Here is a 57671-nt window from a genome sequence, read left to right as displayed (position 1 = left end):
ACGGTCGCCCAGGTCGAGCCCAGCCTCTACGACCGCACGCTTACCGTGAACGGCGTCTCGAAGGCCTATTGCATGACCGGCTGGCGCATCGGCTATGCCGGTGGTCCGGCGCAGCTGATCAAGGCGATGTCGACCATCCAGTCGCAGTCGACCTCGAACCCGTGCTCGATCGCGCAGTGGGCGTCGGTGGAGGCGCTGAACGGTCCGCAGGACTTCATCCCGGCCAACAACAAGGTGTTCAAGGAGCGTCGCGATCTGGTCGTCTCCATGCTCAACCAGGCCAATGGCATCGAGTGTCCGCGTCCCGAAGGTGCGTTCTACGTCTATCCGTCCTGTGCCGGCACGATCGGCAAGAAGGCGCCGTCGGGCAATGTGATCTCCAACGACGAGCAGTTCGTCACCGAGCTGCTCGAGACCGAAGGCGTTGCCGTCGTGCAGGGTTCGGCCTTCGGCCTCGGTCCGGCATTCCGCATCTCCTACGCGACCAAGACTTCGGACCTCGAAGACGCCTGCAAGCGCATCCAGCGCTTCTGCGGCAATCTGCGCTAAGCCTGCAGTAACGATGGGAGATGAAAGGGCCCGCACAGAGCGGGCCCTTTTTTGTTTCACGTCAGCGCGATCTGGCACGCCCACGAGTCTTGTGGCATAGAACGTCGTGCGGCACGCGCCGCACCTTCCCGCTCGCCTCACATTCAAAGCCGGAGATATTTCTCATGCGCCGTTCGCTCATCCTTGCCGGGCTTGCCGCCGCCAGCCTCGTGGCCTCCGTTGCAAGCGGCAGCGCGCAACAGCAGCGGATGGTCCGGGTCGGCGTGCTCGAATGCCGCGGCGGCGCCAGCGTTGGCTTCATCGTGGGATCGGTGACCAATCTCGGCTGCGTGCTGCGCGCCGACGGCCTGCCTGAAGACCGATACGTCGCGACGATTCGCAAAATGGGCCTCGACATCGGCATCACCCAGGAAACCACGCTCGCCTGGGGCGTGTTCGCGCCGGTCGACCGGCTCGGCCCTGGCGATCTCTCCGGCAACTACGCAGGCGCGCAAGGAAGCGCCTCGGTCGGCGTCGGCTTGGGGGGCAACGTGCTGGTCGGCGGCTCCAACAATTCGATCGCGCTTCAGCCGCTCAGCGTGCAGGGCCAGGTCGGCCTCAACGTGGCCGCCGGTCTCGAGAGCCTGGAACTGCGTCCGGGCCGTTGACGTACGACGGACGAGGCTCTCTCGACACCTCTCCCCGGTGGGGAGAGGTGGAACACCACCGGGCCATGGCCCGACCTGATCGCATCAGGCACTATAAGACTTCATCTAACTGACGACGCACCGCAGCGACGTTTGATGCTTGCCAAATCTCGGGTACGGGCAGAGCATCTGCGTTTGCCGACCCAATCATGGGCCGAGCTCCACAAGAAGGAGGCGGCGAAATGGGACAAGACGTCAGAAGTCCCCGAGGTCCACGGTGCATCGCGCTGGTGGGCCCTTTCCAATCAGGTAAAACCACGCTTCTCGAAGCAATCCTGGCGCGGACGGGCGCAATTCCGCGCGCCGGCAGCGTCGATGCCGGAACTTCCGTTGGCGACGCCACGCCTGAGGCCCGTCATCACAAGATGACCGTTGGCCTGACTGCCGCCACCACGAGCTTCATGGGCGACAGCTACACCTTCCTCGATTGTCCCGGTTCCGTTGAGTTCGCCCACGACATGCGCGCCGCGCTGCCCGCGGTCGATGCCGCGATCGTGGTCTGCGAGGCCGACGAGAAGAAGCTGCCGCAGCTTCAGATCATCCTGCGCGAGCTGGAGGAGCTGCAGATCCCGCGCTTCCTGTTTCTCAACAAGATCGACCGCGCCAACAACCGCATTCGCGAGACGCTCGCGATGCTCCAGCCCGCCTCGCGCGTGCCGCTGGTGCTGCGCCAAATTCCGATCTGGAAGGGCGAACTGATCGAGGGCTTCGTCGATCTCGCGCTCGAGCGCGCCTTCGTCTATCGCGAGCACAAGGCCTCCGAAGTGATCGCGCTCGAAGGCGGCGATCTCGATCGCGAGAAGGAAGCCCGCTTCTCGATGCTGGAGAAGCTCGCCGATCACGACGATGCGCTGATGGAGCAATTGCTCGAGGACATCCAGCCGCCGCGCGATGCCGTGTTCGACGACCTCGCCCGCGAATTGCGCGAGGGGGTGATCTGCCCGGTGCTGCTGGGCTCTGCCGCGCGCGAAAACGGCGTGCTGCGCCTGATGAAGGCGCTGCGCCACGAGGCGCCCGGCATCGCCGAGACTGCAAAACGTCTCGGCGCGCCCTCCACGAAGGAGGCGCTCGGCTTCGTCTTCAAGACGCTGCATTCGCAGCACGGCGGCAAGCTGTCGCTGACGCGGCTGCTTGCCGGCCATCTCGAGGATGGGGCCACGCTGCAATCCTCCTCCGGCGGAACGAGCCGCATCTCCGGCATCCTCGCCGTCAGCGGTGCGTACGATAGCAAGCGTGCCTCGGCCGAAGCCGGCGACACCGTTGCGCTTGCCAAGCTCGATCCGGTCAAGACCGGCGACACCGTTTCGAGCGGCAAGACCGCGCCTGCTGCCCTTGCAGCTCTCGAGCCGACCCCGCCGGTACTCGCAATGTCGGTTGCGGCTACCGACCGCAAGGACGACGTCAAGCTCGGCCAGGCCTTGATGCGGCTGCACGAGGAGGATCCCTCGCTCGTCGTCGTGCAGAACGCTCAGACTCACGACACCGTGCTATGGGGGCAGGGCGAGATGCATTTGCGCGTCGCCAGCGAACGGTTGCGCGACCGCTTCGGCGTCAAGATTGCCTCGCATCCGCCCGCGATCGGCTACCAGGAGACCATCCGCAAGCCGATTGTCCAGCGCGGCCGCCACAAGAAGCAATCCGGCGGTCACGGCCAGTTCGGCGATGTCGTGCTCGACATCAGGCCGCTGCCGCGCGGTGAAGGTTTCAGGTTCGCCGAAAAGGTCGTCGGCGGCGCGGTGCCGCGCAACTATATCGGCGCGGTGGAAGAGGGCGTCGTCGACGGGCTCGCGCGCGGCCCGCTCGGCTTTCCCGTGACCGACGTGGAGGTGACGCTGACCGACGGCTCCTATCACAGTGTCGATTCCTCCGACCTCGCCTTCCGCACGGCGGCGCGGATCGGGCTCAGCGAAGGCTTGCCGCAATGCCAGTCGGTGCTGCTGGAGCCGATCCACATGGTCGAGATCGTCTGTCCGACCGATGCCACCGCCAAGATCAACGCGATCCTGTCGGCACGGCGCGGCCAGATCCTCGGCTTCGACACCCGCGACGGCTGGAGCGGCTGGGACTGCGTGCGGGCGATGATGCCGGAAGCCGAGATCGGCGAGCTGATCGTCGAGCTGCGTTCGGCCACGGCAGGCGCCGGCAGCTTCACGCGCCGGTTCGACCACATGGCTGAAGTCACGGGCCGCGCCGCCGATCAGATCATCGCCGCCCATCAGCACGCGGCGTGATCGGCTAGGAGCGCGGTAAAAGAAGGTGCACCCTGTCACACCCTCCCCCGATCTTCCCGGGGAGAGGGTGCGGCGGGGGGCTACATCCACGAGTGCGGCGCTTCTCTCCACGCGTCATTGCGAACGTAGCGAAGCCTTTACTCCGTCATCCTGAGGTGCGAGCGATGGGACGCAGCGCGTCCCCAGCGATGCATTCGCATCGCCGGCCTCGCACCTCAGGATGACGGAGCCGGCGCCGTTGCGTGACGATTGAAGTCGGCAGCAGGCACTTGCATTCGTCTTTAAATGATGTATTTTACATCATTGTAGCTGCATGAAAGATCACTTATAAGATCTGGCGTATGAGGCTGAGGTGATCACGTCGTTCCAGATGCGGGCAGCCCGCGCGCTGCTCGGCATTGACCAGAAAACCCTGGCCGAGCTCGCCGGGGTGTCGTTACCCACCATCCAGCGGATGGAGGCCTCGACTGGCAATGTGCGCGGCGTGGTCGAGACCTTGACGAGGGTGGTCGAGGCGTTCGATCGGGCCGGCGTCGAGCTGATCGGCGAACAGGTCCGCAGCGACAGCGGCGGGCGCGGCGTCCGCCTGAAAGAGCCGGGGCCGCCGCGTCGGGTGGGAGCGTGATCCTGCGATGATCATGCGCGAGAACAGTCTGAACTAACGCACCGTCGCACGCGCGTGCTGCACGATGCGCCGGAGCATTGTCGGATCATGAGCATCACAAGCGATCAAGCAAGCGGACTGCACCAGCTGCGCCGGCCGAGCTTTGCCGAATTGTATTTGCCGAAACTCGTTACCGTCTGGCGCGAAGGCTATGGCCTTGCGGATTTCCGCGCCGATGTCTTCGCGGGCCTCACGGTTGCCATCGTCGCGCTTCCGCTGTCGATGGCAATCGCGATCGCCTCAGGCGTGACGCCGGATCGCGGCCTCTACACCGCGGTTGTCGGCGGCTTCATCGCCTCGCTGCTCGGCGGCAGCCGCTTCCAGATCGGCGGCCCCGCAGGTGCCTTCATCGTGCTGGTCGCGGTGACGGCGGAGCGGCACGGCGTCGACGGCGTCATTCTCGCCACCCTGATGGCAGGTCTGATGCTGATCGCCGCGGGTCTGCTCCGCATCGGCACCTACATCAAGTTCATTCCCTATCCGGTGACCGTCGGCTTCACCGCCGGCATTGCCGTGATCATTTTTGCGAGCCAGCTCCGCGATCTCTCAGGCATCACGCTGGCGGGGAAGGAGCCGAGCGAGTTCGTGCCGAAGCTCGTTGCGCTCGCGGGGGGCTTCAACACGATCAATCCCTCCGCCGTCGCGGTCGCGCTGGTCAGCATTGCCATCATCGCAGCTCTACGGATCTGGCGGCCGTCCTGGCCCGGCATCCTGATCGCAGTCGTGCTCGCGGCGGTCGCAACCGTGGTGCTGTCGCTGCCGATCGAGACCGTCGGCAGCCGCTTCGGCGGCATCCCGCGCGAACTGCCGTCGCCGGTGCTGCCGGCGTTCTCGTTCGAAAAGGCGAAGGCGGTGCTGCCGGATGCGATCTCCTTCGCGCTGCTCGCGGCCATCGAATCGCTGCTGTCGGCGGTGGTGGCCGACGGCATGACCGGGCGCCGTCACCGCTCTAATTGCGAGCTGGTGGCGCAAGGCGCAGCCAATATCGGCTCGGCGCTGTTCGGCGGCATCTGCGTCACCGGCCTGATCGCGCGCACCGCGACCAACATCCGCGCCGGCGGCCGCGGGCCGTTGGCGGGCATACTGCACTCCATCTTCCTGCTGTTGTTCATGCTGGTCGCCGCACCGCTCGCAAGTTACGTCCCGCTCGCCGCGCTCGCCGCCGTGCTGGTCGTGGTGTCCTGGACCATGGCGGAGAAGCACGAATTCGCGACGCTCCTGCGCTCGTCCTGGGGCGATGCCGTCGTGCTGCTCGCAACCTTCCTGCTCACCGTCTTCCGCGACCTCACCGAAGGCATCCTGGTCGGCTTCGCGCTTGGTGCGGTGCTGTTCATCCACCGCATGGCGGAGATGACGGGCATCGAGGAACGCACGCCCCTGGTCGCCGACGATCGTGCTGACGACGCCAATGGCGAACGCGTTCCTTACGATTCCACCCTTGCGGTCGATCGCGACGTGCTGGTCTACCGCATCACCGGCGCGTTCTTCTTCGGCGCCGCCTCGGTCATCGGCGGCGTGCTGGACGGCGTCGACGACAAGCGCAAGGCGCTTGTGGTCGACTTCGCGGCGGTGCCGTTCCTGGATTCCACCGCGGCGAACGTGCTGGGGCGCGTCGCCGCCAAGGCCCAGCGCCAGGGCATCCGGCTGTTCATCACCGGCGCCTCGCCCGCGGTTCGCCGCGCATTGCTGACGCATGGCGTGGGCCCGCGACGCGCGCGCTATCGCCAGACCATCGAGCGCGCCGTCGCGGACATCAAGGCAGCCCCCGGCGCGACCGTTTCCGCGGTGTAGCCCGGCCTGCTTGACAGGAGCGGCAGGACGCGAAATGGATCGCCTTGGAAACGCACCGAGGGACAGATGAGCGCGCCGAAAACTCCCGCCGCCTGCTTGATCGGATGGCCGGCCGCGCATTCGCGCTCGCCGCTGATCCATCATTATTGGCTGCGCACGCTAGGCATCGAAGGCGGCTATGTCATCGAGGCGGTCCCGCCCGAGGACCTGCGCGATTTCGTGCTGCGGCTGTCGCTGCGCGGCTTCGTCGGCGCCAACGTCACCATCCCGCACAAGGAAGCCGTGCTGGCGCTCTCCACGCCGGATGCGCGTGCCAAGGCGGTGGGCGCCGCCAACACGCTGTGGCTCGCCGATGGCGAGCTGCGCTCCACCAATACCGACGTGGAGGGCTTTCTCGGTAATCTCGACGCCAGCGCGCCCGGCTGGGACGAGGCCGGGGAGGCGCTGGTGCTGGGAGCCGGCGGCGCCTCGCGCGCGGTCGTATTCGGCCTGCTCGAACGCGGCTTTGGCCGCGTCCATCTTGCCAATCGCACCTTGGCGCGAGCCGAGGCGCTGGCGACGCAGTTCGGGCCGAACGTGCAGACACTGCCCTGGGACGCCGTCAACGACGTCCTGCCGCGGGCAAGACTTCTCGTGAACACGACCTCGCTCGGCATGCACGGCCAGGGAGCGCTCGATGTCGAGGTGACGCGGCTGCCGCAAGAGGCCGTCGTGGCCGACCTCGTCTATGTTCCCCTCGTGACGCCGCTGCTTGCGGCGGCCGGGGCCCGCGGGCTGAAGACAGCCGATGGGCTCGGCATGCTCCTGTATCAGGCCGTGCGCGGCTTCGAGCTGTGGTTCGGCCAGAGGCCCGAGGTGACCGCCGAGCTGCGCGCGCTGGTCGAGGCCGATCTCACGAAGACTTGAGAGAATAGTGCGCGGTCTCCGGCGTTCTACCCCCGTGGGGACAATCGGAGACATCAATGACGATCCAACGTGCCAATTTCACGCGCCCGCTCATCGCTGTTGCGATGGTGGCTGCTTCCACCTTTGCTGCCGTCGCGCAAAAGGCGCCGGTGCCGACCCGCGTGCGCGGCACGATCGAAAGCGTCGATGGCGACACGATGCAGGTCAAGTCGCGCAGCGGTGAGGACGTCAAGCTTCACATCGCAGCGGACGTCAGGGTCGCCGGCGTCACCAAGATCTCGCTCGCCGACATCAAGGTCGGCTCCTTCGTCGGCGCGACCACCGTGCCGGGACCCGATGGCCGCGACAACGCCGTCGAGGTGCACGTGTTTCCGGAGAGCATGCGCGGCACCGGCGAAGGCTCGCGGCCCTATGATCTCAAGCCCAATTCCAGCATGACCAATGCCACGGTGTCGGAGAGCGTGGTCGGCAATGACGGTCATACGCTGCGGGTGAAGTACAAGGACGGCGAGAAGAAAGTGTTCGTCTCCGACATGACACCGGTCGTGACCTTCGTTCCCGCCGACAAGTCGGAGCTGAAGGCCGGCGCCAAGGTCATCGCCTTCATGAAGCAATTGCCCGACGGATCGTTCGAAACCAATCGCATCAGCGTCGGCCGTGACGGCCTGACACCGCCGATGTGAGCCGTTGGAATTGTAGGGTGGGTTAGGCGAAGCCGTAACCCACCACGCTTCCGCAAATGCCGATCGAAGTTGGTGGGTTACGCTCGACGGACTGCGCTTCGCGCAGCCGCGGAGCTAACCCACCCTACGGCGCCTGTATCGTTACGGCGCCTCGGCGATGATATGATCGTCGATCTCGTCGATCCGGTTGACGCCGCACAGGCCCATGGTCGTCAGCAGCTCTTTCTGGATGATATCGATCGCCTTGGCGACGCCGGCCTGGCCGCCGGCACCCAGGCCATAGGCGTAAGCGCGGCCGATCATGCAGGACTTTGCGCCGAGCGCGAGCGCGCGCATCACGTCCTGGCCGGAGCGGATGCCGCCGTCGAACATGATCTCCATCCTGTCACCGACCGCGTCGGCGATCTCTGGCAGCACCTCGATCGAGGACGGCGCGCCGTCGAGCTGACGGCCGCCATGGTTGGAGACGACCAGCGCCTGCGCGCCGGTCTTGGCCGCTTCCTCGGCATCCTCGACGTCGAGAATGCCCTTGATGACGAGCTTGCCCGGCCAGATGCTGCGGACCCACTCGACATCCTTCCAGTTCAGCGAAGTGTCGAACTGCGAGGCGGTCCATTCGGCGAGGCGGTTGAGGTCCTCGGTGTTCTTCACGTGGCCGGCGATGTTGCCGAAGGTGCGGCGCTTGCCTTGCAGCACGCCGGAGACCCAGGCGGGCTTGCTGGCGAAATCCAGCAGCTTCGACAGCGACCATTCCGGCGGCACCGTCATGCCGTTCTTGATGTCGGCATGGCGCTGGCCGATCACCTGCAGGTCGACGGTCAGCACCAGCGCGCTGCACTTGGCGGCGATGGCGCGCTGGATCAGATCCTTGATGAAGCCGCGGTCCTTCATCACGTAGAGCTGGAACCAGAACGGCTTGTCGACGGCGGCCGCGATATCCTCGATCGAGCAGATCGACATGGTGGATTGCGTGAACGGGATGCCGGCGGCCTGGGCCGCGCGGCAGGCGTGAATCTCGCCGTCGCCATGCTGCATGCCGAGCAGGCCGACCGGCGCCAGGATCAGCGGCATCGTCGATGGCTCGCCGAGAATCGTGGTCGAGGTGTCGCGCTTGGAAACGTCGACCAGGATGCGCTGGCGGAACTTGATTTGCTGCATGTCCTCGCGGTTGGCGCGCAGCGTTTCCTCGGCATAGGAGCCGCGGTCGCAATAATCGAAGAATGCCTTCGGTACGCGGCGCTTATGCAGCGCGCGAAGATCATCGATACAGGTGATATGCTTCATGAACGTTCCCCGGCCCCATCTCAGATCGGAAGTCTTGCATCGGAAGATTCAAGGGTCATCTAGCATGGTTGGATGCGCAGCCAAATCGTTTGCGGGAGGCACGCCATGACCAAGCCGCACGCCGGACCTTCGCCTGACGAGATCAAGGAGAAGCAGGCCCTCGACGACGCGCTGGAGGAGGGCCTGGAAGAGACGTTCCCGGGTTCAGATCCCGTCAACGTCACCCAGCCGGCACCGACCCTCGGCGACAACCATGTGAAGCGTTCGGATTAGGGCCGGTTCCCTCCGCTTTCCGGGATCGCGCCCGGAAGCAGAGTGTTAACAATGCGTTACGGTGTCGGCCTCCACCCAGGTTCCGTAACGATTCATCATTTTTTTTGAAGCCAACTTAGCCGCAATGGCTTTATAACAATCCTCAGCAAATCAGGGGATGCGGGCCCCGTCAGGGCATCCGCAGGTTGTGTTGGGGATCCCTGGTTGTTGCCTGGGGGACGATATGAGCCGCAAATATTTCGGGACGGACGGGATCCGGGGCCGCGCCAACGGACTGATCACGCCGGAGCTCGCGCTCAAGGTCGGCCAGGCCGCGGGCCTTGCGTTCCAGCGCGGTGAGCACCGCCACCGGGTCGTGATCGGCAAGGACACGCGGCTGTCAGGCTACATGATCGAATACGCGATGGTCGCGGGCTTCACCTCGGTCGGCATGGACGTGCTGCTGGTCGGTCCGATGCCGACGCCGGCTGTGGCGATGCTGACCAAGTCGATGCGCGCCGATCTCGGCGTCATGATCTCGGCCTCGCACAATCTGTTCGAGGACAACGGCATCAAGCTGTTCGGCCCGCAGGGCTTCAAGCTCTCCGACGACGTCGAGAAGCAGATCGAGCAGCTGCTCGACGAGCCTATCGAGAAGAGGCTCGCACAGAGTGCGAGCCTGGGCCGCGCCCGCCGTATCGACGGCGTGCATGACCGCTACATCGAATTCGCCAAGCGCACGCTGCCGCGCGATCTCTCGCTCGACGGACTTCGTGTCGTGATCGATTGCGCCAATGGCGCCGCCTACAAGGTGGTGCCGGAAGCGCTGTGGGAATTGGGCGCCGACGTGGTGCCGATCGGCGTCGAGCCCGACGGCTTCAACATCAACAAGGATTGCGGCTCGACCTCGCCGGAAGCGCTGTCCAAGAAGGTGCGCGAGATGCGCGCCGACATCGGCATTGCGCTGGATGGCGATGCCGATCGCGTCATCCTGGTCGACGAGCGCGGCCACGTCGTCGACGGCGACCAACTGCTGGCGGTGATCGCGCAGAGCTGGAAGGAAGACGGGCGGCTGTCGCGTCCGGGCATCGTCGCCACCGTGATGTCGAACCTCGGGCTCGAGCGCTTCCTGAAGGGGCAGGGCCTCGATCTCGTGCGCACGCCGGTCGGCGATCGCTACGTGCTCGAGCAGATGCTGAACGGCGGCTACAATCTCGGCGGCGAGCAGTCCGGCCACATCATCCTGTCCGACTACGCCACGACAGGCGACGGCTTCGTTGCCGCGTTGCAGGTGCTCGCCGTGGTGCAGAAGCTGCGGCGTCCAGTGTCGGAAGTCTGCCATCGCTTCGATCCGCTGCCGCAGATCCTCAAGAACGTTCGTCACAAGGGCGGCAAGCCGCTCGACCATTCCGACGTGAAGTCGGCGATTTCCGACGGAGAGAAGCGGCTCAACGGCCACGGCCGCCTCTTGATCCGCTCCTCCGGCACCGAGCCCGTGATCCGCGTCATGGGTGAGGGCGAGGACCGCATCCTGGTCGAGGACGTCGTCGATACCATCGTCTCGGCGCTGGGCCAGGCCGCGGTGTGAGCTCTCCAAGCACAGTACCGTAGGGTGGGCAAAGCGAAGCGTGCCCACGCTTGTGTCGCGGTGAAGAACAGCTTGTGGGCACGGCGCAAGCGCGCCTTTGCCCACCCTGCGAATCTGCTTCCGCAGACGCGGTCCTTCACCTCTTCCCAGCGGGGAGAGGTCGGATCGCGAAGCGATCCGGGTGAGGGGCCGCGGCGCTCGGTGAGACCGTAACCCCTCACCCGGATCGCATCTTGCGATGCGATCCGACCTCTCCCTTCGGGAGAGGTGACCCGCGCATCCCAGCCATTTGCGATTGGCGCTGGTTTGGTCGCCGCTCCCATCGTACCCCTGAGATCGCGGCAATCTGCCGCGCCGGGATTGCTGCATTGAACAAGCCAGTCGTCGTCTCAGAGGAAACGCTGACCGAGCCGGTCGTCGTCGGCGGCGTTACGCCCGTCGCCAAGTCAGCTGCGGGCCCGGCCTACATCGTGCTCGCCGGCATCAGCTTCTCGCACTTCCTCAACGACACCATGCAGTCGCTGATCGCCTCGGTGTATCCGATCCTGAAGGACACCTACGCCCTCGACTTCGCGCAGATCGGCATGATCACGCTGGCCTTCCAATTCACGGCCTCGCTGCTCCAGCCGGTGGTCGGGCACTACACCGACAAGAAGGCGCAGCCTTATTCGCTGGCCATCGGCATGGCCTCGACCTTCTTCGGCCTCTTGCTGCTCAGCATCGCGCAGCAATATCTCGTCATCCTGATTGCGGCGGCGCTGGTCGGACTCGGCTCGGCGGTATTTCACCCCGAATCGGCACGCATCGCGCGGCTTGCCTCCGGCGGCCGCTACGGCTTTGCGCAATCGGTGTTCCAGCTCGGCGGCAGTTTCGGCACCTCGATGGGGCCGGTGCTGGCCGCGCTCATCGTCGTGCCGTTCGGGCAGGGCAGCATTGCCTGGTTCTCCTCGATCGCGGGCCTTGCGATCGTCATCCTCTGGCGCATCGGCCGCTGGTACGCGCCGCAGATCAAGGCGAAGAAGACCGCGGCGGTTCAGGCCCATCCCGACGCGCCGAGCTCGCGCCGCGTCGCGATCGCGCTGCTCGTGCTGGTGGCGCTGTTGTTCTCGAAACAGCTCTACGTCTCGAGCCTGTCGAGCTACTACATCTTCTACCTGATCGACCGCTTCGGCGTGTCGACGCAGGCCGCGCAGATCTATCTCTTCATCTTTCTCGCCGCGAACGCGGTCGGCGCGTTCTTCGGCGGACCGCTCGGAGACCGCTTCGGCCGCAAGATCGTGATCTGGATCTCGATCCTCGGCGCGCTGCCGTTCACGCTGGCGCTGCCCTTTGCCGGGCTCTATGCCAGCGCGGTGCTCTCGGTGATCATCGGCTTGATCATCTCCTCGACGACCTCGTCGATCATCGTGTTCGCGCAGGAGCTGGTGCCGCATCGCTTCGGCATGATCTCGGGCGTGTTCTTCGGTGTCGCCTTCGGCATCGGCGGCCTTGGCGCCGCAGTGCTTGGCAAGCTCGCCGACCACACCTCGATCGAGTTCGTCTACCAGGTCTGCGCCTATCTGCCGGCGATCGGGCTGCTTGCGGTGTTCCTGCCCAAGCTGCCGCGGCACGTGCGTTAACAAACCTTCTTTCGCTGCCCTGCAGCTTCACACATCGTTAGGAATTGCGGCGCGCGCACTGCCGCATTTTTGCAACGCTTGCGCCGCGTCCGCGTGTGGGGTGAGAAAAAATCAACCTTAAAAATTAGGGTTAAGTGGCGCTTAAGCATTTGCTGCCATCGTCCGGCTCGTGAGTTTCCAGAACGTGAGGCGCTCGTATTTTGCCTCACCGGCCATAAGGACGAAGCCAATGCGTAGCGTTAAGTCTCTCCTTGCCGCGGGAGCGGCGTCACTGATCTCGTCGATGGCATTCGCCGCCGATATGCCGATCGCGGCTCCGCCTCCCATGTACGCGCCGCCGGCCCCGCCCGCTGACTTCGGCGGCTGGTATCTGCGCGGCGACATCGGCTTCAGCAATCAGAGCGCGAAGAGCATCCGCAGCACCAACGACGCTCTCTACGCCAATAATGTCACCTTCAGCCAGACCAACGGTTTTGACACAGGCGGCATCTTCGACGTTGGCGTTGGCTACCGCGTCAACAACTGGTTCCGCGCTGATGTCACGGGCCAATATCGTGGCCGAACCAATCTCCACGGGCTCGACCTCGCGACCTTTCCCGTCGGCGGTGGTCTGATCGCCAGCGGCTCCGACAACTACGGTGGTAGCAAGTCTGAATGGTTGTTCTTGGCGAACGCATATGTCGATCTCGGGACTTGGTGGTGCGTGACGCCGTTCATCGGCGCTGGCGTCGGCGCCTCGCGAGTCACCATCTCGAACTTCACCGACAGTGGCCTGAATAACGCGCATGTCGGCCCAGCACCGACATTCACGCCCTCCGTAGGCGGACCTCCCGTCGCAAGTTTCTACTCCGCTTCGACCGCCTCGCAGTGGAACTTCGCCTGGGCGCTGCACACGGGATTGGCTTACAAGGTCAACCCGAATCTGACGCTCGAACTCGCCTACAGCTATGTCAACCTGGGCGATGGCATCACCGGTCCCGCCTATGCATTCGACGGCTCTGGTGGCGGCCATCCGTTCAAGGTCAAGGACATCACCTCGCACGACGTGAAGCTCGGCGTGCGCTGGAATCTCGACAGCCCGCCGGCCTACATGCCGCCGCCGCCGCTCGTCACCAAGGGCTGATCGGCAGCCTCATCGCTTAACCTCTCTTAACGGCGCGGGATCATCCCGCGCCGTTTTGCTTTGCATATTTTTCATGGCGAGCGGCGACGAAAACGTCAGACGCAACCATTGGTTAAGGTTAACGAGCCATGATCAGCGCGACAGTTCGAGTCTCGATGGAGCGTTGCAATGCGTAGGCTTTGGTTGGTGGCGGCGGTGTTCGGATCGATGTCCGCCGCACACGCGGCCGACATGCCGGATCTGCCCGTCCTGCGCGGCGGCTTCACCGACGGTCTGTCCAAGACAGCCCACAATTGGGATGGCGCCTATTTCGGCGTCCATGGCGGATACACGACCGATACGACCGACTTCAGCCAGAGCGTGGTCGGTCTGACCAACTTCATCTTTCGTGACAGCGTGCTCCAGCAGCCGACGGCAAGTTGGTCGCTCATGAACAAGACCACCACGCAGAGCACGAATTTTGGCGCCTTCGTCGGCCGCAACTGGCAATGGTACGACGCCATTCTCGGTCTCGAGGGCACCTATAGTTATTTCAACAATCTCTACACGCAGACCAGCGGCTCCAACCAACTCGACATCATCAATCCCGCCGGGGACGTTCACCCCGACAACGTGACTGATCATTGGAACGTAAAGTTGACCGGTACCGCCGCGGCACAGGTCAAGGACATGATTTCGCTCCGCGGCCGCGTGGGCTGGGATGGCGGCGATTTCATGCCATATGCGTTCGCCGGCGCTGCCGTGGGTCGTATGGACGTATCGCGCACCGTGACAAGCGACGTGTCGTTGACCCAGGTGACGACGAACACGTTCGGGGGCGTCACGACGATCGTGACCAACGGACCGAACGCCGTTCCGGCGCAGTCTCAGACGCAGAGCCAGCATCGGACCAATGCCTTTGCAGTGGGCTGGACCGCAGGTCTCGGCGTCGAGTATTGCATCTGGGACGGTCTGTTCGCCCGTGTCGAATATGAATATGTCAGATTCTCGCCTGTGATGAACACCTCGGTGACGCTCAACAATGCGCGCGTCGGGCTCGGCTATAAGTTCTGACGCCGCTTCGCTGCATCGCGGTTGACAGTTTCGCCCCGTCCTGATGCTCTGTCGCCCCGCATGGGGCGACAGCGATGCAGATTTACGGCGACAGCAATTCGGGTAACTGCTTGAAGGTGAAGTGGGTCTGCGATCATCTCGCATTGCCCTATCGCTGGATCGAGATCGACACGCGCAAAGGCGAGACGCGCACGCCGCAATTTCTAAAGATGAACGGCGCCGGCCAGGTGCCGACAATTGCTTTCGACGACGGCCGCACGCTGGCGCAGTCCAACGCCATCATCCGCTATCTCGCCCGTGACAGCGCGCTGATCCCGCACGACGCCTTTGCCGCCGCCAAGATGGATGAATGGCTGTTCTGGGAACAATACAGCCACGAGCCCTATATCGCGGTGTGCCGCTTCCAGCTGGTCTATCTCGGCAAGGATGCCTCCGAACTCGATCCCGACAAGGTCAAGCGCGGCTATGCGGCGCTCGACCGCTTGGAGCAGCATCTTGCCACCAGCCGCTTCTTGGCAGGCGAGACGGTTTCGCTCGCCGACGTCTCGCTACTCGCCTATACCCGCGTTGCGCATGAAGGCGGCTTCGATCTCAGCCGTTATCCGGTCGTTCGCCGCTGGATCGGCGAAACCGAGGTCCTTCTCGGTCTGGCGCCGGCGCGCTGAGTCTGGAGTCTACGAATGAACGTCGAATCTGTTTCCATCCGTCGCGCGCGCCGTGAGGACGTGCCGGCGATCGTGGCGATGCTCGCCGACGATCATCTCGGGCGCGGGCGCGAGCGCCTCGAGGATCCGTTACCTGCGGCCTATTACCAGGCGTTCGAACGGGTCGAGCGCGATTCCAATCTCACGCTCGTGGTTGCCGAGAGCGAGGGCAGGGTGGTCGGCTGCCTGCAGCTGGCGGTGCTCGCAGGCATCAGCTCGCAAGGCGGCATTCGCGGTCTGCTCGAGGATGTCCGCGTTGCCTCTGATTGTCGCAGCCGCGGCATCGGCGAACGATTGGTGCAATGGGCGGTGGCGGAAGCAAAGTCGCGCGGCTGCAACCTCGTCGAACTGCTGACGCATCAGACGAGAACGGATGCGCAGCGCTTTTACAAGCGTCTCGGATTCACAGCGAGTCACGTCGGCATGACTGTCCGCTTTTGAGGCAGCGCGGCGGGGTCGTTGCGCAATCAGCAAATTCGGATCGCGCATTCGTTCATCTTAAGAGCTGATAAACTACCCGTTCCACCTTCATGTGGAACCAGGAACGAACGGTGCTACGCAGCGTCAGACACCCGGCTCGGGCGGTTCGGGGATTTCGATGACAAGCTATTCGATAATCAAGGTCGGCAACGATTATGTCGTGCAGGCTAACGACAAGTGCATTTTGAAAGTCGGTAGCCGCCGCCGCGCCGCGCAATTGATCAGCGAAGCCACGGACTTGCTGAACGCGCTCACCACGGTGGAAAGCCCGGATATCGCGCCGGAATTACCTGCACTCCGCCGTGAGCCGCCGGAAGTTTCTTGACTGGTCTACCCGATTCCCGTATCAGCCGCGGCGGGACACCTCCCCCCAACGGGAGGCTTACTATCTGGAAGGGTAGATCATGACTGTAGCGAAGCCCGCTTCGCGGCCGACCGTGCCGCATTTCTCCTCCGGCCCCTGCGCCAAGCGCCCCGGCTGGAACGCCCAAAATCTCAAAGACGCAGCGCTCGGCCGTTCGCATCGCGCGAAGGTCGGCAAGACCAAGCTCAAGCTCGCGATCGATCTGACGCGCGAAGTGCTTGAAGTGCCCGCCGATTATCGCATCGGCATCGTGCCGGCCTCCGATACCGGCGCCGTCGAGATGGCACTCTGGTCGCTGCTCGGCGCGCGGCCCGTCACCACGCTCGCCTGGGAATCCTTCGGCGAGGGCTGGGTCAGCGACATCGTCAAGGAATTGAAGCTCAAGGACGTCACCAAGCTCAACGCAGCTTACGGTGAGATTCCCGACCTCTCGAAGGTCGACCCCAAGAGCGACGTCGTCTTCACCTGGAACGGCACCACGTCAGGCGTGCGCGTGCCGAACGCTGACTGGATCAGCGCGACCCGCGAAGGCCTGACCATTTGCGACGCGACCTCCGCTGCGTTCGCGCAACCGCTCGACTGGGCCAAGCTCGATGTCGTCACCTTCTCCTGGCAGAAGGCGCTCGGCGGTGAAGCCGCGCACGGCATGCTGATCCTGTCGCCCCGCGCGGTGGAGCGGCTGGAGACCTACAAGCCGGCATGGCCGCTGCCGAAGATTTTCCGCATGACCAAGGGCGGCAAGATCAACGAAGGCATCTTCGTCGGCGAGACCATCAACACGCCGTCGATGCTCTGCGTCGAGGACTATCTCGATGCGCTGAACTGGGCCAAGTCGATCGGCGGCCTCAAGGCGCTGATCGCGCGCGCCGACGCCAACACCAAGGTGCTGGCCGACTGGAAGGCGAAGACGCCCTGGATCGACTTCCTGGCCAAAGATGCCGCGATCCGCTCCAATACCTCGGTGTGCCTGAAATTCACCGATCCAGCGATCACCTCGCTTTCCGACGACGCGCAGGCCGAGTTCTCCAAGAAGCTGGTTGCCCTCGTCGAGAGGGAAGGCGCCGGCTACGACTTCGCCTATTACCGCGATGCGCCGGCAGGCCTGCGCATCTGGTGCGGCGCCACGGTCGAAGCCAAAGACGTCGAGCTGCTGACGCAGTGGATCGACTGGGCCTTTGCCGAGACCAAGGCGCAGCTCGCCAAGGCGGCTTAACGCGTTCCATCTCATTCGTCATGGCCGGGCTTGACCCGGCCATCCATCTCCCAGGAGAGACGGACCCGCGGATTAAGTCCGCGGGCGACGTTCCGTAAATGCAGCCCGCACCACGGATCATCCCCATGACCAAACCCAAAGTTCTCATTTCCGACGCTCTCTCGCCCGCTGCCGTGCAGATCTTCAAAGACCGCGGCGTCGAGGTCGACTTCCAGCCCAATCTCGGCAAGGACAAGGACAAGCTCGCCGAGATCATCGGCAATTACGATGGCCTTGCGATCCGCTCCGCAACCAAGGTGACCGCCAAGATCCTGGAGAAGGCCACCAACCTCAAGGTGATCGGCCGCGCCGGCATCGGCGTCGACAATGTCGAGATTCCCGCGGCGACCGCCAAGGGCATCATCGTGATGAACACCCCGTTCGGCAATTCGATCACGACCGCCGAGCACGCGATTACGCTCATGCTGGCGCTCGCCCGCGAGATCCCGCAGGCCGACGCCTCGACCCAGGCGGGCAAGTGGGAGAAGAACCGCTTCATGGGCGTCGAGATCACCGGCAAGGTGCTCGGCGTCATCGGTTGCGGCAACATCGGCTCGATCGTCGCCGACCGCGCGCTCGGCCTGCGCATGAAGGTGATCGCGTTCGATCCGTTCCTGTCGCCGGAGCGCGCCAAGGACATCGGCGTCGAGAAGGTCGAGCTCGATGACCTGCTCAAGCGCGCCGATTTCATCACGCTTCACACCCCGCTGACCGAGAAGACGAAGAACATCATCGATGCGGCTGCGATCGCGAAGATGAAGAAGGGCGTGCGCTTGATCAACTGCGCCCGCGGCGGTCTCGTCGACGAGCAGGCCGTGGTCGATGCGCTCAACGCCAAGCACATCGCTGGTGCCGCCTTCGACGTGTTCGTGGAAGAACCCGCGAATACCAACGTGCTGTTCGGCCATCCCAACGTGATCTGCACGCCGCATCTGGGCGCCTCCACCACGGAAGCGCAGGAGAACGTCGCGCTGCAGGTCGCCGAGCAGATGTCGGACTATCTCATCTCCGGCGCGATCTCCAACGCCATCAACTTCCCGTCCATCACTGCGGAAGAAGCGCCGAAGCTGAGGCCGTTCATCACGCTCGCCGAGAAGCTCGGCTCGTTCGCCGGCCAGCTCACCGAGACCGGCATCTCGAAGGTCACGATCACCTACGAGGGCCACGTCGCCGAAATGAAGATCAAGGCGCTGACTTCCGCGGTGCTGTCTGGCCTGTTGCGGCCGATGCTGGGCGAGGTCAACGTGGTGTCCGCGCCCGTCGTCGCCAAGGAGCGCGGCATGGTGGTGGACGAGGTGACGCGCGCCGCGCAGAGCGACTATGAGAGCCTGATCACCGTCACGGTGGCGACCGAACGGCAGGAGCGCTCGGTCTCCGGCACCGTCTATCACGATGGCAAGCCGCGGCTGGTCGACGTCAAGGGCATCCGCGTCGACGCAGAGTTCGGCAAGTCGATGATCTACGTGACCAACGAGGACAAGCCGGGCTTCATCGGCAAGTTCGCAAGCCTGCTCGGCGATGCCAAGCTCAACATCGCGACCTTCCATCTCGGCCGCGTCGCGCCCGGCAGCGATGCCATTGCCCTCGTCGAGGTCGACGGTGCGGTACCTGCGGACGTGCTCGCCAAGGTGGCGACCCTGCCGCAGGTCAAGCAGGTCAAGGCGCTGACGTTCTGATCACGCTCCCACCCGGTCATAGCCGGGCATGGCCGTCCGCCCGGGTCAAGCCCGGGCATGACGAGCGGATAGAGAGACATACACAGAGATATTCCGACCTACGGAACAACGCCGTCTCCCTCATCGGAGGCGGCGTTTTTGTTTTCCGCAGCCGCTATCTCAGTGTACCAATGGCGCCAGAACGCTCCGTTCAAGACATTCGAAAAGGGAGAAAACAATGCGTGAAGCTGTCATCGTTTCCTATGCGCGCACGGGCCTCGCGAAATCCGGCCGCGGCGGGTTCAACATCACGCCGCCGATGTCGCTGGCGGCGCACGCCATTCATCATGCTGTGGACCGCGCCGGTGTCGACAAGGACTATGTCGAGGACTGCTATCTCGGCAATTGCGCTCATGGCGCCCCGAACATCGGCCGCCAGGCGGCGCTGCTCGCGGGCCTGCCGAAATCGACCGGCGGCGTCTCGGTGAACCGCTTCTGCTCCTCGGGTCTCCAGACCATCGCGATGGCCGCGAACTCGATCCGCTCCGACGGCGCCGATTGCATCGTCGCCGGCGGCGTCGAGAGCATCTCGATTCCCGGCGGGCCTCTGCCCAAGGAAGCTGTCGATCCCGACCTGCTCAAGACCGCGCCCGCCATCTTCATGGCGATGATCGACACCGCCGACATCGTCGCCGAGCGCTACAAGCTCAGTCGCGAATACCAGGACGAATATTCGCTGGAGTCGCAGCGCCGCATGGCGGCCGCGCAGCAGGCCGGCAAGTTCAAGGACGAGATCGTGCCGATGAAGACCAAGATGAAGGTGGTCGACAAGGCGACCAAGGCCGAGAGCATCGTCGACTACGTCGTCGATCGCGACGAATGCAACCGCCCCGACACGACGCTGGAAGGCTTGGCAAAGCTCGAGCCGGTGAAGGGTCCGGGCAAATACGTCACCGCCGGCAATGCCAGCCAGCTCTCCGACGGCGCCGCCGCCGTGGTGCTGATGGAAGCCAAGGACGCCGAGAAGCGCGGCCTCAAGCCGCTCGGCCGTTTCGTCGCCTGGGCAGCCGCAGGCTGCGAGCCGGACGAGATGGGCATCGGCCCGATCTTCGCCGTGCCGAAGCTGCTCAAGCGCCACGGTCTGAAGATCGACGACATCGATCTCTGGGAGCTCAACGAGGCCTTCGCCAGCCAGTGCCTCTATTCGCGCGACAAGCTCGGCATCGATCCCGCCAAGTACAACGTCAACGGCGGCTCGATCGCGATCGGCCATCCGTTCGGCATGACCGGTGCGCGTCTCACCGGCCATCTTCTCCAGGAAGGTGCCCGCCGCAAGGCCAAGTGGGGCGTGGTGACCATGTGCATCGGTGGCGGCCAGGGCGGCGCCGGCCTGTTCGAGATCTACAGCTGAGGCGATCGCATCGCTGAACGTGAAAGGGCATGGCGCAAGCCGTGCCCTTCTTTTTTTTGGGGGGATGCTGCTCTCTCACTCCCTCGCTCCGTTGTTACGGGGAGAGAATAAGGCCCCTCACGCCCGCGCCGTCACCGGCGCGAACGTCACCTCGATCAGCGTGCCCTGACCGGCGTTCTTGATGTTGAACTGGGCGCGGTTGGCTTCGACCAGCGCTTTGGTCAGCGACAGGCTGAGCGCCGAACTGTCCGCGGCATCGCCCGGCGGCGGGGTGCGGAACGGCTCCATGGCGGCGGCGACTTCCGTTTCGCTGAGGCCGTGGCCGGTGTCGCGGATGCGCAGCGCGACCTCGCCGCGATCGTTGAGCGCGGTCGAGACGATCACCTGGCCGCCGGCGCTCGCAAGCCGGATCGAGTTCGAGATCAAATTCATCGTCACCTGCCGCAGCGCGCGGGCGTCGGCCGTCACCTGCGGCAGGGCATGCGCGAGCGAGGTGCGGATGATGATGCGCTCGCGATTGGCCTGCGGCTGCATCACCGCGACGCAGGCCTCGACCAGGTCGTTGAGATTCACATTCGCAAAATTCAGGTCGAGCTTGCCGGTCTCGATCCGCGACAGCTCGAGCAGATCGTCGATGATGGTGATCACGCGCTCGCCGGAGGCGCGGATGTCCTTCATGTATTCGCCGTAGCGCTCGTTGCCGAGCGCGCCGAAGCGTTCGGAGATCATCACCTCGGCAAAGCCGATGATGGCGTTGAGCGGCGTGCGGATCTCGTGGCTGATCCGCGCCAGCATGTCGGCCTTGGCATTCGCCGCGCCGTCGACCAGGCGCCGCGCCTGCGTCAGCTCGCTCTCGCCCTTCTTGGTCTGCGAGAGGTCGCGGAACACGGCGAAGAAGTTCGGGCCGTCAGGCCGCGTGCGGCCCATGATCATGGCGAGCGGCAGCACGCCGCCCTTCTTCTCGCGGCCCAGCACCTCGCGGCCGTGGTCGAGCAGGCTCGCAATGTCCTGGCTCTCGATGCTGTCGAGATAGTCCATCACGATCTGCTGGCTCTCCGGCGCGAACAGCGTCAGCAGGTTCTGCTGCAGCAGCGTCTCGCCGTCGTAGCCGAACAGCGCCTCGGCGCTGCGGTTGCAGGCGTGGATGTTGCCCTCGGCATCGAACATCACGATGCCCTCGGCCGTGGTGTCGAGAATGGCGGCGAGATCTTCCGCATCGGCATCGCCGACCTCGGGCTCGGGCGCGAAGATGACGGGCTCGTCGACATCGGTCTCGGCGGCATCAGGCGGCGCGGCCACCGGCGCCACGACGACGGGCACCGCTTGCGGCAACGCGCAGATCAGCGCATGCGCGCTCTCGCCGTTCCAGTCGATCGTATGCAGATGCGCGTCCGTGGTCGCCAGCGGCTGCTCGCCATTGGCGATCGCAGAGCTGATCGTCACCGGCGTGCCCAATTGCGAGGTGCTGCTGGCGGCGGAGACCCCAGGCTCGACATAGAGCGCGTCGAGGCCGCCGGCATCTTCCAGCGCCGCGAGGTCGGCGTAACCCATGCGCGCGAGGAAGGCGGGGTTGGCGTAGAGCAGGCGATCGAGCCGGTAGATCAGCATGCCCGTCGGAATCAGATCGAGCAGCGCGCGATCGCGCGCACTGTGGCCCTGCGCGGGCGGCGCGGGCTCGGCTAGCCATTCGGCCGCGGCGGGCGGCGCCTCGAGCTCCGAGATCACGGGCTCGGTGATGACCGCGTCATGCGGCATCATCGCGTCATGCGTGATCTCATCCGCCGGCGGCTCGGCCGCGGCGGAGGCCATCGTCTCGCGCTCGCGTTCGAGCCGTTCGGACAATTGCCGCGCCAGCTCGTTGAACGCGCTGTTCTCGACCGGCGTCAGCGTCGGTGCTCTCTGGTCACCCTGTGACCTCGGGTCACCGTGTGACCTCTGGTCACCCTGTGACCTGAGGTCGCCTGGTGCGCGGAACGGCACGACATTCGGAGGCGTTTCCACTGGCGTTTCCGGATCGGTTGGGTGTGAAGTCGCGTCGGTGAAAAGTGCGGGCGGTTCAACGTCGGTTACAGCCGGCGGTTCAGGCTCCGGCGGCGGCGGCGATGTCTCGACCGGCGGCGCCTCGATCCCGGCCTTGGCCTCTGCCTCGGGCTCGACCACCTCCTCGGAAGCGCCGTGCTGAGCGACCGGCTCGGCGATCGACTGGTACCGGCGGAGCGCATCGAGCCGGTTAAGCGCATCGAGATCGCGGCAGACGCCAAAGCCCTTGAAGCCGGCAAAGTTGCGTTCGTGGTCGTAGACCGGCAGGCCGGCAAGCTCGACCGCTAGACGTTCGCCGCCATCGGCCGGCCAGTTCACGGTGATGCCGGCCCAGGTGTCGTGGCTCGCCAGCGCCCGCGCGACGCGCCCCTCGGGGTCGAGCGCAAATTCCTCTGATATCTCGCGCCAGGGCCGGCCGAAGCGGGCCGCAGTGTGCGCGCCGATCAGGCGGATGAATTCGCTCGAAGCCAGCACAAAGCGGCCCTCCGCATCCATCTGCCAGAGGAAGCGCAGCGGATGCTGGCGCGGTGTCTCCGCTTGGGCATGCGGCTCGACCATGGTTGAGGTGATCGGCGCAGCTTGCGGCGGCACGATGGCTGGGGCCGGGTTTTCAACCGGAGTTTTCGCTGCGGCTTCGGCGGCCGGTTCGGGCGCCGGCGTCTCGGCGGGCGCGTCGGCCGGCTCGGTAAACGGGTCGAACAGCGCGATCCCCGCGTCGTGCGCGTTCGGCGCTGCCATCTGCTGTTGCGCCGGCCCGAGCGGCGCATCGGGCGCAGTCTCCGGCACGCGCTCGGCCGACTGCGCCACCGCGGGCTCGATCAGCGCGACCAGACCGATATCGGCGCCGGCACCGACCCGTTGCAGCACCATCTTGCCGATGCCAACAGGCAGCTCGACGCGGCCCTTCGCCAGCGCCTCGCTGCGTGCCTGCTCGAGCCCGGCGTCGCTGAGATCGCGAAAGCCGAGCAGGGCGCGCGCCGCCTGGCTGGCGCCGGCGAACATGCCGTCAGGCGCGAACGCCGCCATCGGCACTGCCGCGCCGTCGACCAGGCGATGCAGCCGCTCGACCAGCGGCATGCTGCGCGCGGTCGCATCCATGGCGGTGACGAGCACGCCCGAGCTTCCGTCGGCAAAGGAGAGCCGCGCACAGGCGCAGGTCATCAGCGCACCGAGCTTCGCACCGAAGCCGCGCAGCCGTTCCAGCCTGATGGCGCCGCTCGCCGACAGCCGGCGGCCGAGCTGGGCGACCTGGCGGCGATGGCCGTCGGCGGGACCGAAGGTCTTTTGGGCAAGGGCGGCCGCATTGGCCGCGCCGAAGAATTTTGCGCCGACCGGATTGGCCCACAGCACGCGGGCGCCGTCGGGCGACCACAGCCAGGCGGGCAGGGGCGAGGTCGCATGCACGGACAGCCTGGGATCGCCGACGCCTCGCAACTGGAAATCCGAATTGGTCATCGAGGAGGCTTCAGGTCTCGCTGTCACGCGTCACGCCGGCTTGCCGGGAATGGCAGCCTTAAGAAAGGGTTAGTATCGCCCGCAGGCGCGGGCAGGTCCACGGCCCAGCCTATGAGGGGTGTCCTAATGCCGCGATAACCTTAATGTGGCCGAACCCGCAAGCCGCGCGACCGCTGCATCCGCAGGAATCGCGGGGGCTCTCCATGCGACCGCCGTCATTCCGGGGCGCGACGCAGTCGCGAACTATAGTGCGCAATTGCGCACCTGAGAATCCATTCTTCCGGGGTCTCCGAGGCTCGATGGATTCCGGGCTCGCGCCAAGTGGCGCGCCCCGGAATGATGGTGAGTGAAATCCCTCAACCACCGGTTCCCCGCCGCAGGAACCTCGCCTTCCGAGATTAAATTATCGCAACGCACCCCGCACATGCATTGCGCTGCACAATGTTGACATGTTAGGCAGCGATATTGCTGGGCGCTGGACGAGACATCTCGTTTGTTTTGCGTATCCAGTCTTTCGTACCCGCCACCTCGTAACAAGAAATGGCCTCGGTTGGGCCGGCGGGCGCGCCAGAAGGCTCACTCCATTTTTTCATTATCGTGAGGGACCAACCATGACAGGTGCGACTGATCCGTTTTCTGCCTCGATCATCCCGTTCGAGGTTCCCGAGCAGATGCGTGCGTTCGCCGAAAAGGGCGTGTCGCAGGCCCGCGAGACCTACGCCAAGTTCAAGGACGCCGCCGAAACCCACAATGGCACCGTCGAGGCCGTGTTCGCCACCGCCAGCAAGGGCGCGAGCGAATACACCGCCAAGCTGATGGAGTTCGCGAAGGCCAACACCACGGCCCATCTCGACTTCACCCAGGAACTGCTCGGCACCAAATCGCCGACCGACGCCTTCCAGCTCTGGACCGGCCACGCCAAGACCCAGCTCGAGACCTTCCAGGCCCAGGCCAAGGAGCTTTTCGAGCTGACCCAGCGCGTTGCTTCCGAGACCGCCGAGCCGATCAAGGCCAGCGCCGCGAAGTTCTCCCAACCCGCCGCCTGATCAAAACGGCGGATCGACCAAATCAGGAAACCCGGGCCCAACAGCCCGGGTTTTTCTTTCTTCACCTCTCCCAAAGGGAGAGGTCGGATCCCACGAAGATGGGATCCGGGTGAGGGGTGAAGGTCTCACGAGGAAAATCACCGCCAGCCATTCGAATCCCGCGATTTTCATCCCGCTTTTGGGGGCAAATAACGCCCTTTGCGGCCTTGCCAAAAACCCCCGTTGCACCTAGTTTCCGCCCCGTCCAGCCCCCCTCGGCATCAACCCCTTTTCAAGGGCGTCCCAAGGCGCGGCTCGCAAGGATGCAGTTGTAGCTCAGTTGGTTAGAGCGCCTGTCTGTGGAACAGGAGGTCGGTGGTTCGAGCCCACCCAACTGTACCAGCAAAATCAAGTGCTTATGAGGATCATTGAAGGCTAGCGGATTGTTGTAGCTACCAGATAGCTACCACGAGAGCGCAACCGCTCGCGTGGGCGCGACCGAAATTCACGTGCCTCGCGCGTTGCGCGGATATGGTCGCTCCCACAATGGAATCACAATCAAGGGCGGAAACCTTGAGCGCAAAATCACCCATACGGTTTGACCTTCTCAGCAACGCTAGGGACTCCCTTAAGCGAGCCGTCGAATTGATGGCTTGGGGCGATATGACTTCCGACCATGCTAAACTCAAACACGCCATTACCAACGCAGCGCACGCAATCGAACTACTGCTAAAAGAGCGCCTGCGCCGAGAACACCCGATCGTGTCCCTTGGCGTGGTGTAGCTGGCGGCGGGTCACCGCGTTCGCCGGCGAGAGCCGGGCTGGTCAGCTGGCGATAGCCTGAAGGCTGACAGTGGGATCATCGCTCAATGGCGCGATGGTTTCCAGCGTCATGTAGCGGGCTCGCTGGACGGCCCACTCATCGTTTTGCTCGAGCAGGATCGCTCCGATGAGGCGGACGATGGCATCCTCGTTGGGGAAGATGCCGACCACCTCGGTCCGGCGCTTGATCTCACCGTTGAGGCGCTCGATCGGGTTTGTCGAATGCAGCTTGGTCCGATGCTGGGGCGGGAACGTCATGTAGGCGAGTACGTCGGTCTCAGCCTCGTCGAGGAAGCAGGCCAGTTTGGGCAGCTTGGGGCGTAGCTGATCGGCGACCTTGCGCCACTGCGTTTTGGCGGCCTCGGCATCGTCCTGGGCAAACGCGGTGGCGATGAAGGCGGAGACCACTCGTCGTCCGCTCTTGCCGGCATGAGCCAGTGCGTTGCGCATGAAGTGGACGCGGCAGCGCTGCCAGCTGGCATTGAGCACCTTGGCCACGGTGGCCTTGATGCCCTCGTGGGCGTCGGAGACGACCAGCTTGACGCCGCGCAAGCCGCGGCGGGCGAGCTTGCGCAGGAACGCGGTCCAGAACGTCTCGGCCTCGGAGGGGCCGATGTCCATGCCGAGAACTTCTCGCCGGCCGTCACTGTTGACGCCGACCGCGACAATCACCGCAACCGACACGATGCGGCCATTCTGGCGCACCTTCACGTAGGTGGCGTCGATCCACAGATAGGGCCAGTCGCCCTCGATCGGACGGGCGAGGAAGGCCTTCACCTTGTCGTCGATTTCGCCGCACAGTCGGCTGACCTGGCTTTTGGAGATGCCGCTCATCCCCATTGCCTGGACGAGATCGTCGACTGAGCGGGTCGAGACGCCCTGAACGTAAGCCTCCTGAACCACGGCAGTCAGCGCCTTCTCGGCCATCCGGCGCGGCTCCAGGAAGCCGGGGAAGTAGGAGCCTTTGCGCAGCTTGGGAATGCGCAGTTCGACCGCACCGGCGCGGGTCTCCCAGATCCGGTCCCGATAGGCGTTGCGCTGCGCCAGACGCTCGGGACTCTTCTCGCCGTAGGCCGCCCCGGTTTGGCCTTCGACTTCCAGCTCCATCAGGCGCTGGGCCGCAAAGCCGATCATCTCGCGCAACAGATCGGCATCAGGGGTCTTCTCCACGAGCGTGCGCAGGTTCATCATGTCGTCGGTCATCGGTGGTTCCTCGGTTGCGTTGGCGTGTCGCAACCCGATCCTACCGGAGAACTGCCGGTGACCACCGCAAAGCCGCCCGCCCGCTACGGCGCTATCTGAGGGCGCGCGTCCGGGCGGCTTTGCTCTACCGAGCTACACCACTACCGGGGACACGACCGAACACCCCGCGTTCATTTGGCAAAGCGTCGATAAGTTTCGTAGCCTTCAGGCCCTCACTGTTACGGCAGAAACCGCCGTCAGCCGCCTAACTACAATATGCAATGTCACCTTCTCAGAAGCCGATAAGGCGAGCCTTCTTGCGCTGCGTACAACGCGGAACGCAATCGAACATTACGAGTGGCACGCTTCAGAAGCGGAGGCGAAAATCATTGTGGGCAACGCACTGAGTTTCGCACTGGGGTTCGCCGAAGAGCATCTCGGGATAGATCTGTCAGCGGATTATAGGAAAGACGACACGTGGCGAATGCTGATTGAGCAGGCTCAGGAATTTGCGCAGGCACACAGCACTCGCATTGCAACCAAAGCCCCGAACGCGTTTCTCATGCGCTGCGATCAATGTGAAACGGAGGCGGTGACCAGCGCGGGTAGTTGCCTTCTATGCGGACACTGGCAGGAAACGGGCCTTTTCAATTAAGCGCCTCGGCGTGCCTGCAGGCCCTCGGCGGAGAGCGGTGCTCTGGACGCGGTGATGTAAAAACGTTCAAGGCGAGGCGGAGGAATATGACAAGCGCAGTCGAAGGCGCCAGAAGGCATCGTGCACCTCATCACTCAGTGCGAATGGTCCATCCTGCAGAGATCACGGTATGTCGGATCGTTCTCAATAAGTCTCCTAACCTCTATTGCACTGAATCCGATGGTCCGCAGCATTGCTATTTCGAGGAGAAGCAGCACTTTTGATGTCAGGTGCTGAAACTTCGCCGTACCCGTGTAGTCTCGAAGCTTCTTCGCTCGCCGTTTGCCTTCGTAGTGGGTCAGATAGTTGCGCAAGTTCTTTATAAGTGCGATGTCTCTCACTTCATCGTTGAACAGCTTGCTCAATAGCTCTCTGTTGCCGGCAAAGAGGTTGCGGAGCCGCTCTCCTAACGTAATTTCATTCAGGTACTCGAGTTTCGCCACCAGATCGGGTTTTGCTTTCCAGCGATCAGGAATTGCATCAGCAAATTTACGATGTAGTGCGGCAAACCGCTTCCTCGTGACAAGTGTCCGCGAAGGGTGCGTTCTTCGATGGAGTGCCTCTAGTGCCTGAACGTAAGTGAGAAATTCAAATTCTCGATATCTTTGAGGATGTGACAGCAATGCGATTCGAAGAGAAATTACCGGCTCCAGTTTGTCGTACTGAGCGAACCAAGATCGAAGCACTTTCTCATAAATCTCACGCTTCTTTGGCCTGGTGAAGAGCGGATGCGTCATCTTCGTCTCAACCGTGTTGCTCGCTGACCACGGCGTAATCACCGTAACGGCGCTCCCTGTCCCCCGCTCAAGACTATGAACCCGACAGACGATTGAGCACCGCAGAGCTAGCGAAAAGAGGCGGCAAGCTTTTGTGATCCACTTATCTGCGGCCAAGACTGATTGAGGCTCGCTAAACACGACACGAACACCGTGGCGCTCGATCAGGTTCACCTCTGCGACCGAGTTAGCACTGTAAGTAATCTCGGTGCTAACTTGAAAGGTCGCCCCGTCTACTTGCACCGGCTTGGTTCTCCTACCGCGATAGGTGACCTGTAGCGCTTTCTTCGCCGTTCTTGGGCCTTTCAATGCTATCCCTCGAAGGCCAGTCCAGCGTATGATCTCTGGCGTGGTAAAGGACAAAGCGGATGCAAACTTTGCTTCTATGCTGTCAATCAGTGCGCCTATGGCAACGATATTGATCGCGATTTTTGCCTTTCGGTCCATGTGGAAGAGGGGCACCCGAGAAGCGAAGCACCAGAATAACGAGAACTCTTTGCCTTCTGCGTTGCCTTGCATATCGAATCTTGGTTGGGCATCGAGAGCTATTAAATCTCGATAATCTCCTTCGATGCTTAAAGTGGCTGATCCGTGTTCGTCTATCTCTAGCGAACCCACGAACTTCAAAGCCGGATTGTCCGTTACCCAGAAGTCCCCGGTGTGACTTGAGCCGAGCAACGTTTCCATATCTATAGCTCCGTTGGGAGGCCGTTTCTGCCGACTGACCTCAAAAATCTAGATTAGGCGCGCATTCTGTAGCGCGGCAATCTGGGTAGGAAGTGCGCGACAATCAGAGTTCAACAAAACTCTTGCGCGCGACAATCATCGCGGCAATCATCATCAGGCCGCGACACGCCTCGCCATCCTGATCGCCGCGCGACAGCGCATTCCCCATTGTGTCATCCTTAGGCTGTGGGGGACCTGACCCGCGCGCTCCTCGAAGCTCTCCGGGCCGGACACCGAGGCAGGGCGAGTAGGTTGACGGTGATGCGACTGCCCCGCATGCGCGGCCATCGATCAGCACCTAGACGGGACGCATTATCCTGCGCCATGACAAGGCTTTGCCGATGGTTATTTGACTGAAGCAAGCCAACGCAGCGCCTGATGCCGGTGATTACATTGCGCTTCCTGTCTGGTGCCTAGACATCGGGGTTGGAGCGGTGGTTCCGGTTGAAACGAATACAAAGCTCAACTACAAAAACTGTCACCGGGCGCGCAAATTCGCTAGGTTTATCAACGCCGAAGCTGTGGTTAGCAGTACCCCACACAACTGCAGCTGACCAACTCCTAGGCAGCATCCCTCGCAAAAGGCCTTCTTGGAATCCCTGGAATTCCGTTTTGCATGACTATTCCAAGGTGGAACGTGTCGCTTAAGTTGTGGGGCTGTCCTTCGAGAGTTTTGGTTTGTGCTCGATCGCCCCGGTGATCGCACCGGCATATGCCATCTTGAACTCGTCAGAGTCCGGATTATTTGGCAGCTTCGTTCGCGGGCCTTTGCCGACACGATACGAGAGGTAGATTGTGCCTTAACGACGTTGCGCTCTACATTCGGGGGCAGCTTGCGACGCATAGCTAATCGTCCCGCCCGTCATCAGGATTGCCGGCGTTCTCTCCTTCTTTTGGAAGGCTGTCGACTGCACCGTCCAATTCTCGAACGTCCCAAGCCTCGCGATGCGGCGTCAACTGTCGCGGTTTCGGCATCCTGCCGTCGATTACGAGCTGGTCAAAAGTGGTGGGAGATACGCAAACGTAAGCGGCAGCCGCTTCTCGGCCGATAAGCCGCGGCGGGAGTTGAGAGGGAAGTGCGCTTTGCGTCGGCATATTTCTCTCGACAGAGCCTTCTCGCGGCCGAAGCCGCGCTAGCGAAGCTGTTTCGAGAGATGCGAAAATTTGGGAAATGCGGAGGATGCCTAACACTGGCGAACGGCTGGATACCCCGCGCCTTCAGGGAGTCTACATCATCTACGGCCCAAGAGGCCGCGTCGCTCACGTAGGTCGGACAGTTAGCCCGGACACACGATTGATTTTGCGGCATTGCGCCCCTTGGGGTCAACGGCTCCGCCGCCGGCTCCATGACCCTATTCCGCTTAACTTTCGGGAGGAGACTTTGCGCGTCCAAGAGCGGAAGTCAACAATGCCCCAAAAGGCGACGTTCGAGCGGGTGAGTCGTCTGGTGTCAACGTCTGGCTTGTATATCTCTTCGGTCGGGCCGCCGTGTGGCGGCGCGTGTTGCACCTTAGCTTAGGAGTGTGGGATGGGAAGCGCACTAACTGGAGCCTCGCCGTCGGAGTGGTCGTGCTCCTCTGCGGGGCGTCGCCCAATAACTCGCCACAGCAGGTGGCAGCGCACGTGCAGGATATGGCGAAAGCCTGCAAAGAAGCAGTGGGAGATCCGCAGCCTGCATCAATCATTCAGCATAGCAATCTGGCCGACCAGTTAGATTTCTGGGCGATAGACGAGGACGCCTACCGTTGTGACGGTGCCGCGAGCCTGTTTTCAGGATCAGGAGGCTCGCAAGTCGTTGTGTATTGGTCCTTGCCGAACGGTCACGCAAGCGAGTGTTTGCTCATGATGCCTATGGGATGTCCATCGGGCGTACCGGACGCTCCGCCAAATTGTGGCTCGGCGTCGGCGGTCCGTTGTGTGGTCAAAAGGGTAATCCGACCAACGCCGACACGATCAGTTGTGAGCGCCCGCTGAAATGGGATGCTAAAGCTCAAAAGCTAGATTCGCACCACTCTCGTCGGCCCGCGCCTCGAAGCGATAACGCGTGCGTACGGAATACTGTGGGACCGAGAACTTTGCGTCCTGCAACATCACGAGCTGCGCGGCGGCGATCAGCAACCAATTCGACAAACGTTGGTATAGTGCTTTCCAGCCCAGGCTATATCACCCATTTACCTTTGTAGAGTTGAGCACCCGTCAGATCGTTTGTACTTTCGATGTCGAACCTGGATCATTCGGTCTGGGGGTCAGTGCGAAAGCTGAACTGATGTCTTGCTGTAAGTCGTTGAGTTCCGATCAGGTGTCAGACCTAGGCCGATTGCACGCAAAAAAACAGGGGGCTCATAGAAGGTGCCTACCATCGAGATCGCGATCTGCCGTCAGAGCAACGGAATAACATTCATCCGAGCGACGAAGATGGAAGCGAAGGATAGGGCGCCCGCGCTCGCGAGCACGTGAGCCCGCAGATTAGCCAATAGCACGTCCCTCATACTGGGGGCTCTAGCACAGCCGCCGCATTCGTGATCATTGCCGCTTTACGAGTTGCGGCAAATTTGCATTCCCCCTTTTGAAATGCGAGTCGAGATGGCATTTACCGAGCTTTTCATCAAACGTCCGGTATTGTCTATCGTCGTCAGTTTCCTGATCTTACTGATCGGGCTTCGCGCGGCCACCGTACTGCCGATCCGGCAATATCCCAAGCTATCTAATACGGTCGTTAATATCACGACTTCCTATCCTGGGGCCTCCGCCGACATGATCCAGGGGTTCATCACCACTCCCCTGGAGCAGGCAGTCGCTTCCGCTGAAGGCGTCGATTACATTAGTTCCTCATCGGTGCTCGGTACCTCCACGATCCAAGTCTACATCAAGCTCAATTTTGATCCCAACGAAGCGCTCACCGAGGTGCTCTCCAAGGTCAACTCAGTCAAATACTTAATCCCGAAGGAATCAAGCGATCCGGTAATTACTAAGTCGAGCGGTCAGGCCACCGCTGTCATGTATATCGCCTTCTCCAGCGAGGAACTGGCGGCCAGCGCGATCTCCGACTACCTCTCGCGCGTTGTGCAACCCATTATGTCAACCGTCGACGGCGTCGCAGCGGCAGACATCCTGGGCGGCCAGAGTTTTGCGATGCGGCTATGGCTCGATACCGCGAAAATGGCCGGGCACGGCGTGTCGCCGGCTGAAGTTTCGGCTGCAGTCGCCGCTAACAACTTCCAGGCCGCGGCGGGCCAGACTAAGGGCTATTTCACTATCTCCGATGTCACGGCAAACACGGATCTGCGGAGTGTCGATGACTTCAAGCGCATGATCGTCAAATCCAATGACGGTGGCTTTGTGCGCATGGAGGACATTGCGACAGTCCAGCTTGCCGCGCAGACCACAGACACTAGCGTCGCAATGAACGGCGAGCACGCGGTCTTTATCGGCGTTCGGGCAAGCCCGCAAGGCAATCCGCTAAACATAGCGCGAGGCGTTCGGGCGCTGTTTCCAGAAATGGAGCGTAACCTGCCGCCGTCACTGAAGATGAAGGTGGCCTATGACTCCACCAAATTCATTCAATCGTCGCTCGATGAAGTGGAGAAGACGCTCATCGAGGCCGTCGTGATTGTGGTGGTGGTAATCTTTCTGTTCCTGGCCTCGCTGCGGTCTGTGATCATTCCTGTGGTCACTATCCCGTTCTCGCTCGTTGGTGTCTGCAGCATGATGCTGGCGCTGGGGTTTTCATTCAATCTCCTGACTTTCCTTGCAATGGTTCTCGCAATCGGTCTCGTGGTTGATGACGCGATCGTTGTGGTGGAGAACATTCATCGCCATTTAGAAGACGGTGAGCCGCCTCTAGAGGCTGCTATAAGGGGCGCGCGCGAGATTGTTGGCCCCGTTGTCTCCATGACGATTACCTTGGCTGCGGTATATGCCCCAATCGGGTTTCTCGGTGGCCTCACTGGTGCGCTGTTTCGCGAGTTCGCGTTTACGCTAGCGGGAGCGGTGATCGTGTCGGGCGTGATCGCTTTGACGCTGTCGCCGATGATGTGCTCGGTCATCCTGAGGCGCGCTGAGGGGGGGCGGTTTGCAAAATGTGTGAACCGCGGGTTCAGCACCATGACACGATGGTACGGCCGCAAGCTCGACCGCTCGCTCGAATATCGTCCGATTACCGGCCTGTTTGCGCTGACCATGCTGGGCCTGGTCGCCTTTCTCTATATGAATACTTCCAAGGAACTCGCGCCCGAGGAGGATCAAGGTATCGTATTCGCTGTAACCAAGGCGCCGAAATACGCCAATATCGACTACCTCGACTATTACGGCACCAAGCTCGAACACGCGTTGCAGAAATTTCCGGAGACTGATTTGAGCTTTGTGCTCAATGGCGTTGGTGGCCAGCAGAGTGGCATGGCCGGCATGTTGCTCAAGGCATGGGACGAGCGCAAGCGATCATCGATCGTGCTAAAGTCCCTTGTCCAGGCCGAGCTGTCCAAAATCGAAGGTATCAACGCGTTTGCCTTTAGCTTGCCGCCACTTCCGGGCGGCTCGGATGGCTTACCAGTGCAGATGGTGATCAATTCGACGCTCGACTTCAAATCCGTTTACGAGCAGATGTCGAAGCTGAAGGAAGCCGCGCGGAAGAGCGGTCTCTTCATGGTGAGCGACTCCGACCTCGAGTTCAACCAACCGGTGCTACGAATCAAGGTTGATCGATCCAAGGCTAACGAGCTTGGCATCACCATGCAGACCATCGGAAACGCGCTCGCCACCTTACTTGGCGGAAACTACGTCAATCGCTTCAATTTGCAGGGCCGCTCCTATCAGGTGATCCCGCAGGTGCCACGCGAGGAACGCCTGGCGCCGCAAGCAATCGGGAGCTATTACGTGAAGACTACGGCCGGCTCGATGCTCCCGCTGTCCACCGTAGTCTCCATCGAGACTGCCACGGATCCGAACGCGCTCACCCACTACAACCAGCTCAACTGTGCGACCTTTCAGGCCGTGCCGATGCCCGGCGTCACGATCGGTCAGGCTGTGGACTTCCTGGAAGCAGAGGCGAAGAAGCTGCCCGCAGGCTTCAGCCACGACTTCCTCGCCGAGGCGCGCCAATATGTGCACGAGGGCAACCAACTGGCCATTGCCTTTGCATTTGCACTCGTAATCATATTCTTGGTGCTTGCGGCACAGTTCGAAAGTCTGCGCGATCCCCTCGTCATCCTGATCAGCGTGCCGATGGCAATCGTCGGCGCCTTGATCCCGCCATTCTTTGGCTGGGCGACGATGAACATCTACACCCAGGTGGGACTGTTGACGCTGGTCGGGTTGATTTCCAAGCACGGCATCCTGATGGTTGAGTTCGCCAATGAGCTGCAGCTCAAGGAGAGACTTGACCGTCGCTCGGCCATAGAGATGGCGGCGCGCGTCCGACTGCGTCCAATCTTGATGACCACTGCGGCGATGGTCACGGGGTTCATACCCTTGATGACCGCAACGGGAGCTGGCGCCGCGAGTCGCTTCTCGATCGGGCTCGTGCTCGTCGCGGGCATGTCCGTGGGCACGCTGTTCACGCTCTTCGTGCTGCCGGCGGTGTATGTCGCGATCGCGTCCGATCATCGAGCCGATGCGAGCTCCAGTCGCGCGAAGATCGTCGCCGAGCTCGACCTCACCGGCGCTGCTGATGCTCAGATCGCCAGGCAATGATGATAGTTAATCCAGGTTCGCTAAGTATAGTGAGCGAAGCAGGCTGCGGCACGCTCACTTACGTATTGATATCTTCACGCCCGTGGTGCCGAGCTTGGCGACATCAGTTGCTCGGTTAAGAACACGTCGGTGATGCGCGGCTGCTCCGATAAGGTGAATTGCACGGGACTTCACGGCAGCGGAACGCAAAAGCGCGACCTCGCCGATGAGAAGAGAATTCATGCTCTCCTGAAAAAGATGGCGTTGCCACTTATGTCGAGGGATTTTGAAGGACAACTATTTGCGTCCGTCCGCGCGTTGCGTTGGTATCTGAAAAAGATGACGCTGGTTTGAACCGCCTTAGGACCGATTGAGGTCAATTCCCTGGACGAACGGGTGTCGTCAGGAATCCCGTATACATGACCGACGCAGGTCCTTATTGAAGTCTTGTCAACGTCTACGTCCCCCTCGTCAATGTGAAGGGCGCGCCGGCGGTTTGAAGACGAGTGTTTCCCATCTTGCTTTTCTCGCCGGGCGTTGCGCTCAGGGGCATGCCTTGACCTCACTCCGGCCGGCCCGGATCGAATCCGACTACACAATCAATTTGTCCCAGATCCTGCTGCAAGCTGCGGGCCGGCCCTGGCCTATCGGAGCGAGCTGGCTGATCCACCTGCCATTCGCGTGGATCCTGGGTATCCTCCCGTGCCGTGACGACCCTCTCCGGCCCTCCCTTATCCATGCTGTTTCAATAACCAGGGCTGGCTAAACACGAATTTCGCCGGCCTAGCCCTTCTTCGCGTGGCGGAATCGAGTCTGACCGCCTTCGTCTATTATCATCTCGGCTTGTTCCCAAAAGCGGCAGCTTGCTCCATGGTTTTTATAACCACTGTTATGATTGATATCCTGCTGGGCTCTTACCTCATGCGCCGGCTTGATCCGAAGAAGGTACTTCGACGCATCTACATGAGCTTTGATGTGGGCATCGGTTTGTGACTGGTGCTTATTGAACTCGATCTAGTGCAGAGCGCCTGGGCTTAAAACGTGAGGGGTGTCGACACTGATGGATCTGTACCTGCTACCTTTGCTCCTTACCACCCAGAATCCGGTTTGCTCAGAGCGACGGTCTCGGCGAATTGCGGATATAAGTGCTTGAACGATGCGGGCGGCACCTCTGTATCGAATTCTTCCGCGCCGCCAACGATGGCATGGAAATCTGGTTGATTGCTCCAAGGCAGCCCAGCGCACCGGGGCCCCGAATTCGGGATCCCCCTAAACTTCTGGTTGGTCGCCATGCCAGTCGCTGCGGCTGCAATTGCTGGCGGCGAGGGCTGGTTCAGACAAACGGATGGCTGACGGCGCGGCACAGCAAGCGCGGCGCGGGGAACCACAAACGACGAATATTCGAATATCAAAAACTATTTTGGCCGACATTGACGGTCTGCGTGCGATGGCGGCTGATGCGTGAGTCAGCGCGGTTACTCGCGATGAGAGCGGCCGACTTTGCAAAAGCCGTCAGAAAACCTAGGGCGGTGTTCGCGCCAAGTACGCAGTGGCGTCGGGCGCCGTTGGCTTTGCGGGGTTTGTAGGCTTTGCGACAAAGCCATGGTGAGCGTTGCGCCTCTGCTTGTCGCAGACCAGCAAAAGCTGTCGCCCCTTTGTGGCTAGCTCATCCGGGAAGGAATGCCCCAAACATCGCATCCACAGGCTCGACGATCACCCCAATTTGCCGCTCGCCTGTGACGTGGTCCAGTATTTGTGACGGCATCGCATTTGCAGGGATACAGGATGTCAACTTGAGGCCATCATCGTCGAGCCGCGGGCCGCTTGCAGCTGGCGCACGCAGGACGAGGGGCGCCGCGCTCACGAGCCGGTTCTCTCAGGAGCGCCCGTGATACCATCTGCCAATTGGTCTGCCGGCCTGCTTGGAACGCGGCTCGCATTTTTTGTGGCCGGATTCGGCCTCGCCGCCTGGGCGCCTTTGGTGCCACTCGCCAAGGAGCGGCTCGCGGTTAATGACCGCATGGTTGGTCTTCTTCTGCTCTGTCTCGGAACGGGATCCGTCATTGCTATGCTTTTGGCCAGCGTGTCCAATGCGCGGTACGGCAGCAGGCCCATTATCCTCGCCGGTGGACTTGGACTCGCGATGATCCTGCCGTGGCTTGCAATTGCCGAGACACCTCTCGGGCTCGGTGCCACGCTGTTTGCTTTTGGCGTTTCACTCGGCTCGATCGATGTAGCCATGAACATTCATGCGATTGACTTGGAGCGCGCCGCCGGCCGTCCATTGATGTCTAGCTTCCACGCGCAGTACAGCATCGGGGAATTCAGCGGCTCTGCCGCCGTGACCTCGTTCCTCTCGCTAGAGCTTAGCCCGCGTTCTTCGACGTTGGTCTGTTCGGCGGTAATGACGATCGCGATTGTGTCGGCATGGCCGAGGTTGCTCGCGACGGGTTCGAGGCAGCAGGGGCCATTGTTTGTCGTGCCTGACCGCAGTGTGTTGCTAATAGCTGTGCTCGCGGCTATTACTTTTCTTGTCGAAGGTGCAATGCTTGATTGGAGCGCTTTGCTTCTCGTTGGGCGAAATCTTCTCGCGGAGGCGCACGGGGGCATTGGCTGTATGCTCTTTTCAAGCGCAATGACCGCAGGGCGTCTTAGCGGAGATGCCGTGGTGGCGCGAATCGGCGACCGTGCCACATTGATGCTTGGGACACTGCCGATCGTGACAGGCTTCTTGGCTGTGGTGGCCGCGCCTGTTGCATTGGTTGCTATGGCGGGGTTCCTGCTTATTGGATTGGGGATTTCAAATGTTGTACCCGTACTGTGTCGCCGCGCCGGCAAACAGAAAGTGATGCCAGCAGGCGTTGCAATCGCGGTCATCACGACAGCCGGCTACGCGGGTATACTCGTCGGTCCTGCCGGCATCGGGCTCGTCGCACACATGTTTGGTTTGCCTTTGGCGTTCGGGATGTTAGGCGCGCTCATGTCCATGGTTACGCTATCGGCGAGGTTGATAATGACAGAACGTCGTTAATCCTTGGTCGAGAGGAAAGGGACACCAGCACGATTCCGGCTAGTGAGAGTCCACGGTCGGCGTTTAACGGCTTAGAGCGATGAGAGCTCAAGTTGTCGCAGCAGGTTTCGATCATGGCCATTCTCCTTTTCCTCCAAGTGGTTGGCCGCTCGTAGCGAGGATACGGCGCGTCACTCGGATTGTTGGCGTGCGACTGAGCTCGGTTTGTTGACAATGAACGCTTGTCACCTGCGAAGCAAAGTAGGTCGTTGTGTGAGCGGCAAGTCCGCTAGCCTGGACATTCACCGCCGATCGAGACCTAGGATTGGCCCGTTACGGGGGAACAGGCAGATCACTCTGGTGCCGTTCATCGCTGTCGGCGCGATACGCCCGGTATGCCAGCTGAATCCCGTCCTCAAACGAGGTCGTCGCGCGCCAGCCGAGCCCGGACAGCCGCGCGAGGTCGAGCAGCTTGCGCGGCGAGCCGTCGGGGCGAGACGTGTCGAAGCTGATCTCACCGCGAAAACCGATGGCGGCCGCAACCGTGAGTGCTAACTCGGCAATGGAGATGTCCTCGCCGGTGCCGATATTGATCAGCTCGGCTCCGGAATAGGTCTTCATCAGGTGCACGCAGGCGTCGGCCATGTCGTCGACATAGAGGAACTCGCGGCGCGGCGTGCCGGTGCCCCAGACCACCACGCTTCTCGCGCCGGCGAGCTTCGCCTCATGGAAGCGCCGGATCAGGGCGGCGACCACGTGGCTGTACTCGGGATGATAATTGTCGCCGGGACCGTAGAGATTGGTCGGCATCACGCTGATGAAGTCGCTGCCATACTGACTGCGATAGGCCTCCGCCATCTTGATGCCGGCGATCTTGGCGATGGCATAGGGTTCGTTGGTCGGCTCCAGCGGGCCTGTGAGCACGGAATCTTCGCGCAGCGGCTGCGGCGCCAGCTTCGGATAGATGCAGGACGAGCCGAGGAACATCAGCTTCTCGGCCCGGTTCACATGCGCGGCGTGGATCACGTTGGCGGCGATCGCGATGTTGTCGTAGATGAACTCGGCGCGCAGCGTGTTGTTGGCGACGATGCCGCCGACCTTGGCGGCGGCGAGGAAGACCACCTGCGGCCGCACGCGCGCGAACCAGTCGAACACGGCCGCCTGGTTGCAGAGATCGACCTCGCGCCGCTCAACGGTGACGAGTTTCACGTTCTCCCGTGCCAGCCGGCGCAGAAGCGCACTGCCGACCATGCCATGATGACCGGCGACATAGACGCTCTTGCCCTTCAGCTCAAAAGGTACGCTTGCCATTTGCAATGTCCCGTTTGGCCTCGGCAAGGTCGCCCGCCATCATCTCTTCCACGAGCTGCGCAAACCTCCGCTTCGGTTTCCAGCCGAGCACCTTTTGCGCCTTGCTGGCATCGCCGACCAGTAGATCGACCTCGGTCGGGCGGAAATAAGTCGGATCGATCTTCACCACCGTCTTGCCGCTCTTCGCATCGACGCCGGTCTCGTCCACACCTTTGCCGCGCCATTCGATGCGGCGGCCGACCTGGGCAAAGGCCAGCTCGACCATCTCACGGACCGAGCGCGTTTCGCCGGTGGCGAGCACGAAATCATCGGGTTTGTCGGCCTGCAGGATCATGTGCATGCCCTCGACGTAGTCCTTGGCATGGCCCCAGTCGCGCTTGGCCTCGAGATTGCCGAGATAGAGCGTCTGCTCGAGCCCAAGCTCGATCCGGGCGACGCCGCGGGTGATCTTGCGGGTGACGAAGGTCTCGCCGCGGATCGGGCTTTCATGGTTGAACAGGATGCCGTTGCTGGCAAACATGCCGTAGGCTTCGCGGTAGTTCACCGTGATCCAGTAGCCATAGAGCTTGGCGACGCCGTAAGGCGAGCGCGGATAGAACGGCGTGGTCTCCTTCTGCGGAATCTCCTGCACGAGACCGTAGAGCTCGGAGGTCGAGGCCTGGTAGAACCGCGTCTCCTTCTCCATGCCGAGGATGCGGATCGCCTCCAAAAGGCGCAGCACCCCGATCGCATCGGCGTTGGCGGTGTATTCCGGGCTCTCGAAGCTGACGGCGACGTGGCTTTGCGCGGCGAGATTGTAGATCTCGGTCGGGCGGATCTGCTGCACCAGGCGGATTAGATTGGTGGAATCCGTCATGTCGCCGTAATGCATCAGGAATGGCACGTCGCCCAGGTGCGGGTCCTGGTAAAGGTGATCGACACGCGCGGCGTTGAAGGAGGACGAGCGCCGCTTGATGCCGTGCACGACGTAGCCGAGCGACAGCAGATGTTCGGCGAGATAGGCGCCGTCCTGGCCGGTCACGCCCGTAATCAGCGCAACGCGCCGCTTTGAGTCCATAGCTGCCATGGTCTCCCTTCCGCCGCAAAGAGCCTCGCTGTGAGACACCATTGCGAAGCCGTTTCTCGAAAAATTTAGATGCGCACGCGCGCTCCACCCGCAATTAAAGGAAAGCGATCGTTAGCTTCAGTCATACACGTCATATGCGCATGCACACTACATACATTGATTTACGTCTGGACTGAATGATGCCACACATTGAGCGTCAAAATGAAACCCACTAACCCAGCAGCGCGATACTAAGCAGGCGAGATGGATGGCAAAACGCCATTACGCGCGCCGCGGGCGGCGCTTGCCGATGGGCAATATTTCGAATGAGATGGACGTGACGGCTGTGCTCTTATCTATCCGCGGGGCGCATGTGTGCATTCGCGTGGTCTCGTCTTGGGCCGAGAGATCGACGAGCTGAGGCCGGATTCGTCAGTGTATTTGTCGGAATGACGGCATGCAAGCTAGCACACAGCCAAGCCTGCTTATGGAGCCGCAGTCTACAAAGCGTTCTTAACTTCGGAACAGAACACGCGGTCTTGTAGGTCGAGCGATCAACTATGATCAGCGCCGTTGCCAATATCCAACTCGCGGCAGGCAGTGGACGATCGGCGCAAGGCAAAGCGAAAAGAGTAGCAAACGTTGGTATAGATCATCGAACGTTTCGATATCGAGAGCTTACTTTCGTACAATGGAGCTTCGACGCCAATCCTTTAACCTTGGCCGATCGTAAGTTGCCTCGGTTCGAGTATGATAAGTCTCTTAAACGCGCGCCGGAAAAATGTCTCCAGTAAGTCACGACAATCCAAGCTAGAGCTGCTGCGCGGTTCGTACTCGATCGGCAATCGAAAGCGGAATGTAGCCGTGGGAATCGATATGGCTGAAAGAGATCTAACTCGCGGTTGTGAATGCGGCGGCGATACAGGCGGCTGCAAAAAATCCAGAACCTGACAGCTGTTAGCATCGCGCAAACGAATTTCGTGACCGGGTTCCTGTAGGGGGACATCGGAATCCTTAAACTTGGGCTGCATTGATCGACATGTGTGGAATTGTTGGCATTCTGGGGCGTGGTCCCGTCGTTGGGCAGTTGGTCGCGTCGCTCAAGCGATTGGAATATCGCGGCTACGACTCGGCAGGCCTCGCGACTCTCGAAGGTCTCCGTATCGAGCGCCGCCGCGCTGAAGGTAAGCTGAGAAACCTTGAGGAGCAGCTGCGCTATCATCCTCCGTCGGGTCATACCGGCATCGGTCATACCCGCTGGGCGACACATGGAAAACCCACCGAGAGCAATGCTCACCCGCATGCCACGGAGAATGTCGCGGTCGTTCATAACGGGATCATTGAGAATTTCCGCGAGCTGCGAGCCGAACTGGAACGGAATGGGGCCCATTTTAACTCAGAGACAGACACGGAGGTGGTGGCGCATCTCGTCGAATCTTATCTTAAGAAGGGCCACTCGCCGCAGGATGCGGTACAAGCGTCGCTGCCGCGGCTGCGGGGTGCCTTCGCACTGGCATTCCTTTTCAAGGCCCACGACGACCTTTTGATCGGTGCGCGTAAGGGGTCGCCCCTCGCTATTGGACATGGTAACGGCGAAGTGTATCTAGGATCGGATGCGATCGCGCTCGCGCCTTTGACCGACACCATCACCTATCTTGAGGACGGCGACTGGGCTGTGCTCACGCGCACGATGTGCGTGATTTATAGCGCAGACGGATTTGTGGTCCAGCGGGAAACATCAAAATCTGGCGTATCGTCACTCCTTGTAGACAAAGCGAATTATCGCCACTTCATGGCGAAGGAAATCCATGAGCAGCCGACAGTGGCCGGCAAGACATTGGCGCATTACCTTGACACGGCCGCCAAGCGCGTGGCCCTGCCGCTCACATTGCCGTTCGACTTTAACTCCATTCAGCGCATCTCAATTACCGCGTGCGGCACTGCAAGCTATGCCGGACACATCGCCAAATACTGGTTCGAGCGGCTGGCGCGCTTGCCTGTCGAGATCGATGTAGCGTCCGAGTTCCGCTACAGAGAGGCGCCTTTGCGCCGGGGTGATCTCGCGATCGTCATCTCGCAGTCGGGCGAAACCGCTGACACGTTGGCTGCGCTGCGATACGCCAAGGATCAGGGCGTGCACACGATATCTGTGGTCAACGTCCCGACGTCGACGATTGCGCGGGAGAGCGAATCCGTTCTGCCGACGCTGGCGGGGCCAGAAATTGGCGTTGCTTCCACCAAGGCATTCATCTGTCAGCTGATGGTATTGGCCGCCCTTGCCATCGCAGCAGGCAAAGAGCGTAATAACCTGTCTGAGATCGATGAATCGAAGCTTGTGGGCGAGCTTATCGAAGTGCCCCGGTTGATTGCCGCGGCGCTGTTGACCGAGCCGCAGATCGAGAAGCTTGCGCGTCATATCGCCGACACAAGGGACGTGCTCTATCTCGGCCGTGGCACGTCGGCCCCCCTGGCGTTGGAGGGGGCACTCAAGCTGAAGGAAATTGCTTATATCCACTCAGAAGGTTATGCCGCCGGCGAGCTCAAGCACGGACCGATCGCGCTGATAGATGAGGCCATGCCTGTCGTGGTGATCGCGCCTTATGACGAGGTGTTCGAGAAGACCGTCTCGAATATGCAAGAAGTTGCGGCTCGGGGCGGCAAGATCATCCTGATCACGGATCCGAAGGGTGCTTTGGAAGCGACGATGGACACTCTCATGACTATTGTGCTGCCGGAGATGGTCGCAAGCTTTACGCCGATGGTCTATGCCATTCCGGTTCAGCTCTTGGCTTACCATACCGCCCTCGTAAGGGGCGCGGACGTGGATCAGCCGCGTAATCTGGCAAAATCGGTGACTGTCGAATGAGGCTGCAGTCTTAAATCGGAGCATTGCGACCGTTAATGGGTGGGCGAGCTCAGAAGAAGAACGATCCAGGCATCAGGTCAGTCATAGACGCTCCACTCCATGAGCAGAGTCGGTCCTGCTTGCGTCATCATCGTCAACCGAGCAACGCCAATGGGAGCGAGCGTTACTTTCCTCTCGTCCGAGCCAAACGGTCGGACGAGTGGGCATGGCGGCCAATTGGGAGATCCAAGTCGGCTCTCGGTTGCCCAAACGCGCGATCGGACACACTGGACTGCTAATCCCAAGCAATCGTCCCCGGGGCAGTGCATGCCCTTCAGACATGCGTTGACAGCAGTCGTTCGAGGAGCGGGACAGCAATTCCCGTGCCCAGAATGAGACGGCGGTTCTTCAGGCCAACCAGGTCTGCGGCACAGCGTTACGAACCCGATGCGATCGCTGGGCGCTTAACGGGATTTGGCAATCGTGCTAAATCCCGCGTCGCCGCAAGGCTGATCGATCCTGCTATACGGGCGGGTCGGCTGTCGCTGGATCGGAGCATTTCGATCGGACATCTACTCAGATTGATTTAGATCACATGCCACCTCAGCCCTCATACGCGTTCAGTGCGGTGTCGAGGTACTCGATTAACGCTTGTCCGGCAAAGGGTTTGGCGAGGAAGCCAATCGCTCCGGCGCCCAGCGCTGAAGCGCGCACGCGGTCGTTGGGGAAAGCCGTAATGAAAATGAATGGTGCCTCGTAACCACGGGTCCGCATCTCTGCCAACAGCTCCAGGCCGCTCATGCCTGACATCTGCACATCAGTAATGACACAGGATATCTGGCTCAATTGCGGGGACCTCAGGAGTTCCTCGGCCGACGCAAATATTTGGGCGGTGTAGCCACGCGATCTCAAAAGATTTTTTGTCGCCACACGGACTGAGGCGTCGTCGTCAACGACGGAAATCAACGGCGTGGACAAGACGAGCCCTCCTGACGCGGGAATAGCGGCTGTAAGCATTAGCCACCTTTGGCGATAAGTGGGCTCGAGTGACGAAATTGTAAAATCATACTTGGGTTTGCTCAGGACGATTGGCGCGAATTCCGAGCGTCTCAGTCATTCTGATCAAGTCGGCCAGCGACCGTGCACGCATCTTTTTCATTGCATGTCCGCGGTAGATCTTGACCGTAATCTCGGCAAGCCCAAGCTCGGCGGCTATCTGCTTGTTCATCAGGCCGGCAGCGACCAGTTTCATCACTGCCTGCTCGCGCGGGCTTAAGGTCTCAAACAGAGCCTGCAGGTTCGCGACCGTCTGCTGAGTCTCTCGTCTTTTGCGATCGCGTTCGGTCGCCGCAACCACGGCATCAAGCAGTTCCTGGTCGCGAAACGGTTTGCTGAGAAAATCGACCGCTCCTTCCTTCATGGCCCTGACGGTCATGGGAATGTCGCCATGCCCGGTAATGAAAATAATCGGAATATGTATGTTCAACCTCGCTAGCTCGGTCTGATAATCAAGGCCGCTCAAGCCTGGCAGCCGAACATCGAGAACTAGACAGCTAATAACGTCCGGAATTGCGCTCTGCAGCATTTCGCGGGCCGATCCGAATGCAATGACGTCTAACCCTACCGATTGAAAAAGGTTCGTAAGCGAGCGACGCATGGAGATGTCATCCTCGACGACGAAGACGATCGCCTTTGTCGAGGCCTCGGCATTGCTGCCTTCACCTGGCAAGTCAAATCGTCCTGTCACGAGACAGCCTCCTTATGTAGCGGCAGGGCAAACTGGAAGGTCGCGCCCGGTTCATTTTTGTGGACCATTGACAACCGTCCTCCGTGAGCTTCCACGATCGACCGGCAGATCGAAAGACCCATTCCAAGGCCACTCGATTTGGTGGTGAAGAAAGGATCCAAGACGCGGTCCGCGTCCTTCTCAGCGATGCCGACGCCGCAATCGGTCACGGCAAGCTGGACGTGCCCCGCATCGCCCCTTGACGATTGAATCAGCAGTTCGCGCGTCCGATCGGTAACTGCGTCCATGGCTTCGATACCGTTCATCACCAGATTGATAATCACCTGTTGTAGCTGAATCCGATCGCCGAGAATCGTAGGCAGCCCTGCCGTCAACTCGGTTCGTAACATCACTCGGTGGCTCACCAGCTCTCGTGTTACCAGCGCAATGGCCTCCTTAACGACCTCATTGATGTCGAGCGGCACCATCTCAATGTCGCCTTTCTTCGCGAGCGCGCGAATACGACGGATCACCTCGCTTGCCCGGATTGCGTCTTCGATGATCCACTCCACGGAAGAGCGCGCAGCGGAAAGATCAGGAGCTTCCCGCCCCATCCAACCGAGGCACGCATCGGCGTTGCTGATAATAGCGGCGAGCGGCTGGTTTATTTCGTGAGCGATGGAAGTTGTCAGCTCTCCTAAGGTCGTTACACGCGTTACATGCGCAAGCTCCGCTTGTGCCTTTCGTAGCTCTTGTTCGGCTTGATCGGCGCGAATGGTCGCGGTGATGTCAGTGCTGACGCCACGGTAGCCGAGGAAATTGCCCTTTCCATCGAAAAAAGGCTTGCCACTCGTGCGGACGTAGATCGGAGAACCTGTCCGATTCACGGTGCGGTAGACCAGATCCCGAAACGGAAGATGGGCCTCCAACGTCGCCCGATGCTGCCGCCACTTCTCGGGCTCCTCTTCGAGATCGCACGCAATCTCCCAGCGGAGCAGGCCCATCAATCCTGTCGCCAAAATTCCCGCAGCGCTGGTGTGCTCGGATAAGCGAGTGACCTGATGATCCGGCCCAGTCTCCCAGAGCCAGTCGGAAGCTGTCTCGGCGTAGTCGCGAAAACGCTGTTCGCTTTCGCGCAGCGCGGCAAGTGTGTTTTCCAGGCGCTCCCTAGCTGCGTGTTGCTCGGTGACATCCATATGTGTACCGATCAGCTCGCTGACGTTGCCATCGCTGCCGACCACCACGTGCGCAACGGAGTGTATGCGTCTTATCCCGCCCTCTGGTAGAAGGATACGAAAATCATATTCGAACTGTCCCTCCTTGTGTTCAATCGCCTGACGCTGCACCTCCTGTAGCCGCGGCAAGTCGTCCGGATGGATGCGCGATCGAATGGTGTCGATCGATACCGGCTGTTTTGGGCTAAAGCCAAACAGACGATCGACCTCGGCGGAGCGATATATGAAATCTAGACCGTAGACATCCCAGGACCAACTGCCGGTGTGACTGAGATGCTGGGCTTCGGCCAGATAGGCCTCGCTGCGCCGCAGCTGTTGTTCTGCTCGCCTGGCCGCCGTAATATCCGTAGCTGCCCCAACAAACTCGATGTCACCAGAGGCTGTTCTCGTCGCTCGTGCGTGCGCATGGATGTGCTTTACAGAGCCGTCCGGTAGCAGAAGCCGGTATTCGTGCTCGAAATCGCGCGGGTCGCGCATCGCGCAATCGATAATTTCTTTAACCGAAGCCCTATCATCTGGATGAGTGCGCTCTACGACGAGCTGCGGCCCCGGCGGCACTGTGTCAGGATCTAATTGGAAAATTCGAAATGTCTCTTTTGACCAGAAGGCCTCGCCCGTAGTGATGTTCCAGCTGAAGCTGCCTGTGTGACTCAACTCCTGCGCCTGGGCCAAATGTGCTTCGCTCCGCTGCAGGGCAAGCTCGGTCCGCCTTCGCTCGGTGATATCTTCGCAGGCGATAAGGACAATGGGTCGCTCATCGGCCCACAGCATGGCTTTGGCGTTTTCCCGTACCCACAAGACAGAGCCGTCCTTCCTGACCTTCTGGGCATCCCAAGTGCGCGTTTGTCCGACATGCTCGAGGCACTTCCCAACGCATTCCCGAGCGAACGCGCGATCCTCCTCGAGAAATACGTCGAGCATGGATTGCCCGATCAGTTCAGCACGAGCATAGCCGAGTTGTGTCGCGCCGAATGTATTGACGTTGAGGATAGTGCCGGCTTCATCGACCATAAGGTACATGGCCGGATTGTGCTCGAAGATGGCGCGCCACCGTCTTTCGCCATCCTCCAAATCGGCCGCACTCCGCTGGAGCTTGGCCGCAATCACACGCGCAGCCTCTCTTTCCTGGCGGAGCTTTCCGACCAGGTGTGCTCCCACAATCGAGACAATAAAAAATGCAACAACTACCGGCAGATCTTGGGGGGCATCGACTCGCAGGCTGAATGCCGGCTGCGCAAAGTAGTAAGCGAGAGCGGCGATAGCTACTATCACGAGGGCGGACGACGCGATGAAACTGCCCATCAAGGAAAACAGCAAGACTACTAACAAATAGGCGAACGCCATCGCGGCGAAATGCGCGTGAAGGTACAAGCAGGCCAGTGTTACCACGGCGAGCGTTATGCTGCCGAAGGTAGATTGAAGGGCTGAGCGTTCTAAGCTGCTGGTTTGGCTACGCATTTTGGTACCGTCCGGCCTGTTCTCCGGCGGAGAGCTATAACATTTTAGGCAAAAATAGGGCAATACTCGGCGCAGCACTCGCTGGCGAGCGCTTCCGAGATCAATTCCTTCGTGCCGAACAAAGCACGCGCGGGGAAAAAATGCATCACAGACCTACGTATAGTTGTCCTAAACCTTTCAATATGGCGTGCTGAACACGCCTGAGATCGAAGCTTAGATGTCTGCAGCCAATTACTCAGGACAGGTGCTCGAGGCTGGTGCCGAGGACAACTCCCTTACGCCAGCCGTATGAGGACAACGGCTGCAGTTCAGTCAAGAGTTGAGCCGGAACAATCAGGGCCGCCTGGTCGAACCGGAAAGACCAAAGACAAGCTACCGGACCGCTCATCGCGCAGGTACGATCGATCATGCGGAAGAAAGCGCAACGGTCGTGTGTCGAGACATAAAGGCGAAGTTGCGCGACTGCTTTGTATGCCCTGGGGCCATCACGCCTAGGTGCGAAGGACTTGTCTCCGAGTGGTTGGCCGGAATCGGGCGCGTGCAGCGACGCCGCACCGATACTAGCCTTGTGCGAGCCGCGGCTCCGCCGAGGTGCCATATATTCAGCGCTGATCACACCATCGCGATCTCATGCGGCAGCGCGGACCGTGACAAGGGATGACGAGCTGCGTCAGCAAGATCGCTACCGACGTCGTCGGTCGGACGAGGCAAGCGCAATGAGCGCGCACAGGGACAATTGTACGCGGAGCAGCACCTAGGTCCTTCAGGCTGGACACGTTCTGACGCAGGCCTGTTTATCTGGCACGGCAAGCGTTCAGATGGCCGGGAGCTCGAAGGCGCAAGACACGCTTGAGATGACGCTTCAAAAGCTCCCACTCTTTTGCTCGGCTGACATGTTTTCAGGGCGGCTGCCGGGGGGCGACGCGGGGCAAGGGCCGCGCGCTCGAGATCGCGCGTGAAAGTTTGGGCTCGTCTCAAGTCGGCCGCGCCGATTCGAACAACGAGAGATGTGGCTGCACTTGCATTCAGTGCGTCCTCGAATGGCGGCGGGAATACGAGGCATATCTCATCGTGTGTCAATATTGGTGGAAGCAGTGGGCTGGTTGAGCCGCGCCTGCAGCGTCGCGTGCTCGAGCTCGTCTTCCCACCAGGATACGAATACGGCGGCGATGCCATTGCCGGTGATGTTTGTAAGGGCCCGCACCTCGCTCATGAATTTGTCGATCGAAAACACGATTGCCATGCCCGGCACCAGCGCTGGGTTGACTACCGACAACGTCGCAGCAAGCGTGATGAAGCCCGCGCCGGTGACGCCGCTTGCTCCCTTCGACGTTAGCATTGCCACGAGCAGGATCGTGAGCTGCTGGCCAAAGGTGAGATCGACCCCGAGTGCCTGGGCAATGAACAATGTCGCAAGCGTCATATAGATATTTGTGCCGTCGAGGTTGAAGGAGTAACCAGTTGGCACCACCAGGCCGACCACGGGTTTGGAGCAGCCCAGTCCTTCGAGCTTCTCCATTAATTGCGGTAGCGCGCTTTCGGAGGACGATGTGCCGAGCACGATCAGGATCTCGTCCTTGATATACACAATGAACTTGAAGATTGAAAAGCCGACGAGGCGCGCGATCAAACCGAGTACCACCACGATAAACAACGCCGCCGTCGCGTAAAACAATGCGATTAGACCGATCAAATTGCCGAGTGCTGCCGGCCCGAACTTGCCGATAGTGAAGGCCATGGCACCGAAGGCGCCGACCGGGGCCGCTTTCATGATGATAGCGATTACGCCGAACACCGCGTGCACGACGTCGTCAATCATGCCTCGCAGCCGCTCCCCACGGTCTCCCAACGCCATCAGCGAAAAGCCGAATAGGATCGCGAACAGGAGAACCTGCAGAACATCGCCGCGAGCGAAGGCGCCGACCACGGTATCGGGAATGATGTTGAGAAAGAAATCGACGGTCTTCGAGGCTTCCGCCTGCTTGACGTAATTGGCGACGGCCGCAGCATCCGGCTTGACTGCAAGCCCATGGCCGATTTGGACCAGATTGCCCATAAGAAGGCCCAAGAGCAGGGCAAAGCTGGACACGATCTCGAAATAGATCAGCGCCTTGACGCCGACGCGCCCGACTTTCTTTGCATCCTGAATATGCGCAATACCGGATGTGACGGTACAGAAAATAATCGGCGCGATCACCATCTTGATGAGCTTGATGAACCCGTCACCGAGCGCCTTGACCCAGTCATTGGTCGCGACAGACGGCCATAGGCAACCGACTATGGCGCCAATCAAGATCGCGATCAGCACCTGCACGTAGAGAATCTTATACCAAGCTTGCGACTCGCGCGCGGGCGCCGCAGTTGCCATGGTGGTCATGACGCTTCCTTCCCGAATATGCTCGAATGTGATTCGCCGCGTCGTTGAGAGACGACAGCGTCATACGAGATTCGTCATTTTGGCCGTGTCCGATTGAAGGACGGTTCCGAGAGCCGGCGCGTCGTTCTAAAGGCAGGCGTTTGTTGCGTTATCCTTCTCGTTAAGCAAGATCTGCACCAGATGCCCAAAGTGCGCTCGAATGAGTGGTCTCGGACAAACCGTCTGTCTCCGGGCAGCACCGGTTGAGTGCTCGGCCCACTTTCACTAGGTCGCACAAAAAGTTGCAGCGTGAGGCCTAGCTTAATCGGATGGTTGCATTAGCGGAGTCCCGTCTCGGGATGGAAGCCCGAGCGTGATCGATATGCGCCGACCGCTGAGATGGATGCAACAGTAGGTGACATTGGTAAAATTGACAGTTTGGATTGTACTCATCCACGCGATGAAAGCCTGGCTTAGGAAATTCGAATGCGCAGCAATAATCTTGAACCGATGCACTGCCTTCTCGCTAGCGGCAAAGCTCGTTCGTGCACGGGGCATTTGCCTCCAGGCCTGTGCTAAGGAGTCGCATTCGGTGCGGCGTTACGATGATTACTCAGCTGGATCGCTCGCGTCGCTGGCCAAAGCGCAGGTTTGCTGCGATCCGTTCCACTACCGGCGCGGCGTGGGCGGCGTTTGAGCCACCGCCAGACCAAATAGGCGTCTCTGGCGGCGTCAAATTCTGCCGTTTCGTTGCGCGGCTGTCGCTGTCTGCTCGGCAACAAAGATGCCAGAAATCTGACATAGCGTTTGGTCCATGCCACTGCGACCTCGACGTCTATGCGAATTTCTCCACGTGCACATGGAGCGCGCCACAGTTCGCACGAGGCACAGGAATTGCTGATGACCAACGAAGAGGTGCCGCGGTCAGATGGATGGAAGCGGCCCTGTCACGGGAGTTGCCGATGAGACTTGCGATGCTGCTCTTGCTCGCAGAAATGATGCGCGTGAATGTGGCGGCCGCCACGAAGTGCGGCGCGGCTAAGGTTCGATCCGCGCCACATACCTCGGCGAGCCGAACGCGTATGCGGTCACTGGACCGGTAAGGCGACATGCTTTCAGTGTTGGGCTGACGCACATGGATGTCTTTTCGGCAGAGATTGCGCAATCCGTTGCGCTCACGATTGAGCTCGCCAGCGTGACGACCGTGATCCTCCTTGTCATCAGTGTGCCCCTGGCTTGGTGGTTAACGCGCTCAAAGACTCTTTTGAGCGAGGCGGTGGCGACGATGGTCGTGCTGCCGCTGGTGCTACCGCCGACGGCTCTCGGTTTTTGCGTCCTCATTTTGCTCGGCCCCAGCGGACCGGGTGGCGTTCTCGCCTCTTTGTGGGGCGAGCGCACGCTCGCTTTTACTTTCGCAGGAATCGTGGTCGGATCGGTCGTCTCGGCACTGCCCTTGGTGATGCAGCCGATCCGTAACGCCTTTGTTGCGATAGGCGATAGTCCGTTAGAAACTACGAGGCGCGTTTCGTGGTTGTATGCCTTCATCACCATCAGCGGACCGCTGGCGCGATTGGAGTTTGTTAAAGCCGCGGTGGTTGGCTTTTCTCATACGATCGGCACATTCGGCGTGGTGATGATGATCGGCGGCAACATTCCTGGGCGCACCAAGGTGCTGTCAGCGTACGTTGTAGACTACGTCCAAGCATCGCGCTGGCACGAGGCGAGTGTGATTGCCGGCGGTATGGTGATGTTCGCCTTTGCGGCAATCTTCACCTTAGCCCTCATCGACAGACGCTGTGCCAGGAGACGCACCGAACCGTCTTAGGCCCTGCCGGCCGGACAAATCCGATCACGACCCAGCAGCAGTATTGCAAGCCGGGTCCATTAATCGTTGCGAGGCTACGATGAACAAGGTTGTCATGGCCGCTGGGGCTGCTGGAATCGGCTTCAATGCGGTGCACTCCGCGCCTCTGCCCGAAGCGAGGGCCGATGACCTCGGCGTTTCTGAGCAGCGCCTCTCCAAGCTAGACGAGTTCTTCGCTCGCGAAATCGCGAATCGACGCGTGCCGGGGGCGGTGGTTGCAATCGGTAGAGACGGCAAGCTGATTCACTACAAGGCGTACGGGCAACTCGATCCTGCAAAAGGAAAGTCGATGCGGCTCGACGCGATGTTCGCGCTTGCGTCTATGACCAAGCCGATGGTGGCCGTTGCGGGGCTTATCCTCATGGAGCAAGGTCGGCTGCCTCTACAGGCCAGGCTCACGGATTACTACCCGGAATTCGCGAACATGAAGGTGGGAGTGCCACAGCATGATGGCTCATTAGAATTTCAAGCGCAGAGTTCTCCGATCTACATCCACGATTTATATCGCCACACGTCTGGGCTCACCTATGGCGCGCCCCCCGACAGCTTAGACCAAGTGGCGCGTCTCTATCCCGATTTCGCCGCTCCGCCACTAAGGGGCGATAAGCAGGCGTTCATCGAAGCCATTACCAAGCTACCACTAGCGCACCAACCGGGGACGGAATTCGAATACGGCTTTTCGACCGATGTGCTGGGAGCTGTCGTGGAACAGGTCAGCGAACAGCGATTGGGCCACTATCTTGCCAGCAATCTGTGGAAGCCCATCGGAATGGAGGATGCCACTTTCCAGTTGTCGGAGTCACAACGCGAGCGTCTCGCGCATCCATTTCCAGGCGACCCGCTGACGGGAAAGCCACAAGCCATTGACCTCCTCGAAAGTCCGTCGAAGTTTGACTGCGGCGGAGCCTGCGCATTTGCGACAGTCGGTGACTACGTGCGCTTTGGACAAATGCTGCTCAACGGCGGGGAGCTCGATGGGCAGCGCATTCTCGGTCCGAAGACGGTGCGCCACATGATCTCCGACCACCTCGGGGCACAGATCAAAAATAAGGTCGCCAATGTGGAGGCTCACCGTGGCGGCTTCGGCTTCGGACTCGGAGTGGCTGTACGAACAAACGAGGGTCTTTCGGCGGTTCCGGGCAATCCAGGTGAGTTCTCCTGGACTGGCGCCTACGGGACACAATTTTTCTGCGACCCAAAGGAGCGTCTCGTCGTGGTGGTCGGAACGGCAGCGCCCGGAGAAATCCGGAAGTATTACCGCGAACAAGTCCAGTATATCGTCTATGCTGCAATAATCCGATAATGCGCTTTCCGCCGAAAGGCTCGGCGAACCGTTTTGGGTAGTCGGCAGACAGTGCTGCTCGTACGGGTCGATGTCGACTGAAAGCCGGAGGCGTCACCTGCTATCCGCGTTGGCCGGACGCCAGTGCTTCACTAACGAGATTACCTCCGCTATGACGAAGAAGCTCTTGCAAGCGGGTTGGTGTCGCGATGCGCCAAGACGATCGCGCATGGCTATCGATCGACTGGCGCGATGAACGCTCCTCCGATAGCTTTGGACGTCCAGGCTCTCGCTCCTGCAGCGATGCCCTGCGGCGAGCCGCTTGGGATCAAAGGCAGGTCGGATTGATCAGGCCTAAAAAGGCAGTCTGCGCATCGCCGCTCACATTGCGGTTTCTCTTGCTGCTTGCGCAGTAGCGGCTATCAGCGGCTTTAACGCCTCATTTGTCGCAATCGGCAAGTCTGATAAAGACTGGAGGGCAGTCCGGTATCGGTACGCAGCCTTAAGAGCCTCCTGGCAGAACAATGTGGCAAGCCGATCGTGATCGTGGGATTTGAACCCCTCGATGTGTTAAAGGCGATCGTAATGCTGGTGCGGCAGGTGAACGAAGGTCGCCACGACGTGGAGAACCAGTACAGTCGCGCGGTGACGCGTGAAGGCAATCGGCGCGCCAAAGACGGGGTATTGCAGGTATTCGAACTGCGCGAGCAGTTTGAATGGCGTGGGCTCGGACTTGTGCCCAACAGTGGACTGAAGCTGAAACGGGCTTACGCGCAAATTGAACCGTTGAGGCGAACGTCATGAGAGTAAAGGGCTATCAACGCAAGCTCGACATCGAGAATGGAGGCGTTGATCTTTCCCACGGATCCCGCGGCCGTGCTATGGCACGTCACCAAGCCTTTGGCAATGAATGGCTCGCCCGCTGCAACGATCAGTCGGCGTTTGAGTTGCGGCAGGCAGGATGGTGATGACGACCGATGGCTATGTGGTCTCGCCGCTGTTCTTTCCCGGCGGCAATATCGGGTCATTGCCTGTGCACGGCACGATCAATGATGTCGCGTTTCCGGCGTGCGTCCTCTCTATCTGTCGGCCGGTTTTCTCATCGAGAGGGCTTCCCGTTTTCGGATCTGAAGGCGATCGCGGATTCCATGGGCACGGCAGCGCGCACGGCTGGCGTTCACATCATTGCCGGAGACACCAAGGTCGTCGAGCGAGGCAAGGCGGATGGTCTGTTCATCTCTACGACCGGATCGGGATTGTGGCCGATGGGCTCGATCTCTCCGCCGACAAGGCAAGGGTCGGGGACCGTGTGCTTGTGGCCGGTAGCCTCGGCGATCATGGGGTGGCGATCATGTCAAAACGTCAGAACCTCCCATTTCAAACCGAGGGCTCTCGGATTCCGCAGCGTTGCATAACCTCGTAGCGCTCATGGTTGCCGCCGGAGGTAGCCGGCATCCATGGATGCGCGACCCCACGCGCGGTGGGCTTGCCGCGACCCTCAACGAGATTGCGCATCAATCCGAGCTCGGGTTCCGTCTGCAGGAAACATCTATTCCGGTGAAGCCGGCGGGCGCGGCTATCTGTGAACTCCGTGGACTGGATCAGATCCATGTCGCCAACGAAGGCAAGCTCGTTGCGATCGTCGCGCCTGATTTGGCCGATGCCGTGCTTGCAGCCATGAAGGCGCACCCGCTCGGGTCCGGCGCAGCTGATATTGGCGAAGCGGTGGCTGACAATCGGAAATTTATGCAGATGGCGACCGGTTTCGGTGGTCCACGACTCCTCGACTGGTCGTGGGGCGAACAATTGCCTCGGATCTGTTGAACAGGCTGCGCATCATCCATCTTTTGGAAGCCAAATTTATGATCAATGGTCATGAGCAATCACCATCACCCTTTAGGTCTGGAAACGACCCCTTCTATGGGCAATCTGCCCAACCGGCAGACTGCAACTTCGCTCTTCAGGCGTGCTGAATTTGAGTTGTTAGCTTGTCCACGAGCCGAGAACACAATTCGAAACGTTTCATCGCCATCGCGCAGTTTTTGACCGTTAAGCTCTGTGAGCATGGTCACGCGATCCGCTCGGCACCCCGTGGCTTTGGAATCCTGCGAAGCTTGTCAAATATCGTTGAATTTCTGCGCCATTTTGATGGCTGTGTCGCAATATCGCTGCTCGCTTCCCATTAGAAAGGCGCTTCAGGCAGGGAGTTTTCAAATGAAGGTCGGAGTCCCCAAGGAAATCAAGGCGCACGAATATCGCGTGGGCCTTACCCCGGGAGCTGTCCGCGAATATGTGGCAGCAGGCCACCGGGTGATGATCGAGACCAATGCCGGCGCTGGCATCGGTGCAACCGATGACGATTACCGCAATGTTGGCGGAACGATTCTAACTTCCGCAGCTGATGTATTCGCATCGAGCGAGATGATCGTAAAGGTTAAGGAACCACAGCCGTCCGAATGGGGTCAGCTGCGGGAAAATCAGATCCTGTTCACCTATCTGCATCTGGCCCCCGACCTGGATCAGGCCAAGGGCCTCCTGAAATCCGGATGCACTGCGATCGCGTATGAGACCGTAACTGATGCGCATGGTGGTCTTCCGCTGCTCGCGCCGATGAGCGAGGTCGCGGGTAGGCTTGCGATCGAAGCGGCGGGTAGCGCCCTGAAGCGGAGTGCAGGCGGACGAGGGCTGTTGATCGGTGGGGTGCCCGGTGTTCAGCCTGCCCGTATCGTGGTGATCGGAGGTGGCGTCGTCGGTACGCACGCGGCGCGCATGGCGGTTGGTCTCGGCGCAGAGGTGACCATCATCGACCGTTCGATACTCCGGCTCCGCGAGTTGGACGAGCTATTCGAAGGACGCGTTCGCACCAGGTTTTCGACTATCAACTCCGTGGAGGAAGAGGTATTTGCGGCGGATGTGGTGATTGGTGCGGTGCTCGTTCCAGGTGCGAGCGCGCCCAAGCTGGTCCGCCGGAGCATGCTGAGCTCGATGCGCAAGAGGGCGGTGCTCGTGGACGTCGCTATCGATCAGGGCGGCTGCTTTGAGACATCTCACCCAACCACTCACGCTGATCCTACTTACGAGGTGGAGGGCATCATTCATTATTGCGTGGCCAATATGCCCGGAGCCGTGCCGCTGACCTCGAGCCAGGCACTGAATAACGCGACGCTGCCGTTTGGTTTGGCTCTGGCCAACAAGGGCTTTTCCGCCGTGCTCGATAATCCGCATTTGCGCGCAGGCCTCAACGTCCATCGGGGCCGGCTAACTTACGAAGCGGTGGCCGAAAGCCTTGGGCTGCCCTTCTCACCGATCGAACAGGCTGCGGCCTGATCCCAGAGGCCCTTAGGGGCATTTCCTCCCTGACTTAGGCCACCCTTCGGGGTGGCTTTTTTTCGGCTCCATCGATCTGCTGACCGGCGCCGGCATTTATTTCGAACGCGGAGCGCAGCGCACGATCACCAGACGAACGCCTAGCTTCGGTCCCCGCACGATGCGAGACAATGTACTTTCAGTCCGTGCAGCATTTGGATCCTGGATTTGCCAGGTAATCCAAGGGAACCGAGAATGCGTTCCGCGGGTCCGCTGGGGAACCGCGATCACGGGAGCGACTTTGTCTGGCGCGATCGCCGCGACTCTTTCTGACTGGCTGAGGAGACGCCAGCCGGCGATGAGTGTGCGGGTTGTTTTTTGTGGTGCTGTCGCCGAAGCCGCCGCTCTCCCGGTGAGTGGAACCATCAAGATGCGGCTCGGGGTCGACCTGACACACCGGCGGAGAACGTTTTGAAGTCACGCGGCGCATCCATCATTGCCGCGACAGGGGCCAGGAAGAATCGCAGATCGTTCCCGGAGGCTAGCGAACGCGGTTCACCTGATCGCTGACTGCCGTGAGATCGACCATGCGCAAACCACGGCATCGAGCTCAAGCGACTGTCATCCGCGTTGTAGGATTTGCGACACCGTGTCGAGGCGGCGACTTGCGTTGTCGAAAATAGCTTAGGCAAAATCGCGGTAAACTGGCTGGCACGAGACTTGAAAGCAAGAAACTGTCCCGCAACTTTCGCTCATGGAATCGCAGTGATGGCTTACAAGATAATCGCATCCCAGTGCACCGTCTGCGGTGCATGTGAGTTCGAATGTCCCAACGCCGCGATCAGCCTGAAGAACGATATATATGTGATCAATCCGAGCCAGTGTACCGAATGTGAGGGGCACTTTGACGCGCCGCAATGCGCCGCCGTTTGCCCGGTGCCCGATACGTGCGTGCAGGCATAGCTGAGTAGCCGATGAGAGGAGCTCCGGCCCGAAACATGATGAAGAGGCTATCGACAGCCGCCGCCCATTGGATTCGTCTTCTGTTTGTCTCACTCGCTGGCCCCGAATTGCCGGCGATTTGCGCGATCCGCTTGGATAAATTGCGGCGGAATCCTCGCCGCCGGAAGTTGTCGTTGCGCCAGTGGAGCGGGCAATGGTAGCGGTACAAGAGACGGTCGAGCGCGTGAAGCGCATCGACGTCGACCAGTATCGTTATGGGTTTGAGACCCTGATCGACTCCGAGAAGGCTCCCAAGGGGCTGTCGGAAGAGATCGTTAAGTTCATCTCGCAGAAGAAGAATGAACCGGACTGGATGCTGCAGTGGCGGCTGGAGGCCTATCGGCGCTGGCTGACCATGCGTGAGCCGACCTGGGCGCGCGTCGACTATCCCAAGATCGACTTCCAGGATCTCTATTACTACGCGGCGCCGAAGCCGAAGAAGACGGTCAGCTCGCTCGACGAGATCGACCCGGAGATTTTGAAGACCTACGAGAAGCTCGGCATTCCCTTGCGGGAAGTCGCCATGCTCGAAGGCATCGAGCCCAAGGT

General features: G+C 61.0%; 37 protein-coding genes, 1 tRNA gene and 3 pseudogenes (1 of these 41 running past the window's edge). 31 read left to right on the top strand and 10 right to left on the bottom strand.

The genetic code is table 11. The annotated features are described in order from the left end of the window. The 7 genes from BM374_RS00225 to BM374_RS00195 all read left to right on the top strand — a co-directional run. Positions 1 to 549, top strand: the final stretch of a protein-coding gene (locus tag BM374_RS00225; RefSeq protein WP_092290060.1) for a pyridoxal phosphate-dependent aminotransferase. Its footprint begins 654 nt before the window's first position; 549 of the gene's 1203 nt are visible here — the last part of the coding sequence; its start codon lies beyond the left edge, outside the window; the stop codon is at positions 547 to 549. Between the two features lie 164 nt (positions 550 to 713). After that, positions 714 to 1196, top strand: coding sequence for a DUF992 domain-containing protein (locus tag BM374_RS00220; protein ID WP_092288606.1), 483 nt, complete (start codon positions 714 to 716; stop codon positions 1194 to 1196). Positions 1197 to 1417: 221 nt separating this feature from the next. After that, positions 1418 to 3466 (top strand): elongation factor G, encoded by a 2049-nt coding sequence (locus tag BM374_RS00215; RefSeq protein WP_092288605.1) that lies wholly within the window; start codon positions 1418 to 1420, stop codon positions 3464 to 3466. A gap of 352 nt (positions 3467 to 3818) precedes the next feature. Beyond that, positions 3819 to 4091, top strand: coding sequence for a helix-turn-helix domain-containing protein (locus BM374_RS00210; RefSeq protein ID WP_092288604.1), 273 nt, complete (start codon positions 3819 to 3821; stop codon positions 4089 to 4091). A gap of 87 nt (positions 4092 to 4178) precedes the next feature. Beyond that, complete coding sequence (locus BM374_RS00205) at positions 4179 to 5921, top strand: SulP family inorganic anion transporter (protein ID WP_092288603.1); 1743 nt, start codon at positions 4179 to 4181, stop codon at positions 5919 to 5921. Positions 5922 to 5987: 66 nt separating this feature from the next. Next, a complete protein-coding gene (locus tag BM374_RS00200) occupies positions 5988 to 6827 on the top strand; it encodes a shikimate dehydrogenase (RefSeq protein ID WP_092288602.1) in 840 nt (279 codons plus the stop codon). A gap of 56 nt (positions 6828 to 6883) precedes the next feature. Then, positions 6884 to 7510 carry a hypothetical protein gene (locus tag BM374_RS00195; protein WP_092288601.1) on the top strand — a complete coding sequence of 209 codons (627 nt, stop codon included), beginning with the start codon at positions 6884 to 6886 and terminating at the stop codon, positions 7508 to 7510. 141 nt (positions 7511 to 7651) lie between these two features. Here the strand turns inward: BM374_RS00195 and BM374_RS00190 are convergent, their stop codons facing one another. Further along, positions 7652 to 8794, bottom strand: coding sequence for an alpha-hydroxy acid oxidase (locus tag BM374_RS00190; RefSeq protein WP_092288600.1), 1143 nt, complete (start codon positions 8792 to 8794; stop codon positions 7652 to 7654). Positions 8795 to 8899: 105 nt separating this feature from the next. Here BM374_RS00190 and BM374_RS38355 point away from each other — a divergent pair, with 105 nt between their 5' ends. The 11 genes from BM374_RS38355 (at position 8900) to BM374_RS00140 (ending at position 20295) form a co-directional block, all read left to right on the top strand. Then, positions 8900 to 9067 (top strand): hypothetical protein, encoded by a 168-nt coding sequence (locus BM374_RS38355; RefSeq protein ID WP_177248012.1) that lies wholly within the window; start codon positions 8900 to 8902, stop codon positions 9065 to 9067. 223 nt (positions 9068 to 9290) lie between these two features. After that, positions 9291 to 10634 (top strand): phosphoglucosamine mutase, encoded by a 1344-nt coding sequence (glmM, locus tag BM374_RS00185; RefSeq protein ID WP_092288599.1) that lies wholly within the window; start codon positions 9291 to 9293, stop codon positions 10632 to 10634. 368 nt (positions 10635 to 11002) lie between these two features. Next, positions 11003 to 12253 carry an MFS transporter gene (locus BM374_RS00180; RefSeq protein WP_177248011.1) on the top strand — a complete coding sequence of 417 codons (1251 nt, stop codon included), beginning with the start codon at positions 11003 to 11005 and terminating at the stop codon, positions 12251 to 12253. Positions 12254 to 12482: 229 nt separating this feature from the next. Next, the gene (locus BM374_RS00175; protein WP_092288598.1) at positions 12483 to 13376 is read left to right on the top strand and encodes an outer membrane protein; all 894 of its coding nucleotides are present in this window, start codon (positions 12483 to 12485) and stop codon (positions 13374 to 13376) included. Between the two features lie 168 nt (positions 13377 to 13544). Next, positions 13545 to 14429: an outer membrane protein gene (locus BM374_RS00170; protein WP_092288597.1), complete on the top strand. Its 885-nt coding sequence runs from the start codon at positions 13545 to 13547 to the stop codon at positions 14427 to 14429. Positions 14430 to 14503: 74 nt separating this feature from the next. Further along, complete coding sequence (locus BM374_RS00165) at positions 14504 to 15094, top strand: glutathione S-transferase family protein (protein WP_092288596.1); 591 nt, start codon at positions 14504 to 14506, stop codon at positions 15092 to 15094. A 15-nt stretch (positions 15095 to 15109) separates the two neighbouring features. Beyond that, positions 15110 to 15574 carry a GNAT family N-acetyltransferase gene (locus tag BM374_RS00160; protein WP_092288595.1) on the top strand — a complete coding sequence of 155 codons (465 nt, stop codon included), beginning with the start codon at positions 15110 to 15112 and terminating at the stop codon, positions 15572 to 15574. 157 nt (positions 15575 to 15731) lie between these two features. Beyond that, positions 15732 to 15938 carry a hypothetical protein gene (locus BM374_RS00155; RefSeq protein ID WP_092288594.1) on the top strand — a complete coding sequence of 69 codons (207 nt, stop codon included), beginning with the start codon at positions 15732 to 15734 and terminating at the stop codon, positions 15936 to 15938. Positions 15939 to 16017: 79 nt separating this feature from the next. After that, positions 16018 to 17190 (top strand): phosphoserine transaminase, encoded by a 1173-nt coding sequence (locus BM374_RS00150; RefSeq protein WP_092288593.1) that lies wholly within the window; start codon positions 16018 to 16020, stop codon positions 17188 to 17190. Positions 17191 to 17315: 125 nt separating this feature from the next. Beyond that, a complete protein-coding gene (gene serA, locus BM374_RS00145) occupies positions 17316 to 18905 on the top strand; it encodes a phosphoglycerate dehydrogenase (RefSeq protein ID WP_092288592.1) in 1590 nt (529 codons plus the stop codon). A gap of 217 nt (positions 18906 to 19122) precedes the next feature. Then, positions 19123 to 20295: a thiolase family protein gene (locus BM374_RS00140; RefSeq protein WP_092288591.1), complete on the top strand. Its 1173-nt coding sequence runs from the start codon at positions 19123 to 19125 to the stop codon at positions 20293 to 20295. Positions 20296 to 20412: 117 nt separating this feature from the next. Here the strand turns inward: BM374_RS00140 and BM374_RS00135 are convergent, their stop codons facing one another. Continuing rightward, a complete protein-coding gene (locus BM374_RS00135) occupies positions 20413 to 23790 on the bottom strand; it encodes a PAS domain S-box protein (RefSeq protein WP_177248010.1) in 3378 nt (1125 codons plus the stop codon). A 611-nt stretch (positions 23791 to 24401) separates the two neighbouring features. Between BM374_RS00135 and BM374_RS00130 the strand changes: the two genes are divergently transcribed. Both BM374_RS00130 and BM374_RS00125 read left to right on the top strand, forming a co-directional pair. Beyond that, the gene (locus tag BM374_RS00130) at positions 24402 to 24836 is read left to right on the top strand and encodes a phasin (RefSeq protein ID WP_092288589.1); all 435 of its coding nucleotides are present in this window, start codon (positions 24402 to 24404) and stop codon (positions 24834 to 24836) included. Positions 24837 to 25140: 304 nt separating this feature from the next. Next, positions 25141 to 25217: transfer RNA gene (locus BM374_RS00125), tRNA-His, on the top strand. 423 nt (positions 25218 to 25640) lie between these two features. On the opposite strand, the gene BM374_RS00115 is transcribed toward BM374_RS00125, so the two are convergent. Beyond that, on the bottom strand, positions 25641 to 26840 hold the full coding sequence (locus BM374_RS00115) for an IS256 family transposase (RefSeq protein ID WP_092288587.1): 1200 nt from the start codon (positions 26838 to 26840) through the stop codon (positions 25641 to 25643). Between the two features lie 768 nt (positions 26841 to 27608). Then, positions 27609 to 28976 carry an ApeA N-terminal domain 1-containing protein gene (locus BM374_RS00105; RefSeq protein ID WP_143270133.1) on the bottom strand — a complete coding sequence of 456 codons (1368 nt, stop codon included), beginning with the start codon at positions 28974 to 28976 and terminating at the stop codon, positions 27609 to 27611. A gap of 2622 nt (positions 28977 to 31598) precedes the next feature. On the opposite strand from BM374_RS00105, the gene BM374_RS00095 reads away from it, so the two are divergent. The 3 genes from BM374_RS00095 to BM374_RS00075 all read left to right on the top strand — a co-directional run bounded on the left by BM374_RS00095 (position 31599) and on the right by BM374_RS00075 (position 37713). Further along, a complete protein-coding gene (locus BM374_RS00095) occupies positions 31599 to 34703 on the top strand; it encodes an efflux RND transporter permease subunit (RefSeq protein WP_092288583.1) in 3105 nt (1034 codons plus the stop codon). Between the two features lie 129 nt (positions 34704 to 34832). Next, on the top strand, positions 34833 to 35036 hold the full coding sequence (locus tag BM374_RS00090; RefSeq protein WP_143270132.1) for a hypothetical protein: 204 nt from the start codon (positions 34833 to 34835) through the stop codon (positions 35034 to 35036). Positions 35037 to 36573: 1537 nt separating this feature from the next. After that, entirely contained in the window at positions 36574 to 37713 is a 1140-nt protein-coding gene (locus BM374_RS00075) for an MFS transporter (RefSeq protein ID WP_177248133.1), read from the top strand. Between the two features lie 312 nt (positions 37714 to 38025). Here BM374_RS00075 and BM374_RS00070 read toward each other — a convergent pair whose 3' ends face one another. After that, positions 38026 to 39003 carry a GDP-L-fucose synthase family protein gene (locus BM374_RS00070; protein ID WP_092288578.1) on the bottom strand — a complete coding sequence of 326 codons (978 nt, stop codon included), beginning with the start codon at positions 39001 to 39003 and terminating at the stop codon, positions 38026 to 38028. Next, the gene (gene gmd / locus BM374_RS00065) at positions 38984 to 40069 is read right to left on the bottom strand and encodes a GDP-mannose 4,6-dehydratase (RefSeq protein ID WP_092288577.1); all 1086 of its coding nucleotides are present in this window, start codon (positions 40067 to 40069) and stop codon (positions 38984 to 38986) included. Before gmd ends, BM374_RS00070 begins: the two co-directional genes overlap by 20 nt. 1018 nt (positions 40070 to 41087) lie before the next feature. Between gmd and glmS the strand changes: the two genes are divergently transcribed. Continuing rightward, positions 41088 to 42914 carry a glutamine--fructose-6-phosphate transaminase (isomerizing) gene (glmS, locus tag BM374_RS00060; protein ID WP_092288576.1) on the top strand — a complete coding sequence of 609 codons (1827 nt, stop codon included), beginning with the start codon at positions 41088 to 41090 and terminating at the stop codon, positions 42912 to 42914. Between the two features lie 582 nt (positions 42915 to 43496). Here glmS and BM374_RS00055 read toward each other — a convergent pair. The 4 genes from BM374_RS00055 to dctA all read right to left on the bottom strand — a co-directional run bounded on the left by BM374_RS00055 (position 43497) and on the right by dctA (position 49689). Then, positions 43497 to 43910 carry a response regulator transcription factor gene (locus BM374_RS00055; protein ID WP_092288575.1) on the bottom strand — a complete coding sequence of 138 codons (414 nt, stop codon included), beginning with the start codon at positions 43908 to 43910 and terminating at the stop codon, positions 43497 to 43499. A gap of 46 nt (positions 43911 to 43956) precedes the next feature. Then, complete coding sequence (locus tag BM374_RS00050; RefSeq protein WP_092288574.1) at positions 43957 to 44640, bottom strand: response regulator transcription factor; 684 nt, start codon at positions 44638 to 44640, stop codon at positions 43957 to 43959. Continuing rightward, entirely contained in the window at positions 44637 to 47312 is a 2676-nt protein-coding gene (locus BM374_RS00045) for a PAS domain S-box protein (protein ID WP_092288573.1), read from the bottom strand. The genes BM374_RS00050 and BM374_RS00045 overlap by 4 nt, the downstream gene beginning before the upstream one ends. A 1066-nt stretch (positions 47313 to 48378) precedes the next feature. Next, complete coding sequence (dctA, locus tag BM374_RS00040; protein ID WP_092288572.1) at positions 48379 to 49689, bottom strand: C4-dicarboxylate transporter DctA; 1311 nt, start codon at positions 49687 to 49689, stop codon at positions 48379 to 48381. Between the two features lie 1114 nt (positions 49690 to 50803). Here dctA and BM374_RS00035 point away from each other — a divergent pair. From BM374_RS00035 to BM374_RS00005, 7 genes and pseudogenes are all read left to right on the top strand, one after another. After that, positions 50804 to 51493: a molybdate ABC transporter permease subunit gene (locus tag BM374_RS00035; RefSeq protein ID WP_177248008.1), complete on the top strand. Its 690-nt coding sequence runs from the start codon at positions 50804 to 50806 to the stop codon at positions 51491 to 51493. 79 nt (positions 51494 to 51572) lie between these two features. Next, positions 51573 to 52835: a serine hydrolase domain-containing protein gene (locus BM374_RS00030; RefSeq protein ID WP_092288571.1), complete on the top strand. Its 1263-nt coding sequence runs from the start codon at positions 51573 to 51575 to the stop codon at positions 52833 to 52835. Positions 52836 to 53327: 492 nt separating this feature from the next. Then, positions 53328 to 53597 (top strand): annotated as a pseudogene (locus tag BM374_RS00025) (hydrogenase formation protein HypD); the annotation flags it as partial. A 17-nt stretch (positions 53598 to 53614) separates the two neighbouring features. Continuing rightward, positions 53615 to 54638: pseudogene (gene hypE / locus BM374_RS00020) on the top strand (hydrogenase expression/formation protein HypE). Between the two features lie 390 nt (positions 54639 to 55028). After that, on the top strand, positions 55029 to 56141 hold the full coding sequence (ald, locus tag BM374_RS00015; RefSeq protein WP_092288570.1) for an alanine dehydrogenase: 1113 nt from the start codon (positions 55029 to 55031) through the stop codon (positions 56139 to 56141). Between the two features lie 747 nt (positions 56142 to 56888). Then, positions 56889 to 57083 carry a 4Fe-4S dicluster domain-containing protein gene (locus BM374_RS00010; RefSeq protein WP_092288569.1) on the top strand — a complete coding sequence of 65 codons (195 nt, stop codon included), beginning with the start codon at positions 56889 to 56891 and terminating at the stop codon, positions 57081 to 57083. Positions 57084 to 57276: 193 nt separating this feature from the next. Then, positions 57277 to 57671, top strand: a pseudogene (locus BM374_RS00005) (Fe-S cluster assembly protein SufB); the annotation flags it as partial.

It is taken from the genome of Bradyrhizobium sp. Ghvi (genome assembly GCF_900115265.1).
Taxonomy (GTDB): domain Bacteria; phylum Pseudomonadota; class Alphaproteobacteria; order Rhizobiales; family Xanthobacteraceae; genus Bradyrhizobium.
Note: the sequence above shows the minus strand (reverse complement) of the source record. Positions and strands in the feature narration are given on the sequence as shown.

Bases quoted from the DNA above. Each gene is read 5' to 3' on its own strand.
- BM374_RS00220 (WP_092288606.1), top strand. From the start codon at position 714: ATGCGCCGTTCGCTCATCCTTGCCGGGCTTGCCGCCGCCAGCCTCGTG.
- BM374_RS00215 (WP_092288605.1), top strand. From the start codon at position 1,418: ATGGGACAAGACGTCAGAAGTCCCCGAGGTCCACGGTGCATCGCGCTG.
- BM374_RS00205 (WP_092288603.1), top strand. From the start codon at position 4,179: ATGAGCATCACAAGCGATCAAGCAAGCGGACTGCACCAGCTGCGCCGG.
- BM374_RS00200 (WP_092288602.1), top strand. From the start codon at position 5,988: ATGAGCGCGCCGAAAACTCCCGCCGCCTGCTTGATCGGATGGCCGGCC.
- BM374_RS00195 (WP_092288601.1), top strand. From the start codon at position 6,884: ATGACGATCCAACGTGCCAATTTCACGCGCCCGCTCATCGCTGTTGCG.
- BM374_RS00190 (WP_092288600.1), bottom strand. From the start codon at position 8,794: ATGAAGCATATCACCTGTATCGATGATCTTCGCGCGCTGCATAAGCGC.
- BM374_RS38355 (WP_177248012.1), top strand. From the start codon at position 8,900: ATGACCAAGCCGCACGCCGGACCTTCGCCTGACGAGATCAAGGAGAAG.
- glmM (WP_092288599.1), top strand. From the start codon at position 9,291: ATGAGCCGCAAATATTTCGGGACGGACGGGATCCGGGGCCGCGCCAAC.
- BM374_RS00175 (WP_092288598.1), top strand. From the start codon at position 12,483: ATGCGTAGCGTTAAGTCTCTCCTTGCCGCGGGAGCGGCGTCACTGATC.
- BM374_RS00170 (WP_092288597.1), top strand. From the start codon at position 13,545: ATGCGTAGGCTTTGGTTGGTGGCGGCGGTGTTCGGATCGATGTCCGCC.
- BM374_RS00165 (WP_092288596.1), top strand. From the start codon at position 14,504: ATGCAGATTTACGGCGACAGCAATTCGGGTAACTGCTTGAAGGTGAAG.
- BM374_RS00160 (WP_092288595.1), top strand. From the start codon at position 15,110: ATGAACGTCGAATCTGTTTCCATCCGTCGCGCGCGCCGTGAGGACGTG.
- BM374_RS00155 (WP_092288594.1), top strand. From the start codon at position 15,732: ATGACAAGCTATTCGATAATCAAGGTCGGCAACGATTATGTCGTGCAG.
- BM374_RS00150 (WP_092288593.1), top strand. From the start codon at position 16,018: ATGACTGTAGCGAAGCCCGCTTCGCGGCCGACCGTGCCGCATTTCTCC.
- serA (WP_092288592.1), top strand. From the start codon at position 17,316: ATGACCAAACCCAAAGTTCTCATTTCCGACGCTCTCTCGCCCGCTGCC.
- BM374_RS00140 (WP_092288591.1), top strand. From the start codon at position 19,123: ATGCGTGAAGCTGTCATCGTTTCCTATGCGCGCACGGGCCTCGCGAAA.
- BM374_RS00135 (WP_177248010.1), bottom strand. From the start codon at position 23,790: ATGACCAATTCGGATTTCCAGTTGCGAGGCGTCGGCGATCCCAGGCTG.
- BM374_RS00130 (WP_092288589.1), top strand. From the start codon at position 24,402: ATGACAGGTGCGACTGATCCGTTTTCTGCCTCGATCATCCCGTTCGAG.
- BM374_RS00115 (WP_092288587.1), bottom strand. From the start codon at position 26,840: ATGACCGACGACATGATGAACCTGCGCACGCTCGTGGAGAAGACCCCT.
- BM374_RS00105 (WP_143270133.1), bottom strand. From the start codon at position 28,976: ATGGAAACGTTGCTCGGCTCAAGTCACACCGGGGACTTCTGGGTAACG.
- BM374_RS00095 (WP_092288583.1), top strand. From the start codon at position 31,599: ATGGCATTTACCGAGCTTTTCATCAAACGTCCGGTATTGTCTATCGTC.
- BM374_RS00070 (WP_092288578.1), bottom strand. From the start codon at position 39,003: ATGGCAAGCGTACCTTTTGAGCTGAAGGGCAAGAGCGTCTATGTCGCC.
- gmd (WP_092288577.1), bottom strand. From the start codon at position 40,069: ATGGCAGCTATGGACTCAAAGCGGCGCGTTGCGCTGATTACGGGCGTG.
- glmS (WP_092288576.1), top strand. From the start codon at position 41,088: ATGTGTGGAATTGTTGGCATTCTGGGGCGTGGTCCCGTCGTTGGGCAG.
- BM374_RS00055 (WP_092288575.1), bottom strand. From the start codon at position 43,910: ATGCTTACAGCCGCTATTCCCGCGTCAGGAGGGCTCGTCTTGTCCACG.
- BM374_RS00045 (WP_092288573.1), bottom strand. From the start codon at position 47,312: ATGCGTAGCCAAACCAGCAGCTTAGAACGCTCAGCCCTTCAATCTACC.
- dctA (WP_092288572.1), bottom strand. From the start codon at position 49,689: ATGACCACCATGGCAACTGCGGCGCCCGCGCGCGAGTCGCAAGCTTGG.
- BM374_RS00035 (WP_177248008.1), top strand. From the start codon at position 50,804: ATGGATGTCTTTTCGGCAGAGATTGCGCAATCCGTTGCGCTCACGATT.
- BM374_RS00030 (WP_092288571.1), top strand. From the start codon at position 51,573: ATGAACAAGGTTGTCATGGCCGCTGGGGCTGCTGGAATCGGCTTCAAT.
- ald (WP_092288570.1), top strand. From the start codon at position 55,029: ATGAAGGTCGGAGTCCCCAAGGAAATCAAGGCGCACGAATATCGCGTG.
- BM374_RS00010 (WP_092288569.1), top strand. From the start codon at position 56,889: ATGGCTTACAAGATAATCGCATCCCAGTGCACCGTCTGCGGTGCATGT.